Here is a 57,671-nt window from a genome sequence, read left to right on the forward strand (position 1 = left end):
CAATGCGCCTGGGGTGATGGCGCCACGGCTGCCCACGGCCGGTTGGCCTGTGTTCGGTTCGCCGGAGTTGTTGGACCTCATATAGAGGTTGGAACCAGCCTTTATCAATCCGGCAGGGTTGGAGAAGGTCGTCACACAAACCTGGGCCAGCGCCAGGCTCTTGCCGTTCGAAAAGGTGCCTGTCAACACGCCAGCTGAATCGATGGCATAGGTCTTTAAGGCGCCATCGGCGTATCCGTTCTGGCTCAGTTTGTCGACCGTCGTATCGGAAGAGAATTGGGTGATAGAGTGAAGATCGAGGTAGAACGCGGAATTGTTTGACGTTGAAGGGAACGTAAAGCCAGCGGAGTAAGAACCTGTCGGCATCGCTGTCATTTTATTGACGCCCAAGCCGGGGAAACTGAAATCAGTGGCATTGGTCACATCAAAACGCTTGAACATGCCGTTGCTGCTGAAGTAAATTTCACCCTGAATAAAGCCTGTAGCCGTTGTAATCTTGTGTGTGGTCGGATCTTCTGTAGTAATACGCGCCGACACAATCCAGTGGTTTTCGTCACCGGCCTTGCTGACATTTTTCATGGTCAACAACAGGTTGTGCTTACCGCCTTTGGAATCGAAGATCTCGATCGATTTCTGGATCGGCAGGGAACTGGCCTGCAGGCTGTTCAGGTTTTTGTTGAAGGAAACCCGGTTCGTCGCCAAGGCCGGCATCTGCAATTTATCTTTGATGTTGATTTCAGTGGGGCTTTTGCTGGGGTCAATATTTCCTGAGGCATCGGCCATGTACCCCATGACCTTCATGCCGTTGTCGGTGCGGTAGAAGTTGTACTCCGTATCTAAATCGAAGTTGCCCGCACGTGTGTAGTACTGAGTACCGCCGTCGTTGAGCAGGAAGAAACCGTCACCGTCAACAGCTAGGTCGGAGTTCTTGCCCGTTCCCTGAACGCTGGTCGGTGTGAAGACCGTCTCCATCGTGGCGATGTTCATACCCAGACCGACTTGCATCGGGTTGGTGCCGCCCCGTCCGCCTTGAGGGGCGGCGGCGCCGCGAGTGGTCTGGTTCAGGGCGTCGGCAAAGGTGACGCGGCTTTTCTTAAAGCCGATCGTGTTGACGTTGGCGATGTTGTTGCCGATGACATCCATCCGCGTCTGGTGGTTGCGCAGCGCGGTGACCCCGGAGAAAAGGGATCTCATCATGGGGTAAACGACCTCCTAACATGTTAGAACGGATGACTGCCTCAATCGTTCAGCAGCCTGGGCTTCCTCCTGGAGGTCCAGCCCTTATTCCGTAATGACGACAGCACTGTCAATGTTTGTAAAAACATTGTCCCTCATCGCGTTTCCGTCGACAGCAGTGATGACAGTGCGGTTCTTCACCGATACGACAAGCGCCAGATCCTTCATCAGAATCAGTGATTCTTTCGACCCTTTGCGTCCTGCCTTGTCGATGGCCTCGTTCAGCTTGCTAAGTTCGGTCTCGCCGAGGGAGATATTGCGTTGAGCCAGCCGTTGCAAGGCGTGGGAGGAGAACTTGAGTGTTTTTTGATCAAGGATCTTTTGAAAGGAATCGCCAGAGGTTTGGCCGGCCGGCTGGGAGATTGATCCCGATGAGGGTTTGCTAACGCCGGGGATCAGTGGCTGCGGATAGAGGATGCGGTTATCCAAGGCCGCCACCTCCCTCCTTGTCTTCAAATGTCTTAACTGGCTTGCGCCACTTTGGTGATCTCATTCAGGAGAACTTCCCTTGTTTTCTTTTGGCCGTCCACATCATACTGGACCTGAAGCGCCGCTACGCCGTTTTTGATGGTGACACCAGTCACTTGACCGGCAACATTTTCCGTGACAATGTCACCGTCCTGGTCTTTCACCACATTTCCTTTATCATCCAACTTAGCGACTTGCGCCTCCAACTGTTTGCCCACAAAGCTGACCGCTGACACGATCATGTTATCGCCCTGCATCTGCTGCTGAACGGCAAGGAAACTACCGAGGGCTTTGGTTAAACCGCCCATGACGTTTTCCTGGGTTGTTTGGAATTTTTCAAAACCATCGGAAATGTTCTTCATCTGCTCCAGCGAGGAAAACTGCGCCATCTGGCCGATGAATTCTTTATCTTCCATCGGTTGCATCGGATCCTGAAAGCGAAGCTGCGTCACGAGCAGTTTCAGAAAATCATCTTTACCGAGTTCGCTGTTGCTCTTTTTTGTCGCCGTCGTCCCAGTAGGATCCATGTAGACACTGCCCACATTCTCAATCGTACCTGCCATGCCTATCCCCCTTTTCGATTGCACTTACGCCAAAAACTCTACCGTTGTGTCCTCTCGGTAGTAACTACGTGCCGCTACAGCATCAACAGCGCCGCTGCCGTTTATGGACGCTGATTCGTCGGACTGCCCACTTTTCTGGCTTCCCCATCTCCCAGCGGAGGATTGCTGAGAATCGCCGGCGCTGTGACGAGAATCGGTACCCTGCTGGCCTACACCGACCTCTACCCGATCAAATCGCAACCCCTGTTCCTCCAAGGACTGTTTCAGTTGATTCAGGTTGGATTCGATCATCTGTCTGACCTGCGGGTTTTCAGCGGCGATGCGGACAGAGACGATGCCGTTTTCAACGGAAAGGTTGAGATTCACTTTACCGAGGAACTCTGGTTTCAATTGGATCCGCAGTTCGCTCGCATCGGCCTTCTTGAGCAGTTCGCTGTTGGCCACGATCTGGCGAAAAACCTCGGTGCGCATAACATTGGAGGCTTCTCTGCTCAAGGCTGGTTTCGTCGCAGCGGAAACCGTATCTGCCGCAGATGTCGTCGTCCGGCTGTTGCCGCCCTGCGCTTCATTGAGGCGAAAGGGGGACTCTTCGCCGGCTTGGACGCCTTTGGCGGTCGCTTGCGTAAAAGTCGTTGGATTCTGACCGCCGGCCATCCAACCGGTTGCGTTTTCTCCACTCCCTTGAGGGGTGGCTGCGCCTGAACCTTCCGTCACTCTTTGCACAAGGGCCGGTTGACCATCTGAAAGGGGTTCTGTCGCCGTAACCGACTGACCGGCTGTCGTTTCGACAGTTTCCTTGCGCATCCCAGCCAAGAGGGTCAGTTGGCTCGGCGAAACCGGCAAGAGGGGGGCTGCATTCTTCGTTTCTGATGCCGCACTCGTTGTCTCCGTGACAACAGTGGACGGCAAGAGCGGTGTTGCCGGTTGTTCCTGCGGTTGATGAGTTTGTTCTGGCATGGCCGTTGGCAACGGGCCCGCAAGGACCTTGATCGTTTGTTCCCCTTTGGCGTCAGCCTTCACATCGCCGTTAGCCGGTTGTTGGGGAACTGCTCCGGCAAGAACCGGGGATAGGGGCTCACTTTTTTTCTCTCCCTCCGCAGAAGCAGGGGCAACAGCTGCAGAACCTGCAGTCTCTTCTACGTCAGGGCTTGTTTGAAAGGACACTGCGACAAGGGGGGTTGCCAGAGGGGACACCGCATCGCTGGCGTCTTCCTTTTGAGCCGTCTCCTCCGCATCTTCGCTCTGGTCTGGAGCGGGAGATGACGTTTCAAGCTCTTGTGGTTGAGTTTCCGACTTGCTCGCTTGCGACGAATCCCCATCGCTATTTGTCCGTTCCGGTTGATTTCTTACTTCCTGATTTTCCTGACGATCATCGCCCCGCTCGTCCTCGCGGCTGATCGAGGGCCCTTTGGCGCTTTTTTCAGAAAGCCGACTTTCTCGGGTCGCCGTCAATAGGGCAGGCTTCTCTGGTCGCTCAGAATCACGGTGACGTTCGGCACTCCGTTGGACGCTGCCGGACGGCAATTGACGCGCACTCGCTTGGTTCGTCTGCGGCTGTGGAAAATAAGCGAGGCTGTCGTGTAAGTAACCGGAAAAACCTTTTCCCAGTTGGCCTGTGCCCGTTGCTCCCCCTTTTGTCCCCTTTCCAGTCCCAAGGGAAGGCGCCGAGGTAGGGGGCGAGGTCAAGCCATTTAAAATCGAAAGGTCTGCCATTGATTCACCTCCTGAAATAAACGATGGTCACTGACAGAGCGCTTTCTCCATGGCATCCCTCCTTTCGGCAGAGCCGACCTGATTCTCAGGAATGTCTTCAACCCTTATCCGAGATGATTTGTTGCCATCACGCTATTTGGTGGCCAATTATCCCGCATTCCCCATTAAATTCACAAGCCGGGCGGCCCGTGTCGGATTGGTATAGGTTAAGGATGATAAGACCTTACCGGCTGCATCCTGGCTCATCTCCCGCAAAATGGAGGCGATCGCCTCATCGGGAAGCTGTTCCATCAGCATGGCTGCGTCATCGGCCTTCATGGCCGCGATCGTTTTGGCCAGGTTTTGATAGTTGCTTTTGGTGAGTTCACTCTTCTTCAAGGCAGTATCGGCCTTTTCCCGCGCCGCCACATCACCATTGCCCGATGCCAACCGGGCGGCTCGCGCCGGATCGAGAGCGGCGGTTATTTTGGCTGCCTTGTCAACATCCATGCCGTTGAGGAGCTTATTCACTGTGTCATCAGGCAGATTTTCCATGATCTTGGCTGCATTCGCCGGTTTCATCACCGAAAGGCGTTCGGCCAGCTTCTCCAAATCGGCCTGGGCCTGCTTTTCCTTCTCGGTCTGTTCCTTCATGGCGGCCAATTGCTTTTCCAGTTCCGCTTTCTGTTGTTTCAAAGCGTCATCCTGGGGAGCGGCAACCGGTGTCGCCGTCGCCGCCGATTGCATCTCGGTCAGTTTGGCGTCAAGGGCTTCTTTTTCCGCTTGCAGTTGAGCGATCCGGTGCTCTTCCAGCGTCTGTTGGGACCCCTCTGAGGCGGGATCCTTCTGTGGGAAGAGAGAACCGACGACGGGCAGACTGCGCAGTTGCGGCGAAAGGTCGACCAGGCCAGTCACCTGAGCGGCGGCAAGCCCGGCCAACATGACGACCGGCAGGGCCATCAGTAAAAAGAGCGTCATCATGGACATCCCCTTTTTTTCACCCTGCGCTGCTTCTGTGTCAGCCATCTCCTTCCCCCCTATTCCGTATATTGGTGATTGCCGATAAACCGATTGAGGGCCATCTCATCCAACAGCTTTTGTTCTTCTCTTAATAATGTCTTCTTGTAATCGGCAAGATGTTTTTCCTTTAAACGCTCCATCACCTTGCGGTCACGCATCATCTCCAGCAGGCGCTGCCGGATCTCCTCCAGTTTGCTCTGCTCCCGCTGCAGTTCTGTCTCCTGCCGAGCCTCAAGTTCCTTTAAGCGAAGCCAATAGTGGTTGAAAAGTCGTCGTTCCTCTACGTCAAAGGGCATTCCGGCATGGGGTCGGATATTGTCCACCGCATCAGCCATTGTATTGCGCAAGCGAGCCAATTCCGCCTCTTTTTCTCGAACCGCCTCTTGCTGGCGTTGAAGTTCTCCCTTTAGGGCGTCTTCCTGCCGCAGTTTCAGATCAAGGGCCGTTTGCAGTTTAAACCGAAATGGTTTCATGCCGCAAAGATATCCTGCAATATACGAATCGTCCGGTCAAAGGGAATGGTCTCAAAAATGTCCTGACGCAAAAATTCCCGGCAGGCGTCGATTTTCTTCAGGGAATGGTCAATCTGGGGGTTGGCGCCCTTTTGGTAAGCGCCAATGTCAATGAGATCCTTCGCTTCACGGTACGTGGCCAGCACACTGCGCAATTGCGCCGCCGCATCGCGATGTTCCTTCTGCACCAGTTCAATCATGACCCGGCTGACACTGCTCAGGATATCGATGGCGGGATAATGGTTCTGGGAGGCCAAATCTCGGGAGAGAACGATGTGTCCATCCAGGATGCCTCGAACGGCGTCGGCAATCGGTTCATTCATGTCATCACCATCGACCAACACCGTATACAAACCGGTAATGGTGCCTTTATCAGAGGTGCCGGAGCGTTCCAGCGGCTTGGGCAACATGGCAAACACCGATGGGGTGTAGCCTCGCGTGGCCGGCGGCTCACCGACGGCTAGCCCCACTTCCCGCTGGGCCATGGCAAAACGAGTCACCGAATCCATCATCAAAATGACGTCTTTCCCGAGGTCTCGAAAAAACTCGGCGATGGCGGTCGCCACAAATGCGCCTTTCAGCCGGACCAGCGCAGGCTGGTCTGACGTCGCCACGACGACAACCGAGCGGGCCAGGCCTTCTGGGCCCAGATCTTTTTCGATAAATTCACGGACTTCACGACCACGCTCACCGATGAGGCCGATGACGTTGATGTCCGCCGTCGTGTTGCGGGCGATCATGCCCAACAAGGTGCTCTTGCCAACACCGGAGCCAGCAAAAATCCCAAGTCGTTGGCCCCGCCCGCAGGTTAACAGGCCATCAATGGCCTTGACGCCCAGCGGCAGGGTTTGGTGAATGCGCTGGCGTTTCAAGGGGTTCGGGGGCTGGGCTGTCAGCGGGTAGTCGCCGGATGTGGCGATAGGTCCCCGATCATCCATGGGGTTGCCCAGCCCATCCAGGATCCGGCCGAGCAAGGCTTCCCCGACAGCCACCTGTAAGACATCTCCCGTCGCCAACACCTGAGATCCGGGACCGATGCCACCCATCTCACCCAAGGGCATGAGCAGGGTCTTGCCTTCGCGGAATCCGACTACCTCGGAACGGACGCGCTGTTTTCCCGATTGGGTGGAGACGAGACAGACCTCCCCCAGGTTGGCGCTTGGGCCATCGGACTGAATGACGAGACCGATCACCTGGGACACCTTTCCGTTCAATCGCACCGGGTCCATGGTTCGCACCGCCTGCAGATACCTTTGCATGCCCTTATCCACCTACCCGTGCATCACTTCTCGGAGCACCCTGCGCACTTCATCCAACTGGGCGTCGATGCGCGCATCGACATAACCATGATTGGTTTCCAGGATACAACCGCCAACAGAGACTGTCTCATCCTGTTCCAACGTCAAGGTCCGCAACCCTTTGACCATGGCCGTCAGTTCCGGCTTGATCGATTGAATGAGCGGATAGTCTTGCGGATTGACTTTCAGGATCACTGCGCTCATATCGCGCACCTTGTTCAGAGCGTTGGCGGCGATATGAACCACCACATCTCGTCGATTGGCAATCTCATAAGCGAGGATTTTCTCAGCAATAGTGATGGCCAATTCCACCATCTCTGGTTCCGCCTTGTCGATGTAGGCGGCTTTGGCTTGACGGGCCGCTTCCGCTTCACGCCAAGCATTGGCAATGATGGTTTCCCCTTCTTGCCGCGCCGCTTCCAGGCCTTGAGCTAGGCCGAGTTGGTATCCTTCCTCGGCATGGCTTTGCCGGATCGTCTGCCCTTCTTGCTCCGCCTCTGCAACAACCATTGCTGCTCGCTCGGTCGCTTCAGCGATGATGGCGTTCGCCTGTTCTCTCGCTTGGATCATCAATTCCTGAACAGCCCGTCGGGTTTCTTCAAGAACCCGTTCCGCCTGTTCCTCTACCGTCTCTTCCGACTCCGGTAAAGGCGACGGCGCGTCCTCAGTCAGCAGCGCCTCGACAGTGACCAACGGTTGGAACACTCCCAGCACTTTCGGCGATTCGGCGCGAAAGGCCGTCGATTTGATGACCCTAGACAATCAATTCGTCCCCCCCGCCACGGGCTACGATGATCTCGCCGGCTTCTTCCAGCTTGCGGATGATGTTGACGATGCGCTGTTGCGCCTCTTCTACATCGCGCAGACGGACCGGTCCCATGAACTCCATATCCTCGCGCAGCATCTCGCCGGCCCGCTTGGAGACGTTCCGGAAGATCTTCTGGACCACCTCGTCGCTGGAACCTTTGAGCGCCAAGCCCAAGTCTTTCGTGTCCACTTCCCGCATGACCTGCTGGATGGAACGATCGTCCAGCATGACAATATCTTCGAAGACAAACATGCGTTTTTTGATCTCTTCCGCCAATTCCGGGTCCTGGATCTCCAGGGCTTCCATGATCGACTTTTCTGTGCCACGGTCGACGCGGTTGAGCATCTCGACCACCGTGTCGATGCCGCCAGCGCTGGTATGCTCCTGGGAGACAAGGGAGGAAAGCTTCCGCTCCAGCACCATCTCCACTTCCCGAATGACCTCCGGCGATGTGCGATCCATCAGGGCGATCCGCCGAGCGATATCGGACTGGCGTTCTGGCGGTAGTGCCGACAGGATGATCGACGCCTGTTCCGGATTGAGATAGGCCAGGATCAGCGCGATCGTCTGAGAGTGTTCCGATTGGATAAAGTTGAGCAATTGTCCCGGATCGGTGCGTCGCACGAACTCGAAGGGCCGCACCTGCAGCGATTGGGTCAACCGGTTGATAATTTCAATCGCCTTATGAGGCCCCAGGGCCTTCTCCAAGATCTCTTTGGCGTAGTCAATACCGCCGGAATTGATGTATTCCGAAGCCATAAATAGTTGATGAAATTCATCAAAGACCGAATCGCGGTGTTCCGGAGTGACCTTGCGGATATTGGCGATCTCTAAGGTCATCTGCTCGATCTCTTCCTCCTTGAGGTGTTTAAACACCTTGGCCGATTTTTCCGGTCCAAGGGAGATCAGCAGGACAGCAGCCTTTTGTTTTCCGGAGAGCGTTGATTTGGCAGACACAACATCACCTCGACTCGTCCGCTAACCATGTTTTCAACAGGCGGGCAACCGCCTCTGGGTCGTTATCGCTAAGATCCTCGATCTTCTCACGAAGAGCCAATTTCTCCAGTTCTTCGGGACTCAGTTCAGGAACAGGTGGTGTGGGCACCGACGTATCAAAGGCCAGCGAGGGCAGCGGTTCTGGCTCCGGCGCCGGTTTGCGGCGGAGATAGGCCCTCCGGGCCAGCAGTCCAGCGGCGACAAGCAACGCGAGGACGAGTACAGCGCCGCCAATCATCAGGTAACGCTGGAATGCTTTCTGCTCGTCTGCCAACCGATTCATCTCGTCGACAGCGCTCCGGTCGAAGGCCATTCCGAGGACGCTGATCTGTTCGACCCGTTCCGGTTGACCCGGCGTAGGCTGCTGGATGGGATAGCGAATGCCGACAGCCTGGGCGACCGCTTTTTCCAACTGCTGCGTTTCCTCTGGCGTCAGGGTGCGGTTCACCATCACCGATACACTGAGCCGTTTGAGCGATGAACCCGGCGGTGTCACCGTGTGCGTCTCCGTTTTAGGGATCTCGTTGTTGACGATCGAATCGGTCTTTGAGTAACTGCTCGTGTTGTTATTCGCAGCCTGTTGGGTCGGTATATTGGCGCTGGTGCCCGGTGTGCCGGCGGCAGAGGATCCCTGTCCCGCTTCCTCCGTTTCACGGGTGGACAGGGGCACCGGTTTGCCCAACTTTACATCCTTGACTTCCTGTTGAGAAAAGTCGAGTTCAGTGCTCACCTTGACGACTGCGTTTCCAGCTCCGAGGGCGCGGTTCAGCATATCCTGCGCCTTTTGCTCGAGATTGGACTCAAAGTCCTTTTTCACCTGCAGTTGCGTCTTCGCCAGGCCGTCCAAACTGGCTTTATCGGTTCCGCCGGCGGTGAACAGTCCTTCTGAAAGGACATTGCCTGAATTGTCGACAACAGTGACATTTTCCGGCTTCAACTGCTTCACACTTTTTGATACGAGATGAATAATGCCGCGGACCTGTTTTTCCTCAAGTTTTGCATATGGTTTCAGGATCAGCATAACCGACGCAGTGGCGTCGGTGGCATTGCCTTTGAACAGGGAGTCTGCCGCTGGAACGACCATCACCCGAGCATTTTCCACACCAGGGATATTTTGCAAGGTCCTGGACAGTTCTGTTTCTGTGGCGATCTTCAGGCGGATATCCTTTTCTTTCTCCGTTTCCCCAAACCGGCTTTCATTGAAGGTCTCAAAGCCCCAGCCAGTTCCCTTGGGCAGACCGGAATTGGCCAAATCGAGTCGAAGGCTCGCCTGGTCCTTCGAAGGAACCAGGATGCTTTTTCCGTCTTCAGAAACCTGGAAATTCACCTTCTGCTCTTTGAGTTTCGCCTGGATGGCGCCCGCATCGGCCGGGTCAAGATTTTGAAAAAGCGGGACATAATCAGGGCGGCCGGCCAAGTAGACAAAGGCCACCAGGGATACGATTACGGCAACAAGGGAGCCTCCCAAAATCAGTTTCTGCTGACGGGAAAGACGACCCATCAATTCGCTCAATTGGCTGCGCAACCGTTCCAACAATTCACTCATTGTTCAGCAGCCTTTCCCATGATCTGATTCGCATCTTATTACACTTGCATTCTCATAATTTCTTGATAGGCTTCCATCACCTTGTTGCGAACCTGCAAAGTCAGTTGCGTGGCAATACCCGCTTTTTCCGAGGCGATGACCACCTGGTGCAGATCGATGGGCTTACCAGCCGCCAGATCGGCAGCAGCAGCGTCAGCCTGCTTGTTCAGGTCGTTTACGTTGTTGAGGGCGTCCTGAAGAAAGGAGGAAAAATTCTTGCCATTCCCCTCGGCGACTTTCTCCTCCATATCCGGTTTTTCCACTTTGTCAAGGGAATTGCGATAGGGGAGCAATTGTTCAAAACGAATGGGCAGTCCGTTCATCAGGCCGCCTCCTTTACCATTGATATAATAACAGACAATTTGGTAAAAGTGTGTAGGTATATAGTACTATTTTTCTAGGATTTTAGACTCATTGTTAACCTTTTCCGATCTCAAGTGCTTTCATCGCCATCGATTTCGCTGCATTTACAGCAGTTACGTTCGCTTCATAGGCGCGTGTCGCCGATATCATGTCCACCATTTCCGTCACGGTGTTGACATTGGGCATGCGAACATAGCCAGCCAAAGGACCGGTGCGGATCGCGTCAGGGTGCTGGGGATCATAGACGGTTTTAAAAGGAGCCTCATCTTCCACGACCGAAACGACCCGCACCCCTCCGCCAGGAGCATTGCGCCGGTCTTCCGCCGCCGAAAGAGCAGAGGCAAAGGAGTCCGGCTCGGCCTGGCGCGCGGCAAAGACCGGCATCTGGCGCCGGTAAGGCAACACGCCGTCAGCGTCGCTATTGCCTGTGCGCGTCGAATTCACATTGGCCAAGTTGTTGGAGATAATGTCCATGCGAAACCGCTGGGCCGTCAGTCCAGAGGCGCTGGTGTCAATCGAGGTAAGAAACCGCATAATTTACCGCACCCCCTGAAGAACATTTTTGACCATGGAAAACTTATGGGATATTTGGTTGATCATTCCATCGTACCAGAGTGAGTTTTTTGCCAACTCCGCCATTTCACGATCTACATCGACGTTGTTGCCGTCGTTGCGGAAGCTCTCCCCTTCCATCGTAACCACTCGAGACGACAGATCGCCGGAACCTCCATTAAGGGGGATATGACGAGGATCGCTCCGCTTCCCGCTCATAGCCGATTCATCCCGATCGATAACCGCCGCTAGTTCATCTTCGAACTGAACCTCTTTGCGCTTATAACCGGGCGTGTCCACATTGGCCAAGTTGTCAGAGATCACCTGATGGCGTATCGATGCGGCGTCAAGCCCCTTTTCCAAGGTGCGAAGGATGGGTGTTTCCAAAAAACCTGCCATGGTCTCACCTCATTTATCATAAATCGAGCCTTCCGTGGCGAATCTCTATGCTGCCTTGTCCGGCAGCGCAGTCAACCCGGCGATCCGTCACCGGGATTCACGCAATACTGATTTTCTATCTTCGCTGTTCTTTTAACAAATCCTCTTTTCCCAGACCTGTAAATATAACTAAAAAGAAGGCGAACCCATTGGGCGCCTTCTTTTTTCATCTTTATCTGAAATTGAACAATAAATAATGCAACTGAATTATCCTGCGAAATTCCTCTGCTTAGTGGCGAAGTTTTTCTAGTTCTTCCATTAAGTTATCATTAAGGATGCGAATGTAGGTGCCTTTCATCCCCAGCGATTTTGACTCGATGACGCCGGCGCTTTCAAACTTGCGTAAAGCGTTTACGATGACAGAACGAGTGATGCCGACACGATCGGCAATTTTTGAAGCGACCAGCAACCCCTCGTTTCCTTCCAGTTCGGAGAAAATGTGTTCCACCGCCTCCAGTTCACTGTAGGAAAGCGTGCCGATAGCGATCTGGACGGCCGCTTTTTTGCGGGCCTCTTCTTCCATCCGTTCCGCCTTGGCGCGGAGAATCTCCATGCCGACGACGGTGGCGGCGTATTCGGCGAGGATCAGGTCCTCATCGGTAAACTCTTCATTGTATTTGGCCAAGACGAGCGTACCAAGGCGCTGTCCGCCGCCGAGGATGGGGGTGACCGTCATGAGTTTGTGACCATGAGAACACGTTTCTCCATAGTTGAAAACACAGGCGCTCGATTCCTGGCTAAAATTGGCCTGTGTTTCATTGATGCGAAGCAGGTCCTGATTGTAGCTTTCAGGGAACCGTTCTGTGTGATGAACAATATCGGCCATGATGTCACAGGCAAAATGGGGCATGAAATTAAAGCCGAGTATCTTACCGCGACGGCCGATGATGTAGCAGTTGGCGTTGATCAGTTCGCTGGTGATCTTGGCCATTTCTTCAAAGTTGACAGGATGACCGGCAGACTTTTGAATCAACCGGTTGACCGTACGCGTTTTCTCTAACAGTGTGCGCATTTTCCCCCACTAGACCTCCCTTAATTGACGTGTATGACGCCGAATATTCGGAAATATTCTATCTAGATGTCTATTATAACGCTTTTCACAAAATATATCTACTTAAATCTTCTCGCTGCAGAATCCCTTCCAATCGCGATTCCACATAGCCTTTGTCGATGAGCACCTTTTTGTCCGGAAGGTCAGGGGCGTCAAAGGAGATATCCTCGACCACCTTCTCCAAAATGGTGTGCAACCGTCGAGCGCCGATGTTTTCCGTTTGGGCGTTGACCCGGTAGGCAATGGACGCGATGGCTTCGATCGCCTCTTGCTGGAAGACCAGTTCGATCGCCTCTGTCGACAAGAGGGCGATGTACTGTTTGAGGAGCGATCCCTCAGGCTCTGTCAGGATGCGCTGGAAGTCCTGCTGGCTGAGCGGTTCCAACTCCACTCGCAGGGGGAAGCGCCCCTGCAACTCCGGGATCAGGTCAGAGGGCTTGCTCACATGAAAGGCGCCAGCGGCGATAAACAAGACATGATCCGTCTTTACGGGACCATGTTTGGTCATTACGGTGGATCCTTCGACAATAGGCAGGATGTCTCGCTGTACACCTCCACGGGAGACGTCGGGTCCCTGTCCGCCTTCCCGGGAGGCGATCTTGTCGATCTCATCCAAGAAGACAATGCCCGACTGTTCGGCCCGCTCAATGGCCTCACGGGTGACAGCGTCCATGTCGATCAGCTTTTGCGCCTCCTGCACCGCCAGGATGCGGCGCGCTTCCCGGACAGTGACGCGCCGGGTCTTTCTGCCCCGGGGCAGGATCTGTCCAATCATATTTTGGATATTGGCGCCCATCTCATCGAGGCCGGAGCCGGCGAAGATGTCGCCGAGGGGCATGCTGTTATCGTCTACTTCGATCTCAAGCCAGTCGTCTTCCAATTCCATGCGCTTCAGCTTTTGGCGGACGATGGCCCGCTTTTCCCGCAACTCCGGGTCGTTCGAAGGCGGCGACGGCGGGTTTGATTGTGCCCCTCCAAACAGCATTTCGAAGGGATTGGCCATGTTTTTTGGGGTCTTTGGTTGTGGAACCAGGAGCTCGACGAGGCGTTCTTCTGCTTCCTGGTCGGCCCGCGTCTTGACCTCCTCCATCCGCTCCGCCTTGACCATACGGATCGCCGTCTCGACGAGGTCGCGCACGATGGACTCCACATCCCTGCCGACATAGCCGACTTCGGTAAATTTCGTTGCTTCAACCTTGATAAAAGGCGCCTGTACGAGACGCGCCAACCGGCGGGCGATCTCGGTCTTGCCTACCCCAGTCGGACCGATCATGAGGATGTTTTTGGGGGTTACCTCATCGCGCAGGATCTCCGGCAGCAATTGCCGGCGGTAACGGTTGCGCAACGCGATGGCGACGGCTTTCTTGGCAGCTTGCTGCCCCACGATATAGCGGTCCAATTCCTCCACGATATGTTTCGGTGTCAGATTGACGGCAGTCATTTCTCACACGTCCCTTCGATCTCTTCCAGGGTGATCCGGTCGTTGGTGTAGACGCAGATCTCCGACGCGACGACCAGCGCCTGCCGGGCGATCTCGCCCGGCGCCAGGTCAGAGTGGCGAACCAGGGCGCGCGCCGCTGCCAACGCGTAGGGTCCGCCGGACCCGATGGCGACGACGCCGTCATCGGGCTCGATCACCTCTCCGTTGCCGGAGATGACCAGCAAGTGGTTGGCGTCAGCGGCGATGATCATCGCCTCCAGGCGGCGCAGGAAACGGTCAGTGCGCCACTCCTTGGCCAGATCGACAGAGGCGCGCAACAGATTGCCTCGAAACTCTTGGATTTTGTTTTCCAATTTATCGAGCAACGTCAGCGCGTCGGCGACAGAGCCGGCGATGCCGGCGATCACCTTTCCCTGGTAGAGGCGACGGACCTTCTTGGCCGAGGCTTTCATAATCGTTCGATCGCCAAAGGTGATCTGCCCGTCGCCGGCGACAGCGACATGGTTTTCCCGTTTCACCGCCACGATCGTTGTTCCCATCATCTTCATCTGGCCCATCTCCTCTCATGCCCCGCGATTGATCCTATGCCCGCGGATGGGTTTTTTGGTATATCTCTTTCAGCCGTTCCGCTGAAACATGGGTATAGATCTGGGTCGTCGACAGTTTGGCGTGGCCGAGCATCTCCTGGACGGATCGGAGATCGGCGCCACCGTCGAGCAGGTGGGTGGCAAAGGTGTGCCGCAGCGTATGGGGGCTGACCCCTCGCTGCAAGGCCGCCCCGGCAGTGATGCGGGAGAGGATGTCCTGGGCGCCGCGCGCATGCAGCCGCCCTCCCCGGTGGTTTAAAAAGAGAGCCGGCGACACCTCTCGCTGCCGCCGCGCCAACTCGGGCCGCCCCTCCTGTAAGTAACGCCCGATCGCCTCTAGCGCCTCTTCCCCCACAGGCACGATCCGTTCTTTTCCGCCTTTGCCGAGGACGCGAACATAGCCGAGGCTTGCGTCCAGGGCGCCCAGATCGAGTCCACAGAGTTCCGCCACCCGCAAACCGGAGGCGTAAAAGAGTTCCACCATAGCTCGATTGCGCAGCGCCAGGGGGCCTTCGCTCGTTTTATCAGCCGCCGCGATCAGGCCTGACACCTCTGATTCGCTCAGTGTTTTGGGAAGGGGCCGACCGAGTTTGGGAGATTTCAGCCGTTTCATGGGATGGCTGGCGAGCTGCCCTTCGCGGATCAGATAGCGAAAAAAGCCGCGCCAGGCGGCCAGTTTGCGCGCCAGTGACGAACGTTCCATCCCGATGGCGTACAGACGGGTGAGACAGAGGCGCAATTGCTCGGCTCTAACCGCCGAGGGACTGGGCACAGGGGAAGCCGTCTGCTCCAGCAATTCGACCAGTTGCGCCAGATCACCGGCATAAGCCGCCCGGGTGTGCGGCGATGTATTGCGTTCGCCGGCCAGGTGGCGCAGGTAGCAATCGATCCAGCCATCCCACTGGCCGATCGCGCCATCGATTCCACCATTTTTGCTTTCTACGGTATCATCTACGGTGTTTTCGGCGACATCCCGCACCCTGATCCCATCGCCCATCTTCTCACCGCTTCCCTGATGGTTTTTTGCCATATCTCTCCCTCTGACGTCCCTCAGTCCACTTTAAAACCGATCGGCAAACCGGTCGATGTCGATTCGGCGCATTACTCCTTTAGTGCCGCCATATAGCTATCCAATGATTCCAAGGCCCGGCGGGCATGGGCCTGCTGTCGAGGCCGCTTGCCTTTCACTTTTTCTGTCAGCGGCGGGAAGAGGCCGTAGGTGACATTCATCGGCTGAAAATGCTTCGCTTCGGCAGTGGTGATGTAGGCCGGCAAGGCGCCGATGGCTGTCTCCGCCGGAAAAAGGAGGGGTGTCTGTCCCTGTGCGTGACGGGCGGCGTTTAACCCGGCCACCAGACCGGCGGCAGCCGATTCGACATAACCTTCCACGCCGGTGATCTGGCCGGCGAAAAATAGGCCCGGATCTTTGCGTAGTTGGTATGTGGGCAGCAGCAGTGTGGGGCTGTTGATGAAGGTGTTGCGGTGCATGACACCGTAGCGGACGAACTCCGCTTGTTCCAGACCGGGGATCATTTGGAAGACCCGCTTCTGCTCGGGCCACTTCAGGTGAGTTTGGAAACCGACCAGATTGAACATCGTCCCCTGGCGGTTTTCCTTGCGCAGTTGCACGACGGCAAAAGGCCGCTTGCCCGTGCGCGGATCGGTCAAACCGACCGGTTTGAGGGGACCGAAGAGGAGCGTTTGCTTGCCCCGTTTGGCCATCACTTCCACAGGCATACAGCCCTCGAAGTAGATCTCTTTTTCAAATTCCTTCAGCGGGTGGCCCTCAGCCGTTACCAGCGCCTCGTAAAAGCGATCATACTCGCTTTCGTCCATGGGACAGTTGAGGTAATCGGCATCGCCCTTGTCATAGCGGGATGCCCAAAAAGCCACCGACAGATCAACCGATTCCGCATCCACGATGGGCGCTGCGGCATCGTAAAAGTAAAAATAGTCCTCCCCGGTGAGCGCCTGAATCGCTTGGGAGAGCGCCGGTGAGGTCAAGGGACCGGACGCGATGATCAGCGGCCGGCTCTCTGGGATTTCACGGATCTCCTCGCGGCGCAGCGTGATCAGAGGATGACTGACCAGTTTTTCGGTGATATGGGCGGAAAAACCCTCCCGGTCGACGGCGAGGGCGCCCCCCGCCGGGACCGCATGGGCATCAGCCGCTTCCATGATCAGCGAACCGAGCCGGCGCATCTCTTCTTTTAAAAGACCGACGGCGTTCTCCAGGGCGGCCCCGCGCAGGGAGTTGGAACAGACCAGTTCGGCGAAGTCGCCTGTTTTGTGAGCCGGCGTCATCTCGGTGGGACGCATCTCGAAAAGTTGGACGGGCAGGCCCTGCTGGGCAATCTGCCAGGCGGCTTCCGAACCGGCCAGCCCGGCGCCGATGATCGTTACTGTCACTCTATCGTCACCTATTCTTCTGCAAGTTGCTCTGTCGATGGCTTGATCGTTTCTGCATCGTCAGGCGCGCCGGGCAACCAACCGGGAGAAGCCCCCTTCTCCCCGTCCGGAACCGCCTCCTCATAACCGCACCCCTCGGTGGTGCAGAGGCGGCGCGTACCCAGCTTTTTGGACTCCTTTTGCACCATCGGTTTGCCGCACTGCGGGCAGGGCACATTGGTGGGCCGTTCCCAAGAGACGTAATCGCATTCGGGATAATTGGCGCAACCAAAAAACTTCCGGCCTTTTTTTGTCCGCCTGATGACGATGTGGCCATCGCATTTGGGGCAAGGAACGCCGATCTCCTCCAGCAAGGGCTTGGTAAAACGGCACTCGGGGAAACGGGGGCAGGCCAAAAAGCGGCCAAAACGCCCCTGTTTGATCACCAAGTTGGCGCCGCAGACTTCGCAGAGCTGGTCAGTCACTTCATCGGCGATCTCGATCTCGCCGATTTTTTCTTCTGCGTCCTCCAGGGTTTCTCGAAAAGGTTCGTAAAAATCGCGCAGGATGCGCTTCCAATCGGCGGCGCCTTCCTCGATAGCGTCTAACTTGTCTTCCATATCTGCCGTAAATTCCACATCGATGATGTCAGGAAAATGCTCCTTCAGCAGATCGACGACCACCTCGCCGAGTTCGGTCAGGTAAAACTGCTTATCTTCACGAACGACATAACCGCGAGCGACAATTGTCTCAATGATCGGAGCATACGTGGAGGGACGGCCGATCCCCCGTTCCTCCAAAGCCCGGACAAGGGTCGCCTCGCTGTAGCGTGGCGGCGGCTGGGTGAAATGCTGTTTCGGATCGAGCTTCCGCAGTGCCAGTTTCTCCTCGGCAAACACCTCGGGGAGCAACCCTTCCTCATCCTTGCTGTCATCGTCACGACCTTCGATGTAGACCTTCATGAAGCCGGGAAACTTGAGCACCGACCCGGAGGCGCGAAAGCCGAAGGCCCCCGCCTTGATCTCGATCGTCGTCGTATCCATGACGGCAGAACTCATCTGGCTGGCGACAAAGCGCTCATAGATCAACTTGTACAGCTTAAACTGATCGTTTGTCACCACCGCTTTCAACGTCTCAGGCTCGCGCGCCACCGATGTGGGCCGGATCGCCTCGTGGGCGTTTTGAATCTTGCCCTTGTTTTCATAGACGCGCGGTTCTGCCGGCTGGTAGTCGGCGCCGAAACGGTTCTGAATGTGCTCACGGACCTCTTCGACGGCGCCGTCGGAAACCCGCACCGAGTCGGTGCGGATGTAGGTGACGAGACCAACGGTCCCCTCTTTTCCCAAATCCAAGCCTTCATAGAGTTGCTGAGCGATCATCATGGTCTTGCGAGCGGTAAAACCGAGTTTGCGATAGGCCTCCTGCTGCAAAGAACTGGTCGTAAAAGGCGGCGCCGGGTTGCGTCGCTTTTCTTTCCTTTTAACCTCACTGACGACAAAGTCCTGTCCGGACAGTTCCCCCAGGACTTGGTCCATCCTTTCGCCGTTGTTGATCTCCAGTTTGTTTTCGTCCTGACGAACAAGCCGCGCCTGCAGGTTCCCCTTGTCGCCTTTCAACTCAGCCGTCAAGGACCAGTACTCCTCAGGGACGAAATCATTGATCTCCTCTTCCCTGTCACCGATCAGCCGCACGGCCACCGACTGAACCCGTCCGGCGGAAAGGCCTTTGCGGATCTTGCGCCAGAGGAGCGGGCTGAGATTGTAACCGACGAGCCGGTCAAGGATGCGGCGAGCCTGCTGGGCCTCGACCCGGCTCGTGTCAATGGGACGCGGTTTTTTGACGGCATTTTGGATGGCCGATTTGGTGATCTCATTGAATTCGATGCGACAGGGCGTATGTTCATCGACGCCAAGAACTTGGGCCAGATGCCAGGCGATGGCTTCCCCTTCCCGATCAGGGTCAGGTCCCAGCAGGATCTGATCCGACTTTTTGGCGGCTGTCCGGAGTTCTTTCAACAGTTCCCCTTTGCCCCGGATGGTGATGTACTTCGGATTGAAGTCTCCCTCCACGTCAACGCCGAATTGGCTTTTGGGCAAATCGCGCACATGGCCCATGGAGGCCTTCACCTGGTAGCGGCGACCGAGAAACTTGCTGATGGTTTTCGCTTTGGCAGGCGATTCGACGATGACAAGCACTTTATTGGACAACCAGGTCACCTCTTATCTATCAAAAAACTGACTTATTTCATCTATTATAACCTAGCAGGCGACAAAACCGCCGCCCCGCTCCATTTGTACCCGTCCCTTCAGTTCCAGCAGGGTCAAGGCGGCAGCCACCTCTGATCCGGAAAGGCTCAGCCGGGCGGCCAGTTCATCGGCGCTTCTCGGTTCCCAGTCGACGATCTCCATTATTCTACGCTCCGCCTCTGACAGTCGATCCGTTGCAGGGCTGTTCTCTACCGATTGTCCCAGCAAAGGCAGGCACAACTGTCGCTGGTCCTCATCAAGGATGTCTTCTATGGTGACAATCAGCTTGGCGCCCTGCTGGATCAACCGGTTGGCGCCGACGCTTTGCGGCAGTGTGATCGGCCCCGGCACAGCGAAGACATCACGCCCCTGCTCTAAGGCCTGATCGGCGGTGATCAAGGCCCCTGACTTCTCCCCCGCCTCGACGACGATGACGCCCGTCGAAAGTCCGGAGATGATTCGATTGCGCGCCGGGAATGTGCCCGGTTCCGGTCTTGTCCCCGGCGGGTACTCGCTCACCAGGGCGCCTTGTTCCACAATCCAACCGGCCAGTTTGCCATGTTCTGGCGGATAGATGATATCGACGCCGCCGGCCAGCACGGCGATCGTCCTTCCCCCTGCCTCGAGGGCGCTTTGATGAGCGATCCCGTCAATGCCGCGAGCCATGCCGCTGACGATCGTCCGCTTCCGAAGCGTCAGTTCTCGGGCGACGGCAGCGCAAACCTTCGCGCCATAGGGGGACGGCTTACGGGTGCCGACGATAGCCAGGGCTTCTCCATCTTCCGGCAAGAGCCTCCCTCGTATGTACAACACCGGTGGCGGGTCAGGGATGTTGCGCAGCAACGCAGGGTAGTTTCCATCGGTAACCAGAAGGGCGGCGATATCGCCCTGCGCGAGACGCCGCAACAACGCCTTCGTTCGCTCCGTCCGTCTCCTCGCCTGCAGCGTCCGTTCCCAGCCCTGCCGGCTTAACCCGGCTATACCGTCCCAGCGCTCATCGGCGGCCATCCAGGCGGCGCGGGCCGTTCCAAAATGCCCCAGAAGTGCGTAAAACCGCCGCGGTCCAATGCCGGGCAATGCCGACAGGGCGATCCAGCTTTCCTGCTCCGTCAGAGCCGGGGGATGGGCCATAGGTCTCGTCCCCTCTCCATCGCCAGCGCCTTTGGTTCTTGACCGTCTGGATAATCGTACCATCGAACGATATCTACATTAACGGGTTATCCAATCCCTGTCAAGCAAAGCGCCGAAATTTGTGGTCATCATCACAACTTGTTGATTTCATGGCAGCGATGCATGACACGGGGCGAGGTCAGTGGCGCAAAGCAGGCACAGCCCTGCGTTTCTTCAGCAGATTTATCAAAAGGTTCATCGAGTTGGCAATGAAATCGCCTATTTATTCGACTGCGATGATAGAATTCCTTTTTATTCGACCAGCGCATTTTTCGAGAATACAAAGAAATAATCGCCAAAATTCGTCAACCGTGTGTTTTTTCAAGAGAAGTCAATCCAGGGTATATCGCTCGCACCATCGATCGATATTTACATATGAAAAGACCCCTCAACTACCGCGGTGGGTTTGAGGGGTCTTGATGGGTCGTTGCCGCCTATTCGTCCATTTCGTCGACGCTGTCGAGTTCCGCGTCAATTTGGTTCAAAACCACGAGAGATTCGCATAGCCGCTGGAGATCAAGCACATTCATCGTTACAAATTCACCCTTGGTTTCAGAAACGTCCATGGCCAATTTGGCGGCGGCCACAGCGACGTCTCGCAATGCCTGGCGCTGTTCCTGTTTTTTGATCAGTAATGCGTCGGTGTAAAGCGCTGCCACCTCACTGTCAGCGGATACCTGCTTTTTCAGTTCCCCTAATGAAAGGGCACTGCCAACATTTGTTTTTTCCATGCCCAACCACCCCACCATTCTTTCATGCGACATACTTTGACGAAAGTTCGGATAAGTCCTGCAAAAAATCTGAAACTGTCGCTTTTTCGACGGGATAGGCTCTGCTCGTATCCATGATCTGGCGCAAGGGTATCTGAGACTGTGGGCGCGTAGCAGGTTACAGTCGAAATCGCAACGCTTCCGCCAGGTGGTTCACTGCCGCCTCCGCGCGTCAATCACCCGATTCAAGACCGTTTCCGAATTCTCCTCTGCTGTCGACAGTCCCTTCGTTGAATCGAAGAGATCGCTGTAGGATGGACGGTTTACAGCCACCTGCAGATCCATGCGATCCCACAAGGGTCCGGAAATCCGGTTGCGATAGCGCTCCACTGATACAGGAGAGCAGATGCACTCCTTTTCAGGATTGCCGAGATGACCGCAGGGACAAGCGTGCAGAGAACATCTTGGGAGAAGTCTCTATTAATAAGGAATCGTTTGTGACAGCGACTCACCTACGAGGGACACAGCCGAAGGTTCCTAATACGCCAGGCGAGCGCCTGTTTCATGCTCGCTCAGCCAAAGGATTGACGATTCGTGAGCTAGCTGCGGCCTCGGGCGTGACAGAGGCCACCATCAGCTACATCGAAAACAACCATGGCCAGCCGACACTTCGGGTACTGAAAAAGCTGTCTGCTGTACTTGATGTTTCGCTCGACTACCTCGGATGCTATGACCTGCTCCCAGAAGAATCACTTGGTCAAAAAATTAAAAAATATAGGTTGATGAGTGGTCTGACTATCAATGAATTTGCAACGTTAATTGGAGTAAGCGACAAAAGCATTCGTAGCTGGGAGAAAGACAAGCGTGTTCCTTTTTTACACATCCAAAGACTGTTGCTTCATAAATGATGACGCTGCATCGTTCTGTAGTGTTACGATCACCCAAAAGACAGTACAGTTAAATAGTTTGGCCTCAATGATGCAGAATGCTCTGGTGCGGTTGTAAATTAATTTCCAAGATAGTAACGCCAATGCCGATCCATATTTAACGATGCCGCATCATACGATACGCTTGCAACAGTTTCCGCTGAACTCGAACTGATCAGCTTGACTGCTTCGATGATGCCGCATCTCTCAATGCGGTCGCAATGCACTCGCTGGGAACGTTTGGCCGGGCGTGATCTGCTTCAATGATGGCGCAACTCGCAATGCGGTTGCATCGTCGACAGTGCTGTCATCCGTCGAGAGGGCCTGCGAGCTTTAATGTTGCCGCATCTTTAATGCGGTTACAACTGTCCGGGTGCCATGGCTGGCCGTCGGTGTTGACTCTTCAATGATGCCGCATCTCAGTGCGGTAGCATCCCCCAAAGCACCATCATCTTGGAGATCGGCTTCATGCTGTAAATGCTAACCTAAAAGTGATCCACATTTGAGGCCAGTGATCCGATAAAAAGTGAGCCACCGGATTTCCAATTTTCCTGTATGCTAGAGAGTGCCAACACACTAGCGTGCAGGAGGAAAAAAGGATGATCACGATGGCTCAATACCATGATATCCGACGGATGTACTTTAGGGAAGGAAAATCGATCCGTCGAATCGCCAACGAACTCAAGATGTCGCGACGCACCATCGGTAAATATCTGAACGACGGCTTTGAGCCGTCCCAACGGCGCAGAAAACAAATACCGCGCCACCGTTCAGCGCCTGTCGTAGGTCCATTTGCGCCCATCATCAAAACCTGGCTGGCGGACGATCTGTCCCGTCCGCCGAAACAACGCCATACGGGCCGGCGCATCTATGAGCGCCTTGCCGAAGAGTACGGCTTCATCGGGGCAGAATCGACGGTGCGACGAGTCGTGGGGCAGCTTCGCCGGGAAGTCAAACCGGTGTACATCCCCTTGGAATTTCCGTTGGGGGACAATGCCCAGTGCGACTGGGGAGAGGTGCAAATCCTCCTCAACGGAACGCCCACAAAAGTCCGTCTGTTTGTGATGCGCCTGACCGCCAGCCGCGCCCTGTTCGTGCGGGCCTATCCTCATGAACGCCAGGAAGCCTTTTTCGACGGGCACTGCCGTGCTTTCCGATTCTTCGGCGGTGTGCCGCAGCGTGTCACCTACGACAATTTGAAGACAGCGGTGAAAAAGGTCTTGCGTGGCCGCAACCGGGAGGAACAAGAAGCTTTCCAGGCATTGCGGGCGCACTACGTCTTCCAGGCCGAGTTTTGCAATGTCGCTTCGGGAAACGAAAAAGGCCAAGTGGAGTGCATGGTGGGGTACAGCCAGCGGAATTTCTTCGTGCCCTTGCCGGAGGTAGACAGCCTCGACGAACTGAACACGAGGTTGGCGCAACAATGCCTGCGCTTCGCGGAAAAGACCCGGCTTCCCCACAGTGAAGAGCGCATCGCCTCGGCCTGGGCGCGAGGGAATACCCACCTGCTTCGTCTGCCGGAGCGTGACTTCGACGCCTGTCGCGTACTCCCGGTTCGAGCCGACCATTATTCTTTGGTTCATTTTGAAACCAACGCCTACTCGATCCCCTGCGCCTGGGCCGGCCGTGAACTGCTGCTGAAAGCGTATGTCGATGAAATCCGGATCATCGCGGGCGTCGAGGTGATCGCCGTACACCGCCGGTGCTATGAGCGCAAACAGCAGCGGCTCCACCTCGATCACTTCATCGACGCGTTGGCTAAAAAGCCACGGGCGCTCCGCGATGCGGCCGCCTTTCAAAACGACAGCGCGCCGCCGATCTACCGCCGCTTTTACTTGGAGATGCGCCGTCGCGATGGGGCGGAAGGCGACCGCGCCTTTATCCGCATCCTGCAACTGCACCGGCAACACGGCGCCGCCGTTCTCGTGCCGGCGTTGACGGAAGCCGAAGCGCAGGGTCTGTACCACTATGATGTTGTCGCCGAATTCGTTCGTCGTCAGCTCCATCCTGCGCCAATTCTCCCCATGGCGGTGGGAGAACTGCCCGAAAGGCTGGCGGATTATGCCGTGGCTCAGCCCGACATCGGACGATTTAACCGACTCCTTGGGAAAGGGGCGGCGCTGCATTGACGACGACACTGCGATTGCAAAGCTGCCTTAAGCGACTAAAGCTTCCTACTGTCGCGCGCCACGCTGAGGCGTTGGCGCGGGAAGCGGAAGAAAGCCGCCAGGGGTATCTGGAGTATCTTTGCTTGCTGCTGGAGACCGAGGTGTGTCAGCGAGAGGAAAACCAGCAAAAGGCGCGTATCCAGCAAGCTCGTTTTCCCCTGATCAAGACCCTGGACACCTTTGATTTTTCGGCGATGCCTTCCCTGTCCAAGCCCAAAATCCTCACATTGGCGCAAGGCGAGTTTATCGACAAAAAAGAGAACGTGATCCTGATCGGCAACAGCGGAACCGGCAAGACCCACTTGGCCACAGCCATTGCCCACGCCGCCTGCCGGCAACGAAAACGAGTCCGCTTCGTCCATGCGGCGACGCTCGTGGACGAACTCCTCGCCGCGCAAGCGGAACACCGCTTGACCAAAGTGGAAAAGCAGTGGCGTCAGCATGACCTGATCGTCATCGACGAGTTGGGATACATTCCCTTCAGCAAGACAGGGGCGGAACTGCTCTTTCAGTTCTGTTCCGCCTTCTACGAGCGAGCCAGTCTCCTGGTGACCAGCAACCTGGAGTTTGCCGAATGGACCCAGATCTTTGGCAATGACAAGTTAACCGCGGCCTTTCTGGATCGCCTGACCCACCACGCCCACATCCTGCTCATGAACGGCGAGTCGTACCGTTTCCGGCAGAGTATGAAGCGACTCGAAAGCCTACCCAATGCATAAGTGAAGAGACGGTTCCGACCCTGCGGCCCTACCGGGCCTCCGGGTCGGCCTTGCTCCAAAGCAACGCCAAAAGCATCCTCTGACAGGGCCGACACCCATGGGATGTCAGAGTTTACATATAGACACACAAGGAAACGTAGGCCACAATATTTCCATAAATAAACATTAATGTAAACCAAGAAAGGCATAGTGGATCACTTTTTTCGTGATCACTGTGGACCACTTTTACGTTGACAAAATCATCATGCCTCAATTATGCCGCTCATTCGATGCGGCTGCAACTCGGAAAACCCACCTGACCGACGCCCTGGCCATGCCTCAATAATGCCGCATCTCTCGATGCGGTTGGAACACATTTACTTGCCGCAGTCCGCGCCCGTCAAAAAAGCTTCAATAATACCGCATCTCTCGATGCGGTTGCAACTATGTAGACGTTAACTCCATGTACCCCCATGTCATGCTTCAATGATGCCGCATCTCACGATGTGGTTGCATTCATGCAGACCATCATGCAGTATCGTCCACTCAAAGCTTCAATTATGCCGCATTTTTCGATGCGGTTGCATCGCTAGGGTGCAGAGATATTCGCCCAGCAGGTCACGCTTGAATGATGCCGCATCTCTCGGTGCGGTTGCAACGTTCTTCACTCCCCATGTACAGGCGCTCCTGCATCAAGCTTCAATGATACCGCATCTCTTGATGCGGTTGCAACGCGCTCCAGGTCCACGCGACATCCTGTGGCCGTCTCGCTTCAATGATGCCGCATCTCTTGATGCGGTTGCAACCCGCGTTCTGCCGGGCATACACCTGGTGAACCTTGCTTCAATGATGCCGCATCTCTCGATGCGGTTGCATTGTCATCGCTGGCACCGACAAAGAGCCCGACACCCAACTGCTTCAATGGTGCCGCATCTTTCGATGCGGTTGCATCCTTCTGGCGTTTGATAGTGCATCTTTCTCCACAAAGCTTCAATGATGCCGCATCTTTCGATGCGGTTGCATCAGCGGCGGAAGGAGAAGGTTGTCGCGGAGGCGGTGCTTCAATGATGCCGCATCTTTCGATGCGGTTGCATCAAAGAAGGAAAGTCAATGCTTAGTTGTCATTGATGCTTCAATGATGCCGCATCTTTCGATGCGGTTGCATCCCAAAATGACAGGAAAATATACCGTCGCTACCCGGCTTCAATGATGCCGCATCTTTCGATGCGGTTGCATCATTCACGCTGAAAGTCCTTTTCCAGCTCACCCAGGCTTCAATGATGCCGCATCTTTCGATGCGGTTGCATCACGCAAGAGACTGGTTCGACTGCTGGATCGATGAGGCTTCAATGATGCCGCATCTTTCGATGCGGTTGCATCGGATTTATGACGAAACAATCCGCTACAACGCCGTGCTTCAATGATGCCGCATCTTTCGATGCGGTTGCATCGCTATGGCTGATAAACCCTTATGATTCAAGGAATTCAGCCCCCATTTGCGCGAACCCCACAGAATTCCTTCATTTAAGAGTACTGGTTCATAGTTCCCAAGTTCCGAAACCCTAGTATTTACTGCCTTTTTCATCTTTCGCGAACCTCCTAGGGTTTTTATGATCACTTTTGGTTCGCTTCTTACATTGAACAAGCAGGAGTAAAGTTCGTGTACTTAAATAGGCCAACAGAAATCCGCTGACTACGAAAGACTTCCACAACTCCTATCTCCTGAAGGTTTTCTAGTAAAGGCTCTTCATTTTGGAGATGCTTCATAGCCAGTAGTGTTCTGCATACGGGGATGTTGATAGGCACCTCCCAAACTGGCCAGGTAAACCAAATCTCATTTTTTCGGCGCGAGAAACCTGTAGTGAGACAATAGCGCATTCCCGGTATTACTGGAAATAACGGTAATGCTTCGATGGCTAATCGATTCGCGCCTATCTCAGTTCGTATGTCTTCAGTGGAGGGGTCTGACCAACGCAATGCGTATCTCCGGTCATCGATTGGATCCCATCGTAGCGAGATATTTTTTCCTGTATCATCGTACATCCACTGTTCAAAAATAGCCTTATTTAATTGGTCCGTAGTTGCAACTTTAATCAGGTTTTCGATAGTCCGAATAAAATACTGATGTCCGGTGCCGTTCAAAAAGCACAGCTGCGTTTGGATGAGTTCCCGCCCCTTTGCCTCTGATCCAAATGCAACGGCGAAGGGTAACTTATCAGTGTCTTGAAAATGCAGCCCTTCATGTGCGTAACAACGAAAATCATCAGGAGTTATTTTCAATGAATCCCCGAGCTTTTCCGATAAAACAAACTGCGTCTCTAGAAGCTTATCATGCAGATAAACCATTAGTTCTTCCCGAGAAGAATAGTCTATCCCAGAATAAACCGGGCGCCACGCACAGTTTACAACTTCCCAGTGCATCTTTACGTTTTTTTCGGGGTACATCCGGTGAAGGGTACGAAAAAGCCCTAAGGAGGCTAAAAAAGCAAGTGGGTTCGAACCCTCAAGGCCCCTTGCTATCAATTGTTGAGATTTGCCGCTCATTCGACTCCCCTTCCCCCTTCCCCACGCCCTGTGCGAATCTTTTCCTCTTCTTCGCTCTCTCGATGGTCCGCCAGGCGAAATATGGCTTCTAGATATGCAATTCCCCACCATCCGTAGCGTTGAATCATGCGCCAGAATCGCTCTGGAAGGCCGCTATCCAACCGATGTGCATGAATCCATTCGCCTCGTTCTTCAGAAGACAGCGAGGCTTTCAATTGTTCGATTTCAAATTTGATAGCTGGATGCAATTCATCATGGACAAAGGGCGCCATTGGCCTGCAAAAACCGTGATGGGTACAAACGAGATGCTTCACCAGTTCTGGATCGGAATTATGCTCTGGTTGTTTTTCCACGTGTTCAATCAGCTGGCAAGATAGAACTTCGTGGCGAAATCCTCCCGGAAGACCGCTTCTAAGAAAAGCGTTTCTTCTCTCCCGAAAGGTCTTTGGAACATGGTCTGACTTGGCCAGAACAGCGCCCACTAATGCCAAGCGGTTTCCGCCGCACAATAATGATTGAAAGCGCAGATCCGCTTTACCGGCATCGTGCCAATAACCCGCCATCTCTAACGTTTGGACGATCTCTTCCCCAAGCTGGCAAGTTTCTGCTGCCTTTCTCGCCTTTCGCGCCACGCCAACAGAATGCTCTGTCAACGAAACTGGTACGGTAGCAGAAGCCATATCGTCATTCGACGAGAATGTCTCCCTGCTTGCCCGGACACTATCTTTACGCTTTGAGACAATCACAATCCCCTTGTCGGGGTGACGAAACACCTGAAACTTCCACTTCAACAATCCCTTGATGCTATCTGCGAGATGACGAAATCCAACCGACTCCTTGAATTGCATGTTCATCTCAATGGTTTGCATAATCCCTTGTAAGAGTTCCGCCACTAAATCGGCATCGGGTAAAGCTTCTTCTGTCCAAGCTGTGAATAGTGCTTCCCTTTCCGGGCATTCGGGCCACAAACCAATCATCGCAGGGTGCAGGCGGAGGACAGAAGATCCGCGTGCCTTCTTGTGGGCGAAATCCCCCACATCGACTAAAGCATGTAGGCACTCTCCAACAGGCCTGCTTTCTTTATCCCTTTCCGTTTGGCTCACAAGCAAAGCATCTTCAGGTATGTAGCCAAGCTCGCTCCATCCTTCCAGGCCTGGAACCACAAGGACATCACCGGGACGAATCCGATCTGGGTTCTGAATGAACTCACTCTCTTCTGGTCCCATCCACCGAAGCACCGGGAGCATCTTCTGTCTCCTCGGCATCATTCGGCTATCCTTGTTGTCTTCCCCTCCGACACCTTCAATGTCACAATCGGAGCCAACAAGTTTCTGCCGGGTCAGCCATTTACGGAAGCGGTGCAAGGGAACCGACATAAACTCCGCTACAGCCGGGGGGCAAAGAGAAAGTATGTCCATCCATTTCCCGATATCTTCATTCCCCAGATCTAACCGCCAGCAAACTTGTACGTCTGTCGTCCTTTTCCCGATGCCGTGCAGGAAATAACTGATCTCCATCTCCGGGTGTGGGCAAGGATTCGTCTGAACAAGATGATCCATGTGGGCCGGTAGAAGAACCGCCGCGTGGGCCGTGGGCATCCGTAAGTTTTCAACGTCTTTAGGAGGTGTAGACCAAATTTTTTCCTGTATCGCCTGTACACTAAAATCGATAATCCCATTATCCGCATTCGCCCAGAGCCACAGCCACGTGTTTTCTGCGGCAACTCCATAGACGGGATCCAAGAATACAGAATCCTCATCTTTCTGGTTGGTTTTGAGTATGGCGCCAAAAGCTGTTGGCCAATGACCTAACCGATTCAGTCGGCCAAATCGTTGGATCAACGCATCAATGCTGGCATTCTCGCTAACCAGTGCATCAAAGTCCAAGTCAGCGCCTATTTCGAGGCACTGGGTGGTTACGACGATAATTGCCCGAGCCAATTTGCGTTTTTCCGATCGGTCTGAGCGGAGCCGATCCAACCAAGGCTGTACGAAAACCTCTCGATCAAAGGGGCGCATACGACCAGTAAGCAGCACCAGTTCATAATCAATGAGTATGCTCTTCCGGCGGCCCTTTTCTTTTCCTTCATCCCGCTTTTTTTCGAGCCACTTGTAAACATCAAAGGCCGTCTGTACCTGATTGACAAAAACCGCAACCGCCGGATGCCTTCCTTGGTCGGCCTCACATCTGGCAACCAACTGCAGCGCAAACTCCCCAAAGGCTTTGGTTCTATCCTTCGGAGAAACCGTTTTCCCATCGCTCAGTTCAATAAGCTTCCTATTCGCTATCCTTTTCTGAATGACGGGGTGGTTTTTGTCCTCCAATGTAAGCTTAAATACTTCTTCTTCACTGATCTCTTGACGGGGTGTCGCAGTCAAAGACACAACGTCGAACCGATTTTGAAGGGGCTGTTCCGCCCACTCGCGATAAAGCCTGATTTTGTCCAACGTTTCTAAAAACGGTTGGGCGCAATGTGCTTCGTCGAGTAAGACAAGACTGTCATTCGCCGCCAACCCCGCGTGAATGGGCCATACCCTCGGCGAATTCCCGTAACTCCGGAATAATAACCGGGAACCATACTGATCTACAGTGGTGCAGATGATCGTCACCTGCGCCGGATTCCTGGCCCATCCATCATCACGATAAATGCCGCCCCGCAGTTCAAAGCAGGCGATCGGCGCCATTGACGTCTCAATTGCCTCTGCCCCTGCTAAAGCGCGAAGTCGTTCAGCCGTCTCTTTGAGAATACCGTCATGGGCATTCTCAAGCATTGTGGCCAGCTTTTTAGCCCGTTCGAAAGCTTCGTCGACGATGATTCGTCGGTCGACTACATAAAAGATTCGCCGGGGAAGTGTCAAATTTCCCTTGGACCAAAGATGGGCTAAAGAAAAAACAGCGATGTCAATACAAGCGGTCTTCCCCAAGCCTGTAGGTATTGCAATGGATTCCGGCCAACGGTCATGTTCAGCGATGTGTTCAAATAATCGGCGTTGCCATGGAAAGGGCAGATACCCATGCAGCGCCTCAAAGTAAGCATCAAACTCGACCAGGTCGAGGGTCATCGTCACCCTCCTCCCTTTTCATCCCAAACCAAGGTCGGCAAAGGCCGTACCCGCGATGGAGTCCCGCTCCTAGCAAAAGAGGACCTCGAACCGGGCAGGGAAACTTCAATATGGCATGCGTGTGCGGAAGCTGTTCGCCGGGACGTCGCTCCAGCAAGGGATATTGCTTAATATGAGGAACACCAGCGAATACCGATGTCTTCATCAATTGAATTGTAACTGGTTCGGGAATCCCAACAAACCGGCATGCTTGCCGGATTAATTCTTCACATTTCCTGTTCAACATTTTTTGTCGGATGGTCGTTCGCCGTGGCTCTTCCTCTGATGCAAGCAACGCCTTTTCCTCAGCCGTGAGCTTGAGATGCCGATGTAATGTGATTGGCGTGACAGTTGCCCATGTATCGGTTTTTTGTTTAGTTCCAGAGCCCGTCCACAGCCAAGGTTGTAGGGCCGTCGGTCGACTCTCCAAGTTATCTAAGACCAGATTCCATTCACCTAACCGGCCCATGACCAGTTGTATTTTCCGCGGATACCAAGTGGCATCGTAGAAAACGGAGGATAACACCTGTCTAACCTCTTCCGGATCAACCGATTTAGGTAACGCAATACCCAGCCCTATCAGATGGCCATCGGAATACTGAAAACCCACATGCGGTAGGGGAAAAAAAGCCGCGTGGATGTGTCGACTGGGTGAGCCATCCGGTCCATGACCGGACAACCATTCCGGGATTGGCTGAGTTGCCAGTTTTAGGACGGTATCACGCAGAAATCGGCAGACGGTTAAAGCTGATTCAATTCCAATCAATGGACCAGATATCTTCCGCAATATGATGATGTTCTCATCGAACGCAGTCGATGCTATGTATTCTGTCTCCTTTTCCTCAACCGCTTGCCGATAGCTACACCACAAGTTTGCCGACGGGCGGATTGGTCCCGAGTCATACAAGTGAATTAGTCGGCCAAGTCGACCCTCTCCAAAGACCCGCAAGCGAACGTCTCCACGTTGTTTCGTCGGGACTAGAGAAGGTTTTGGTGGTGCTTTTTCTACCCATACTTGGACTAAAGATGTGGAGTGACCCAGATAGGCAACCTTGGCGCAAAGTTGAGCAAGTCCAGCCTCAATTTCTTCAGTTGGCTGTGCATCTGCCCAGATGAAATAAACAAACGGGCTCTCCGGAATCACGACAGGGAATGTGCGCCCCCGTTTTTCTCGCAATTCGGGAAGCAATTTCAATCGCTCTGGCTTCTTGGGGGTGTCGTTTACGGGAACATATTTTGTTACGGCTCTGACACCAGTAAAATTACGAATCGAACTACCTGGAACAGCCATCTGACGCTCTACGGCGCCGGATGCATGGATTGCGGGATAAGTCAGTGACTCCAACCATAAAAGTGAATCCCGTTCAATTGATTCTTCACCAGTTTCAAAATGGGCTGAAACGAGGGCCATAAACAGACGGTCAGGATGAGGTGGCCATTCTGCTCTGTCCCAGTTGGATGGGTTCGTTGCAGCCGCCCAACCGTTAAGATAGTGAATACCGATGGCAAACATTAGGCTTCACCGCTGCTTCTCTTTGTCTTTGCAGTTTTCTTGCCATCGTTTTTGTGTGTACTAACCACATTCTGACTGCGTTTAACAAGCTCCATCAATTCATCAGAAGGATTGAATACGATTTCTTCTTCCTTCCAACGAATTCCAACATCCTTGGCTTTTGCTATCGCGTCATGAAGCAGTTGCAATGCCTCCGAACGAGTGAGCGTATATCGCTTGGGTTCTTCCATAGGCTTGTCCAAGAGTTCCCACTCAAACGTTGTTGTGGAAACCAAAAGGCAGCGTGACCGCAAATCGGCGCCCCGCTCTCGGATCCCTGTAGCCGCAAACAGCGCCAATGCCGCCAATACAGTTCGTGCTGCTACGTCCACTTCTGGCCGGGAACGCAGTTCCCCATCCAAAGGAAAGCGCAAGCGCCGCAGTGCTGGCAATGATATTACTGTTGTCTGCTCAGCTTTGCGAATGGAGACGCCTCCCGGCTCCCCCTTCTCAATTACCGAAATGGAGGGAGGAATGTTGCCATGGTTAATCATCGCCGGGGTTCCCTTTTCGGCTTTATCAGAACCTTCTTTTTCCCAAAGTACCGGCTTATCTTTCTCCTTTACGGCCTTCGTCTCGTCTAACGTCCATCCGCCGTCTACAGCTTTGAAAATGGGTCCGCTGCTTTTGGTTATCCCCGCGGGATCGAGACGGCTGCCGGTCTTTACCCCCGGAACAGCATCAATGCCGATTATCTCAGATACGATCGCTCTGGCAAATTTAACTCCGAGCGTATTCTTTTCCAGTTCCGTTGAATGCCACATGCCAAAAAGCAAAGCCGTCGGACAATAACGGAAAATCTGAGTAGCATGGCTGGGATCGGATGACCGAAGGGCTTTTCCTATCTCGGTCTCCTTGAACGGTTTACCATTTATTTCACTATCTCGAAGAAGTGCGTCCGCTAAACGGTGTGGCGCATGGAGGCTAGAGACCGTAAATCTCTTATGTAATTCCTCATCGTCAAAGGCAACCGTAATCACTGGAACGTTTAAATCGCCGCTTTCCCAGGCATCGTATATCTCCAACTCCATCCGATTCGCTTGAGATTGGACGGAGTCCAAAAGAACACATTTAACCCTAACACCATCAAGAATACGCTCTTCCCAAGCATAGGCACCGCCTTCATAAGTCGGCGGGAAGACTTTGTCACCTTGGCCGCCTGCCGGCTGATATCCTGTTATCGACCGAAGCGCAACAGCGCTTCCTTGCAACGCCTTTTCAATGGTTTCAAGGGTCAGCGATGTTACGTGTGTTTCGTTGCTCATAGTTACCCTCCTAAATAGATTTCAATTTAGTGAGTATCAACTATTTTGCTACGCTCATGATTGCAAGGGGATTTTTTCAGTCAGAGCATTTTGCTTCCATTTTCAATCATAACTCATACTTGAAAAAACTCCAAGTAAACATTTTTTACCTCTCGTTTTCACAATGGAACTTTGGATATTCAGTCTACCATTGTATTCATGCGCCTATACCAAAACAGGAATATCTACAGTTTCTTCCTGGTGTACATGCAATAGATCATCTTTTACCAGGAGATTTCCCCCCTGGCGTCTACCCAACCCGGTGGCTCAATCACCTGGTTTGTCCTTTTCCAGGACCTAGTCGCGTGCATACACCTGAAAGCGATAATTTGTATAATACCTTTTTAGTAAAATAAAGGAAGATAGTTTGTTTGTGTCGAAAACGATTCATAACCGCTGATTGAACAGAACAAAATGTTTGGAGGTTTTGCCTTGCTAGCCCGCGTCCAAAGCGTTGTCTTGGAAGGACTGAGTGCGCAAACGATCGAAGTTGAGGTCGATGTCGCCAACGGACTGCCGGCCTTCGACCTTGTGGGATTGCCTGCTACGGCGGTGCGGGAAGCACGGGAGCGAGTTCGTTCGGCTTTGCGCAATAGCGGTTATGAATTTCCCTTGCGACGGATCACTGTGAACTTGGCGCCTGCAGATGTGCGCAAGGACGGGTCTGGACTGGATGTGCCTATTGCTGTCGGTATCCTCGCGGCAACGGGTCAAATCGATGCCGGCTGTCTCCACGATTGGTTTCTTGTAGGAGAACTGGCGCTCGACGGCGCGATTCGTCCAGTAAGCGGCGTATTGGCCATGGCTCGCGGATTGGCTCGAAAACCCCATAAAAAATCGGATGCAACATCGGCAAATCAGCTCAACTCTTCTGTGAAACTATTTGTACCAGAGGCTAACCTTGCTGAGGCATCCCGTGTTACCGGCATTCAGGCGTACGGTTCCATTCATTTAAAAATGGTCGTTGAATCCTTGAACAGTCCGATTCAAAACGGTTCAACGAGAGACATAAAAGAGTTGATTACAGCACAGACCAAGAGAGATTTGTCCTCATTCATCCCCAATTTAAACTCCGTTCGCGGACAGCCTGTCGCCAAACGAGCCGTAGAGATCGCCGCCGCCGGCGGACACAATTTGGTCCTCATCGGAGCGCCGGGAACGGGGAAAACGATGTTGGCCCGCTGTCTGCCCGGTATCCTGCCGCCAATGACCGATGAAGAGGCCATGGAAACGACGATGATCTATTCTGTCGCCGGCGCGCTGCCCGAGGGAGTCGGCTGGATGGACAATCGACCCTTTCGGACGCCCCACCATTATACGACACTGGCCGCCCTGGTTGGCGGGGGACGACCGCCCCGGCCTGGCGAGATCAGTTTGGCCCACAACGGCGTTCTGTTTATGGACGAGTGGCCGGAGTTTTCCCGGGAAGCGCTGGAGGCGCTGCGCCAGCCATTGGAAGACGGGCAGGTGACCATTGCTCGCCAGGGCGGCGCCGTCACTTTCCCCGCTCGACTGATGCTTGTGGCCGCCATGAATCCCTGTCCCTGCGGTCATCTCGGCAATCCTGAAAAGGAGTGCATCTGCTCTCCTATATCAGTGGAGCGCTATCGCAACCGGATTTCCGGACCCTTGTGGGATCGCATGGATCTGCAGGTGGCTGTAAACCGTCCATCCTACAGCGATCTCTTCGATTCAACGAAGGAACCGTCGACAGCAGAGGAGAATTCGGAAACGGTCTTGAATCGGGTGATTGACGCGCGGAGGCGGCAGTGGCAGCGCAATCGGCTGTTGTCGCCGAATCAACGGACAGTCTGTAACGCTCATTTGGATGCGGGGGTTTTGAAACAAGTTACAGAACTCGACGGTGAAAGCGAGGCGCTGCTGACACAGGCATACCGGCGCCTCGGATTGAGCGGTCGAGGGTTGCACCGTATCCTCAAAGTTGCCCGGACGATCGCTGACCTCGAAGCTTCAGAAAGGATTGAAAAGAATCACCTGGCAGAAGCGTTGCGATTTCGATTGTAACGTCAGCGCCCCCCACTCTCTCGTTAATTTAAATACCACATAAAACAAAAAAAGCAGGCTCACTCAGCCTGCCAAAACAAGAAACCGCAAATACCTTACGGGGTAAACATCCCCCGAATATGATGCAACGAATAGCCCCCTTTATCGTCACGCAAAATACTGATCAGATCGAATCGCGGGTTCGCCGGAGGTCCCTCATAGGCGCCCAAAAAGTGACCCGCCGTCGCCATCAGTCGCCGGCGCTTGCGGTAGTCGATCGTCTCTTCTCCCCTCCCAAATCGTTCTGACGAACGGGTCCGAACCTCGACAAAGACAATCCAGTTCGACTCTCGGAGGATAAGGTCGATTTCACCGCGGGGCGTCCTGTAATTCCGGCAGATAAGGGACCACCCCAGTTTCAAGAGGTGTTGCAATGCCCAGTCTTCTCCCCACCGCCCCAGACGAATCCGGTCCATTTCAATCATCCCACCTACGCGTGTCCTGTATTACCCTGCGACAGTCGCATTGGGACTGGTCACAGCATCAAGTCTTCGAGACTGGGGCAGGTAAACAGTGAACGTCGTCCGCTTTTCATTGCTATCCACATCGATCTTCCCATTATATCGATCCACGATAGACTTGATTAACGACAAGCCGATGCCGGAACCTAGCTCTCCTTTCGTTGAAAACCCATACTCAAACATTTGGCTGATATTTTCCGGCGGAATGGGAGGACCGCTGTTGGCGACACGGAGCATGATTTCTTCACCGATCCGGTCAAATTCGATCTCAATGTGTCGCTCCTGCTCTTCCAACCGCTGGACGGCCTCCAAGGCGTTCTGTAGAAGATTCCCCAAAAAAGATACCGCTTCCGCGACAGTGAGCGGCAGCAGGCGCAGATCATCTCGGATGATCGTTGAAAACTTCGTACCCTCTCCCATGGCAGAACTCATCTTGCTTATAATGATCGCGCCAACCTCTGGCCGGGCGATTTTTTCAAGTTTAATCCCTTGGCGGTAACGGACGTCATACTCCTTGATATACTCCAGGGCTTTTTCCGGGCGATTGATCTGGATAAAGCCAAAGATCACCTGCAGATGATTCAGAAACTCATGCTGGTTCGAGCGGTACTGTTTGACAAGCATCCGCGAACTTTCCAAATCTTTTTTCAGTTCCAGGCTTTCGCGAGCAATGGAGGAAATAGATTGAATATTTTTAATGAAAAACAAGACAGCCGATAACAACAAAAGACTTAATAAACTGTAAAACTGTTCAAAATTAACGGTATGCAATTTAAGGAGCTTGAAATAATCTTTCCAATCAGTCGTACAGATATAAAAATACACCTGAACAATAGCCATAGAAGCAAACAATACGGTCACTATTAACAGGCTTTTTTCCATCATCTGATCGAAATCCGGAAATCCCTGCCTTGCTTTCCCATCGATGTATTGTTCAGTCCACTTTTTGACGCGATGAATGATCACGGTTATGCCAGCCATTGTTAGTAACAGAAGCCAACCGTAGGCTACATGGTACAAGGGATCTTGAAAAAATCGAATCAAATCAAATCCGAATAATAATAAAGCTGACGATACGATGATTTCAGAAATTACTAAAAACGTATAGCCTAGCAACACCAAGGATATAGCCGAGATAAGGGATATTCGCATCACGAGCCAGCCCGCTATAATGGTGATCAGGAGAGCAGCGAGCAAATGAAACACAAAATAATCTCGAACCAGGAAGCAACGCTCCACCCAAATCAGACATCCCGCAATAAAAGAAAACTGAAACAACCGAGGCCAGGGCGCTGTCATACCCAGCAGTGTCATGCCTAAGTAAAGGATAAAACCCGGTTCGAAAATCATGTAAAAAACAAGCACCCTGACATCCCCCATGGTGCAACCCTCCTATTTTATCGACGTCGTTGTCACCTTCTCGACAACGTCATCAATGGCATGAGAGAAGGAGTACCCGTGAGGGGTCATCGAAAAGGATTGCCATAGCATGCCGAGCGCGCCTGCAAGTACGATACCGGTAAAGCCAAGAGCCAAAAATCCACTAAAGGCTAACGCCAATAGGGTGACGATGATATATGAGAGTCGTCGAAAATGCGCCCGTTCCTCCCCAACGATCGGTTTGTTCGGCGTATCCGCCGGCGCATACCGATAGACAGACCAGAAAGCGAGCAGGAGGATAGGAAAAAAGACTGCCGTCACCATTTCCACCGGGATCGGCATCCGGGCGACGATGACGATTGCCGCCATGACAAACATCGTCATGGCCGAACAAACCTCAGCCCTGTGGTGATGGGCGCCGCCGGCGAAGGCCCGGAATAGGCTGATGCCGGCAGTGGCAGCAATGATGAGGGATATGCAATCAAATAACCATCCAAGGGCTAACAGCAAGGCGAAGTTAATGGCCGTGCTCACCCAAAACCGGAGCGCATATAAGTACACTTCCCACTGTCCTTCGGCATCCCCATTCATTTCAGCGATTCGAAGCGCCCAGCGGCGGTAGATGGCGTCCATACGAGTACCCCACCGTTTCAATCGAGATTAGCGTATTATCACGTCTCATCTTGTCATCCTGTCCTGTTTTATCTTCGGAAAACAGGACAACGAGAGGGCGAATGGCCGAAATGAACAATATAAAAAAGCCCCCGAGATCCCCTCGTTGATTCAAAAACTTATTTTTTCAGGGCAGCAGGAACTTCCGGTTGGTATCCGGAATAGGCGCATGCAGACGCGATACCGAGGTTAGCCAGCAATGTCAGCAAAGCAGCAACGGCACTGATCAGACCTGCCTTTTTCACATGTATCACCTCCCATCTTTTTAATTGGTCTGAGGTTTGTTGGGATCTCGGGAGCTTTTTTGCTTGATTCGCTTCTCATCAGCGAATGTCCAGATAAACAACTCTTTTGTTTAATTTAATATTGGTTGAACTTAGGCAAGTTTCAATCCACTACCATATTTCTTCATGCAATTACAAAATCCTCCTCTCCCCTTTACTTTTTTGGCAAGTTAAAACAGTAACTTACATCAAATGTGTTTTTTCGCAAACGGAATCATGGAAAAGAAAAAGAGGGTGCACCATCCTTTCCGGATATTGCACCCTCTTATCGAATTCCCATAAGCCCAAACCTTTTTTACGACTCAGAAAAGCGACTTGGCGGCCACGGTGGCCACTTCCGCCAAAGGTCCCGGATAAATGCCCAGGATAACGGTGACAACCAGCGAGAAGATCACCGTCACCTTCATCGAACCAGAGACCGGAATTGGCCGATCGTCTTTCGGCTCATCGCGCCAGATGTAGAGCGCCACGTTCAAGTAGTAATACACCGAGATCATGGACATGACGAAGCCGAGGAAAGCCGGCCAGAGCACACCCTTGTCCATGATGGCGGCGAAGAGGTACAACTTGCCGACAAAGCCGGCGAGGGGCGGGATGCCTGCCAGGGAGAGCAGGCTGATCGTCATCACCGACGCCAGGAGGGGCTGTCGTTGCGATAGACCGGCGTAATCGGGAATCTCATCGGATCCGATAGCCCGGCCGACCACTGTGGCGACTGCAAAAGCGCCCATGTTGGCGACCACATAGAGCATGGCGTAAAAAAGAATGCCTTTCACGCCAGGAGCGTCTGTCGACATCAGACCGACCAGAAGGTAACCGGCCTGGGCGACCGATGAATAGGCCAGCATGCGCTTGATGTTGGTCTGGGGGATAGCGACGACGTTGCCGATGACCATGGTGATGGCCGCCAGAACGGAGATGATGGTCAGCCAATCAGCGCCGCCTTTCAGCGGAAGGCCATCAATGAACACACGCACCAGCGCAGCAAAACCAGCAGCCTTGGAGGCCACCGCCAGGAAGCCTGTGACCGGTGTCGGGGCGCCTTCGTAGATATCGGGCGACCACATGTGGAAAGGAACGGCCGAGATTTTGAATCCGAAACCGGCGATCAGGGCCACGACTGCGATGACGAGGGCCGGGCTCCAGGTGAGCCGGACGAGCAGGTCCGGTATGACCGTCGTCCCTGTCAGGCCGTAAAGGAGGCTCATGCCGTAGAGCAGCACCGCTGAAGAGGCGCCGCCGAGGATCAGGTACTTGACACCCGCTTCCGAGGAACGTCCATCACCGAGAATGTAGGCGACGAGGACGAAAAAGGTGATCGTCATCAGTTCCATGCCGACATAAACGGTGATCAGGTCATTCGCAGAAGCCATGATCATCATGCCCAGGGTGGCGAAGACGAGCAGTGAGTAGAACTCCGTGCGAAAGCGAGGCAAACTGTCCACATAATCGATGGATGACAAGGTAACGAGGATGGCGGCGACGAGAAAGAGCTCCTTCATGAAAACGGAGTAGTCATCCATGATCCAGAGCTGGTGGAAGGTCGTCGTGTTGATGCCATATTGGAAAAAGGTGACCACGAGTATGCCCAGCAGACCAAAGAGAGTCGCATAGGCGACGCCGCGGTGGCTGTCCTTTTTCCGGTTGAGCAGGCCCATCGCCAGGATGCCGATGGCCAGCAAGGCTGTCAACATTTCCGTAGTGAGCAAGCTGAGATTCATCTTAGAAGCCACCTCCGATCATGGGGGCGGCGCCCACTTTGGCCAGGAAGGCCGCCACCAGCGGCTCGACGCCGGAATTGACCATGTCCATCAACAGGTGCGGGAAGAACCCGCCCAGGACGAGGACAGATCCGAGGACGAACAGCGGCACCAATTCCGCTCCTTTGGCGTCCTGAAGATGGTCGAACTCGGAACGACGAGGTCCAAAGAGCACATCTGCAATCATCCGCAGCGTGTAAAGGGCGGTGATGATGATGCCGGAGATGGCGATGATGGCCAGAACCTGATAGACCGAGAAGGAGCCGACGAAGATGGTGAACTCAGGGATGAAGGAGATCAGACCGGGCAGACCGAGTGAAGCCATGCCGGCCATCATAAAGCCGATGGCCACTCGGGGCATCTGATGTGCCAGACCGCCCATGTCGGGAATCCAACGGGTATGGGTTTTTTCGTAGAGGTGACCGATCATGGCGAAGAAGAGGGCCGACATGACGCCGTGAGCAAACATATTGGCGACGGCGCCGTTGATGCCGATGACGTTCAACGCCGCCAGGCCGATCAACACATAGCCCATATGACTCACCGAAGAGTAACCGACGACATACTTGAGGTCCTTCTGGGCCAGGGCGATCATGGCCGCATAGGCCACGTTGGCCACCGCCAGGAAGGCGATCACCGGCGCCCAAAACTTGGCGCCCACCGGCAGGGTCAGCAGACCCAGGCGGATCAGGCCGTAGCCGCCGATCTTTTTCAAGACGCCGGCGTGGATCATCGAGACAGCCGTCGGCGCGCCGGCATAGCCGTCAGGCGACCAGGAGTGGAAGGGAAACATGGAGAGCAGCGAACCAAAGCCGACGGTGAGCAAGAAGAAGGCGAAGATCTGGAAAGAATCGCTGTAGTTCGCCATTGCCAGCTTTTCCATCAAGAAGGTGCGCTCTCCCGGCGGGAAGGCGTTCAAGTAGATGGCGATGACGCCGACGAGCAGAAAGGCCGAACCGACGAGCAGGTAGATGGTCAGCTTCATGCCCGCATACTCTTTGGTGACCCGTTTGCTGGAACCCCAGATGATCACCATGATATAGATGGGGATGACCACCACTTCGTAGAAGAGGAAGAAGATGAACAGGTCGCGGCTGATGAAGGTCCCCATAACCCCGGCGATCAGCAGGAGCAACAGGACAAAGAAGACCTTCGGCCGTTTTTCTTGGTTCCAAGAGGCAAAGATGGCGCTGAAGCCGATCAGGTTGGTCAGCAGCAGCATGGGCAGCGACAGGCCGTCCACGCCCATGGCGTAGGTGACGCCCAGTTCCCTGACCCAGACGACATCTTCTTTGAATTGCATGCCCCCAAGGGCAAAATCATAGGTGAAATAGGCGTACAGGGTGAGAATCAGGGAGACAGCCATCGAAAAGGCCGAAATCCACTTGATCGTCTTATGCTCATCCTGCGGTACGAACACCAGCACCAAGGCTCCGATGATCGGCGCCAACAGCGCGATGGTCAGCAAAGGGAAGCCCATTTACTTTCCACCTCCGATCAAGGCCATGGCGGAGTGATTCCCCATCAGGCCCATTATGACTGCAACCAGGACGACGGTGAAGAAGAAGATCATGGCGTAATGCTGCACCTGACCTGTCTGGACGCGGCGCAAAGTCCGTCCAGCCCATCCGGTGCTGTCGGCAAGGCCATCGATGAAACCGTCGACAATATGAATGTCAACCCAGTAGAGCACCCGGCCCGTGCCGTCGACGATCACCTTGTTGATCCACTGGTAGATCTCATCGATGAAGAACTTGCGGTACGACAGGGTGTAGAGGAAACCGGCCCGTTGGGCCAGCTTCTCGTTGTCGATCAGCTTGGCGCCGTAGATGGCCCAGGCGAGGCTGATGCCGCCCACAGCCAGGACGACAGAACCGCCCATGACCGACCAATCGACTTCGGCATGATGCAATTCACCGTAACGGACATAGTAACCGAAACCGTGCTCCGTCCAAGGCGTTCCGACAAGCCCGCCCACAACGGCCAATACAGCCAGGACGCTCATGGGCAGAAGCATGTTCCAGGGCGATTCATGAGGATGGTTGTGGGGGTTCTCTTTGCCGAAGAAGGCCACGAAGACCATCCGCGACATGTAGAAGGCGGTCATGAACGCCGTCAGCGAGGCCAATACATAGAGGCCGGTGAAGCCGTGCAGCTTTGTCATCAGCAGGATCTCATCCTTCGACCAGAAGCCGGCGAAGGGCGGGATGCCGGCGATGGCCAGCGTGCCGATGACCATGAACGCCGCCGTCCAGGGCATCTTCTTGCGCAGACCACCCATCTCAAAGATGTCTGCCGTGCCGTGCAGGGCATGCAACGCCGAGCCAGCGGCAAGGAACATGAGGGCCTTGAAGAAAGCGTGGGTCATCAGGTGGAACATGGACGCCGTCAGACTGCCCACACCGAGGGCCATCATCATGTAGCCCAACTGGGATACCGTCGAGTAGGCCAGGATCCGCTTCATCTCCCGCTGTGTCAATGCGATCGATGCGGCGAAGAAGGCCGTGAACCCACCGATATAGGCCACAAAGTGCTGCGCCTCAGGAGCGACTTGGAAGAGCGTGAACGAACGGGCCACCAGGTACACACCGGCAACGACCATCGTCGCGGCGTGAATCAAGGCCGACACCGGCGAAGGGCCTTCCATGGCGTCCGGAAGCCAGACGTGCAGGGGAAACTGACCCGATTTGCCGATAGGTCCGATGAAGACGAGGATGCCGATGATCGTCAGCAGGCCCGGATGGGCCACGGCAAAGGCCGGCAGCTTGTCGGCCAGTTCGGTGAACTCCAGGGTGCCAAAGTTGATCTGCAGAAACATGATCCCCAGAAGCAGGCCAAAGTCGCCGATCCGGGTGGTCATGAAGGCCTTTTTGGCCGCTTCCCGCGCCGAGTCCTTAAAGTAGTAGTAGCCGATGAGCAGATACGAACAGAGGCCGACCAACTCCCAGAAGATAAACATCTGCAGGAGGTTGGTGGCGATGACCAGCCCGAGCATGGAACAGGCGAAGAGGGATAGATACGCAAAGAAGCGTGAATAGCCCGGGTCGCCTTGCATGTACCCTGTCGAGTAGATCATGACCATTGTCGCCACCAGGGTGACGACAAAGAGCATCATCGCCGAGATGGGGTCGATATACTGGCCCATGGTGATGCTCAGACCCGGCATGGAAAACCAGCGAGCCTCTTTGACGAAGGGATGTTCAATCAATTCCGGATGCTGCAAGACCCCTGCGACGACGCCCAGCGCGAGCAAAAAGGAGACGCCGCAGAAGAGGATGGCCGTCGTGGATGCAGTTTTCTCCATGTTTTTGAAGGCAAACGCGATCAGCACAAAGGCCAAAAAAGGCAGCAGCGGAATCAGCCAGGCATTATTCAGACTAAACAGGGCAAAATCCATTCCTTTGCCACACCTACCTTACTTTCCGGTTGTCGCTGTTGCACTCAGCCTACCATTTGAGCCAATCGAGGTCATCCACGCTGGTGGTGGCGCGATCCCTGTAAATGCTGATCACAAGGGCGAGCCCGACGGCCACCTCAGCCGCCGCCACGACGATGACAAAGATGGAAAAGACCTGTCCAGTGAAATTGGCCGGGGCGATAAACTTGTTGAAGGCGATGAGGTTGATGTTCACCGCGTTCAGCATCAGTTCAATACCCATCAACAGGGCGATAGCGTTGCGTTTGACAAAGACGCCGTACAGCCCGAGGCAGAAGAGCGCCGTACCGAGCAACAGAAAATGGGTCAGTCCTACAGGAGCCACTAAAGCCATGGGGTTGGTCACGCTTCCTTCGCCCCCTTCGCTAGGATGATGGCGCCGACCAAGGCAACCGTCAACAGAATGGCTGCCGCTTCAAAGGGCACCACAAAGTCCCCTAGAAGTTGCGTGGCGATCCCATCAATGGCCGAAACCTGCGCCGCTGTTCCATCGACCGGCTTAAAGGGAGTGAAGGCAAGCGCCCAGCCGCAGACAGCAAAGGTCAAAACGGCGGTGAAAGCGCCCCAGACAACCCAGCGGTTGTTGGCGTTCGTTTCTTTCATGTTCGGTCGCCGCGTGAGCATAACGCCGAAAGCGATCAGGATCGCCACGGCGCCGCCGTAAACGAGCACCTGCACGGCCGCCAAAAAGTCGGCATTCAACAGGACATAGAGGCCGGCGACGCCGATAAAGGACGCAGCCAGCAACAGGGCTGAGTGGACGATGTCCTTGAGGAAGACCACTCCGGCGGCCGACAGGAGAGTCAAAGAGGCGAATCCATAAAAAGCGCCCGCATAGATCCATTCATTTACCATCGGCCCATCACCCCTTTTCCCCGTCTGCCGGGGGTTCCTTGACCTCGACAGGATCATAGCCGCGCTTGCGGGCGAGGTCGATGCAGTCGAAGATCAGGTCTTCCCGGGTATAACCTGAAAAGGCGAACTCGCCTGTCCATTCAATGCATTTCACCGGACAGGCATCGATGCAGAGGTTGCAAAAGAGGCACAACCCGGCATCATGGACATAGGTGGTCAACTTGCGTTTGTTGTTTTCATCCTTGACACTGGTCAGTTTGATCGACCCGTTGGGGCAAGCGTTCATGCAGATCCCGCAGGAGATGCACTTGCTTGGCTTCAACTTCAGTGTGCCTCCCCGGAAGCGATCGCCCAAGTCAGGCATCACATCGGGGTACTCTTCGGTCACTTTTTTGCGGAAAAATTCCTTTAGGGTGACCCACATGCCAGTGAGCAAACCTTTACCCTGCATCGATTACCCTCCTATCGCCATGCGGTAGAGATAGATCCCCACCCCGGTGACCAGGATGTTCGCCAGCGACAGGGGAATCAAGACTTTCCAGCCGAAGGCCATCAGTTGGTCCACCCGGAAGCGCGGGAAGGTCCAGCGGAACCACATGAAGATGAAGATCATGAAATAGGTCTTCGCGGCAAACCAGGCCCAGCCCGGGATGAACGCCATCAGGTCGCCCAGCGCGCCCGGCAGCGGCAGGGGTTGCCAACCGCCGAGGAACAGGGTCGTCGCGATAGCCGAGACAGCGACAAGGTTGGCGTACTCGGCCAGGAAGAACATGGCCCAGCGCATCCCCGAGTATTCCGTGAAGGGACCGGCGATGATCTCCCCTTCGCACTCGACAAGGTCGAAGGGCGTCCGGTTCGTTTCCGCCGTCGCCGCGATCACGTAAATCAGGAAGGCCACCGGCTGCAGGAAGACGAACCAGATGCGATGCTGCGCTTCCACGATGGAAGACATCTGCATCGAGCCGACCAGCATGATGACACCGATCAGTGAAAAGATCAGGGGCACCTCATAGCTGATCATCTGCGCCACCGAGCGCATGCCGCCAATCAAGGAGTACTTATTGTTGGAGCCCCAACCGGCCATCAAAAAGGGCAGCGTTGACAGTGACGAAAGGGCGATGAAGTAAAAAATGCCGATGTTGAGGTCAACAGGAACCGCTTGATAGTCGAAGGGGATGACGGCGTAAGCGCCGATGGCGGGGATGAACAGCAATGCCGGCCCCAACGCCCAGACCCAGGTATCGACTTCGCGAGGCTTGTAGTCTTCCTTGACGAGCAGCTTCAGCGTGTCCGCCACCGTCTGCAAGAGGCCCCAAGGGCCAACCCGGTTGGGTCCGAGACGGGATTGCATGAAGGCGGCCACTTTCCGTTCCATCAACACCAGGACAACGGCGTTGGTGAAGATAAAAATGATAACGCCCAGCAGCCCCACACCGTACATGGTCATATCGGTGAGGTCATTTCCCAGCAAGGGTCCGAGAAGGGACCGCAGGAAGGCGCTGATCGTCATAAAAATATTTTGGTCAGTCATCACATCGTCTCCCACCTTGCATCAACAGTCTACCTCACCCAGCACCGGATCGAGGGTGCCCAGGATGGCGACGACGTCACCGATTTTGAAGCCGCGGCAGAGTTCGTCCATGAGTTGGAGATTGACCATGGCGGCGCGGCGGGCGTGCCAGCGATAGGGTTTCAACGTACCGTCGCTGACGACATAGAATCCGATCTCGCCTTTCGCGTTCTCGATCCGGTGATAGACCTCACCGGCAGGCGGCTTGATGGCCTTGGGAACTTTGGCCATGATGGGTCCCTCGGGCAACTGATCGAGCGCCTGTTCGATGATCCGCGCCGACTGCTCCATCTCTTCCATCCGGACCATGAAGCGGTCCCAGTTGTCGCCTTTGCTTCCCAAAGGAACCTTGAAGTCAAAGCGGTCATAGATCCCATAGGGGTCGGCCTTGCGGACGTCATAATCGACACCGCTGGCCCGGAGAACACCGCCGGTGGCCGACATGGCGATGGCCCGCTCGGCGCTGAGGGGCGCTATCCCTTTCATCCGGAGCTGGAAGATCTCGTTGCCCACAACCAGCTTGTGATAGGTATCCATCATGCCTTTGAAGTCGGCGAGGAAACGACGGCACTGCGCCACCCAGCCTTCAGGCAGATCCTGGGCGACGCCGCCGGGACGGATATAGTTGAAGGTCATCCGGGCGCCGCAAGCCCGGTTAAACAGTTCCAGGATGTCTTCGCGGTCACGGATAAAGAAGACAAAGCCGGTCACACCGCCGAGGTCTTGGACGAGACTGCCGCAACAGATCATGTGGGAAGCGATCCGAGACAACTCACACATGATGACACGGATATACTCGGCCCGTTCAGGCACCTCAACGCCCATCAGTTTTTCGATGGCTTGGGAGATGCCCAGGTTGTTCCCCATGCCGGCCAGGTAGTCCAACCGATCGGTGAAGGGAATCGTCTGCACATAGGTCCGGTTTTCACAGATCTTTTCGATCCCGCGATGGAGGTAGCCGATCACCGGCGTGGCCTTGACGACGGTCTCGCCGTCCAGTTCCAGGACAACCCGCAAGACACCGTGGGTCGAGGGGTGCTGCGGACCAAAGTTCAGTTCATACGTTTGTGTTTGCAAGGATTTCACCACCCTACGCTCTTGGTTGGAGCTTGAAGTCTTTACGCAAAGGATGCCCTTCGAACTCGTCCGGCAGCAACAGCCGCGTCATGTTGGGGTGTCCGGCAAAAGTGACCCCCATCAGGTCAAACACCTCTCGCTCCATCCAGTCGGCGCCCGGCCAGATACCGGTCACAGTAGGCGCCTCAGCCTCTTCCGCCGAGGTCCGCGTCTTGACGCGCAGGTCACAGCGGTGTTTCAGCGAAAAGAGCTGGTAGACAATTTCAAAGCCGGCATCCTTCCGGTCAACGGCGGTCAGATCGGAAAGCATGTCAAAGGCGAAGTCCGGTTCACGGAGCAATTTTTCCATCACCATCAGCAGTTGTTCCTTGGGCACAACAACGGCACGGCTTACTCCTTCTCCGGTGACTTCCACTTCTGCCTGCAGCCGTGCCGCCAGATCATCCTGGCTGAACTGATCCAATAGATTATTTGCCATGCTTCAACCCCACTTTGGTCGGGTTTTGAATTTTCTCCTTTAACTTCAGGAATCCGTCAAGGAGCGCCTCGGGCCGCGGCGGGCATCCCGGCACATAGACATCGACAGGGATGACCTTGTCCACACCGGGCACAACCGCATAGGAGTCGGCGAAAGGACCGCCGGTGCAGGCGCAAGAGCCCATGGCGATGATCCATTTCGGTTCCGGCATCTGTTCGTAGAGCCGCTTGATGGCCGGCGCCATCTTCCAGGTCAAAGTGCCGGCGATGATGATCAAGTCCGCTTGCCGGGGAGAAGGACGGAAAACCTCATAGCCGAAACGGGACATGTCGAACCGGCTGGCGCCGGTTGCCATCATCTCAATGGCGCAACAGGCCAAACCGGAGGACAAAGGCCAGAGAGAGCTGCCGCGGGCCCAGTTGAAGACCGATTCCAGGCTGGTCATGATGATGTTTTTCTTGATCAGTTCATCGACTTGCCCATCATTGAGGGTATCGATGTTTTTGTCTATTTCCATTCCAAAGCTCCTTCCTTCCAGGCATACCAGAAACCGACGACGAGAATGGTGATGAAGATAAACATCTCCACAATCGCGAAGGCGCCCAGTTGCTGGAATTTAACGGCCCAGGGATAGAGGAATACGGTCTCTACGTCAAAGGCCACGAAGACCAAGGCATAGAGAAAATAGTTGGACTTGAACTGGATCCACGTTTCGCCGATGGTTTCCATACCGCACTCATAGGGATCCCCCTTCATGGGGCTGTTACTGCGGGGCTGGAGCAACCGGGAGACGGCAAAGGCGAGGAAGGGAATGATCAAACCAGCGGCCAGGAACAAACTGATGCCCAAGTATTCCTTCAACAATCTTGTTCCCTCCTTCCCTTGGGATTTCTATGGATAAAGGGTCACCCAAAGAAGCGGATTCCCAAAACGATTATATTCTGCATTTTGGGACAAATCCCTTCCATTTCAGAGAAAATGGCAAAAATCAATGCACCTTTAACATAGCATTGACGTTCCCTGTACATATTAATGCAAAAAGCCGATCCTGTCCATGTATACATCGAGGAAACCGATCTTTGGCATGATTAAGAATCTTCTCACGGAACCCTGTTGGCCCTACCCCTTGGCCATGCCTTTGTCCAATCGATAGACGAAAGCCAGCACTTCCGCCACCATTCGATACAATTCGGGAGGGACCTCTGCGCCAAGGTCCAGCTTCGACAACAGTTGGATCAGGGTGGGGTCCTCGTAAACGGGGATCTCCTTCTCACGGGCGATCTCCAGGATCCTGCGGGCGAGATGCCCCTTGCCGGTGGCAATCACCTTCGGCGCCACATCCTCGGAAGGATCGAAACGCAGGGCCACCGCCGCCTCCTCTGCTTTCACAGGCTTCTTTGCCGACCCATCCATCGATGACCCTCCCCGCTCAGATGCGAATGTTCAGACGCCCCGGCTCACGGACCTGATTCCCATCGTTCGGCGCCGGACGCAAGTCAACGGGCGCCCCGACCCGCCAGTTTGCGCCGCCAAGATGAAATCCCTGTTCAGCCATCGCTTGCTGCAAGTCCGGCCAAGCCGACTTTCCCGCTTCCATCACAGCAGGTTCGGCCACAGTCACCCTGCTCTGGACCTCCTTGCGCAACACAGCCAGTTCAATCGTGACAAATCCGAGGTTCTCTGTATCCAGGACAAGGGCCATCCGAACATTCTCCGGATCGAGGGTGCGGTTTTTTCCGTCCTTATAAACACGGAGTTGACCGTTCCCTTCCTTGCCCCCAGCCAAGCGGTAGGGGATGGAGAAGGACAGGTAATCATTGGCCCCCTGGGTTCCCTTGTCCAGACCCTGCAACACCTGGTGCCCGGCCAACCGTTCCTCAATCGCCCCGCCTCGCGCCAGCAGATCTGCCGAGTCGGCAATATCGGCGCCCCGGTTCGTGAAAAAAGACTCCACCTCCCGAATCGCTCGAGAAATCTGCTGGGTCAGCGAAGCGCCCCGGTCTTTCGCCGTCCCCTCCGTTGTTCCCTGGGCGGCTCCCTCCTCTGGCGCCTTGACGGTCGCCTTTTTCTCTGTCGTCGCTTTGTCCGTAACCGGTTTTTCTATCGCAGGTCGCTCTGCGGCAGCCTTCTCCGTCGTCATCCTGTCGATGGGGAACCGTTCCAGCGCTGATTTGACAGACCGCTCCTTTGAGCCGGCTTCCGTCATCTCCTCAGCGCCGTTGAGGACCCTTCCTTTGACGTTTCCGCCTTCATCGCCGGACTCTTCAGACGCGGCTGCGCCTTCCTTTCCTGTGGACAGGTCAGAGACAAACAGGCGCACCGGTTTTTCCTGCCCCTTGCCGACGCTGTCAAGGGGCTCACCGGATGGGGACATCGCAGCCGCATTCGTTGTTTCCGTCGACGGGAGGGCTTTCGCCGCGCCAGAAAGGGAATCCCCTCGACCGTCCCGACCGCTTGCCGGCAGTTGACTTTCTAACAGCCGTGCCAGCTTTTGCGCAAGCGCCTCTGCCGGATCATCCGATTCCGGCAGCGCCTGGGCCAGTTCCGCCTCCAACTGAAGCAACGCATCTGGGACGGCTCCCCCTTGGACCTGCATCGCCTTTTTCGCGTCATGAATCCATTCCTGCAACCCTTGCAGGGGCGTGCCGGCAAAGGCCGATTGCACCATGCGCAGCGTTTCGGCATTCATGGGTGTTCCTGTCTTCAGGGCAAAGGCTGCCGTTTGGGCTGCTTGTTCGTCGACCTTGCCGAGCAACGCCATGCCACGGGCCGCCTGCTGGAAGTTTTCCCGCGTCAAACCCAGCATAGAGGCTGTCAGGGATTTCAGGATCATCCGGTTCTGGGGTGTATCGTCGATCCCGGCCTGTTTCAACAGGTTTGCTGCCCGATCGGCAGCGGCGTCACGGCTTTCCGGCGGCAGCAATCGAGCTTTTACCTGCCCCTCATCATGGCCTTGCACCTCCAACCGGATCTCCTCGCCGGGAGAAAGCGGGAAAGGTGACTGAAGGGTGAGCTTCTTGCCCTCCACATTCACCGCATAAGTGTCCTTGAGCAGCATCTCCAGCACCAGCCCATTGACGATCGAACCAACCTTCCAGTTAGCTCCCTCTGTCCTGTTGCGCTGTTCCATGCCAGAGAGCAACGCCCGTAACAGCACCTGGCTGATATCCATCGGTCAGCCCCCCTTTGGCTCGTTGAGGTGCACAAAGGTGACCCGGTGCAACGGACAGACGCCCCGCTCCAGGATGGCCGAACGGTGAGCCCGCGTGCCATAGCCTTTGTGCTGCTCAAAGCCATAGCCGGGAAACAGCGGTGCATAGCGCTCCATCAGCCCATCGCGAACCACCTTGGCGACGATCGAAGCGGCGGCGACCGGCGCAGCCAAGGCATCGCCGTCGACCAAAGCCTCCTGAATGCCTTCATATCGGGGAAGTTTTTGATTCCCGTCCACGATCAGGTAGTCGGGACGCAGACCCAACCGCTCGATCGCCAACGCCATCGCCCGAAAAGTTGACGGCACGATGCCGATCCGGTCGATCACCCGTGACGATATGATGCCTACCCCCCAGGCGAGTGACCGGCCTTTGATCACCTCTGCCAGCATTTCCCTCCGGGCAGGCGTCAATTTTTTGGAATCGTTCAATCCTTCGATGATACAGCCTGGCGGCAGGATCACCGCCGCAGCCGCCACAGGTCCGGCCAATGGCCCCCGCCCCGCCTCATCGACACCGGCAATGACCTGAAAACCTTTCCCGTGCAGCAGCGATTCTCGCTCCATCCATAATTCCTTCAATAAAAGACTGCTCTTTGACACGATCCATCCTCCGCTCTTCTGCGAATCTGGGTGGAAAGAGACGCCATGGTCCCCTGCGAATCCCGCCTATATGTACCTTCCCTGCCAGACACACTACCTGTGACATCGGCTAAGGAACGGAGGGGCATCCCTTGAAGAGAGGTATTCGCAGATTCGCCCTGTTTCTCCTGTTTGGCCTCATGGCATATCTGTGGCTGCAACCGCTGCCCCTGGAACCGGATGAACAAACGCCGGCCCATTTCGGCACCTCCCCCAACAGCGCCGCAGGAAAATACGGCTGGGGTTTCGTTCGTTCCGAAAACGAAGTCCCCCCCTATGTGCCGGAGTGGCAAAAGGCATTGTTGAAAGAATACGGCGCCGCCTATCTGGGCGACAACAGCCGCAAATCGGTGGCGATCACCTTTGATATGGGCTATGAACTGGAAGGGGCCACCCCGCGCATCCTTGAAACCCTGGCCGCCTATAACGCCAAAGCGACTTTTTTCTTGGCCGGCCACTGGGTGAAGACACAGCCCGATCTGCTCCGGCGCATGGTCGCCGAGGGCCATACGGTGGCCAACCACACCTGGAATCACCCCAGCCTGCCGGAGATCTCCACGGAAAAACTCACCGAAGAGATTCTCTCTTTACATCGTGGCATCCAGCAGGCCTCGGGAACGGATTACCAGGCCAAATACCTGCGGCCCCCCAAAGGGGAATTCAGCCGCAAATCGCTGGAATCGACAAAAAACCTCGGTTACCGGACAATCTTCTGGAGCATCTCCTCCGTCGACTGGCTGCCCTCGTCGCGTCCTCAACAAGTCTATCAAGATGTGGTCAATCAACTCCACCCAGGCGCAATCATCCTGCTCCACGGCAATTCGAAAGCTGTTGTGGAAGCGCTGGAGGGCATCCTGAAGAACATTCAGGAACGAGGCTATGCGGTGGAAACGCTCGACCAACTCCTCCCGCCGCTGCCCGAAGCGACGATAGGCGAAAAGGGATAAACCCAGGGAAAGGAAATCGATGATAAAAAAAAGCGCCCTTCGCGTGAAAGGGCGCCTATTTCTGTTCTTCCGGCTTGTCCAGGGTGTATCGACCTAACTTGCCGGAGCGAAAATCGCCGAGCAATTGAATGGCCGCTTTTTCGCGATCGAGGACCCCGCCGGCGCCGAGAAAGCCCCGCCGGCGCGCCACCGCGTCCAGCCATTCCGCTTCGGAAACCGCTTCCGGTTGAAAGCCGTACCGCTCCGCCATCGCCTGAGGCGATTCCTCGGCGATAAACTGGAGGATAAACTGGGCCACCTCCTGCACCTGGACGACCAGGTCGCTGACAGCGCCGGTGGCAGACAGCTTGAAGCCGACGAGGGGATCTTCAAACTTCGGCCAGAGGATCCCGGGCGTATCGAGGAGTTCCATCTTTTGACCGATGCGCACCCACTGAGGGCCGCGGGTCACGCCGGGACGATCGGCGGTCACCGTCCTGCGCCGGCCGGCGAGGCGATTGATCAGCGACGATTTGCCCACGTTGGGGATGCCGACCACCATGGCCCGGAAGGCGCGGGGCCGCATCCCCCGTTGCTTCCACCGCTGGAGCAACGGTTCCAGTGTCTGCTCCACCAGCGGCGCGATCGCCCGGACACCTTCTCCGGTGGCCGCATCGATGGACAACGCCGGGATCGCCCTTTCCCGAAAGAAATCGATGAAACGCCGTGTCGCCGCCGGATCGGCCAAATCTGCCTTGTTCAACAAGACGACGCGAGGCTTTTCGCCAAGGATCCGGTCGATATCAGGGTTGCGACTGCTGAAGGGAATCCGGGCGTCCACCAATTCAAGGGCCAGATCCACCTTGGCCAGGTCTTCCGCCACCTGACGCCGCGCCCGGGTCATATGGCCGGGATACCATTGTATACCGCTCAAACTCAGGCTCCTCCCAGCGTTCGCAGACGGTCAAAGGGCCAATAGAGGAATACCGCCTGACCAATCACATTATCCCTGGGCACAAATCCCCAAAAGCGGCTGTCTTCGGAGTGGTTTCGATTGTCTCCCAGCACGAAGAACTGGCCTTCCGGAACAGTGACCGGTCCGAAATCGCCCATGCGCAGCCCCTGAGGCAGGTATGATTCGGGAATGGGCTTATCATTGACGAGCACCTGACTGTTGCGAATCTGCACCTTCTCGCCTCCGACGGCAATCACCCGTTTGACAAAGTCACGGCTCGGATCGACAGGGTACCGGAAGACGATGATATTGCCCAGCTTCGGTTCAGAAAACCAGTAATTGACCTTGCTGACGATGATCCGGTCCAGGGGCATTAAGGTCGGTTCCATCGAACCGGAAGGGATATAAAAGGGTTGAAAGAGGAAAAAGCGGATCAGAAAAGCCAGCGCGACGGCCACCAGCACGGCTTCGGCCATCTCCCGGACAGGCGATTTCTGAGGCTTCTCCGTCTTTTGTAAGGCAGACTCCTCGGGCTGTCGAATCTCCTCCACACAACACCCCTCCTATTTCCATTATATACCATTAAATTCATAGACAAAAGGGACTGGCTTCCCAGTCCCTGAATACCAGTCCTACCGTTTGTCTCGAATCCGAGCCGCTTTGCCGGAAAGGCCGCGCAGGTAGTACAACTTGGCCCGGCGCACGCGTCCACGGCGCACAACCTCAATCTTGTCGAGGCGCGGGGAGTGAATGAGGAACGTCCGCTCTACGGCAACGCCGTAAGAGACGCGACGAACGGTGAAGGTCTCACTGAGACCGCCGCCACGGCGCTTGATGACGATCCCTTCAAACAACTGGATCCGTTCCCGGTTGCCTTCCACAACCTTGACGTGCACCTTGAGGGTGTCGCCCGGTTTGAAATCGGGGATATCTTTACGCAGTTGTTCCGCTTCGATCTGGCGAATAATATCTTGCATCAATCTGTACCTCCTTCCGGCCCAGGCGTTCTTACCCCACCTTGTCTCATGGAGCAGCGGACCACCCTTGCTCAGGGGGAACAACGTTCCCGCCTACAAACAAAAGTATTATATCATATAGGTTTTTTTCAGACAACAAAGAGTTTGCCAAAATCAGAAGAATTCTAACCATGTCGTCACGGTACGTTGATTACTCTAACGACCCGGCCCCATCGCAGGGCGCCCTAAAATCGCCCTCAAACCAAGGTTCTCCCAGCAACCGGTCCAGGATGATCGCCGCCGCCGCCCGCACCGAGAGGTGGTTGTAGGGCCCCCGACCCCAGACAGGATAGAGGATGTAATCGGCCTTGGTCATCATCTCTCGCTCCATGCCGAAGCCGGTGCCGAAAAGCAACAGCCAGGGACCCTCTTCCGTGACAAACTTTTCCCGCATCTGCCGGTAGCCGACAGAATGGTCATAGATCCGGGCATCGGTCGTGATCACCTTGGGCCGCCGTCCCTCTTTTTCCTCGATGGCGGTCATGGCTTCTTCCAGCGTCGCCGTCACCTTAAGCCGTTCGAGGGCTTCCTTGCGATCGGGATTGTACTCAGCGCCATACCCCTCCATCCAGTAGCGAAGGATCTCGCCGACCAAGCGCTGCTGGGCCTGGTGGGGATGAATGACGAAGTAACCGGCCACATCGTAGGTGGTGGCGCTGCGGGAGATATCGTGGAGATCGAGATTCGTGACCGATGTGGCGATGACATCCATCCGTTTGTTGTAGACGGGATGATGGACAAGACCGATATACAGACGCACATCCTGCAGGTTCACGTGCGCGGTTCCCTCCCCCTGGCGCGTTTCTTCTTCGGCTTTTCCGGGATTGCAACATCAAGGCCCAACTCGCCCAGCGCCTCAGCCAGCAAAACCTGATCATCAACGCTGAGGGGGCGCCCCATGAGCAGTTCCGGCCGGTTCTGGTAGGTTCGTTTAAAGGCCTCTTTCCGTCGCCAGCGCCGGATGGCTTCATGATGCCCGCTCAGCAGTTCCGCCGGCGCCTCCATCCCGCGAAACAGGGCCGGCTTGGTATACTGGGGATACTCGAGCAGGCCGTCGCTGAAAGACTCCTCCTCCGCTGAGGTGGCATCTCCCAGCGCCCCCGGCAGCAGGCGCGCCACAGCGTCGATGACCACCATGGCCGGCAATTCGCCGCCCGTCAGCACATAGTCGCCGATAGAGATCTCCTCATCGACCCAGGCCTGGCGCACCCGGTCATCGATCCCCTCATAGCGCCCGCAGATCAGCACCATCTGCTTCAAGGCAGAGAGTTCGCGCGCCTTAGCCTGGCTGAAGACAGCCCCTTGCGGCGTCAGCAGCGCCACCCGCGTCCGCGCGGGATCGCGTTGTTCAGGGGGGCCGCAGATCGCCGCCAGGGCGTCAAAAAAGGGCTGGGCGTTCATCACCATGCCGGCGCCGCCGCCGAAGGGGGTGTCATCAACGCGCCGGTGTTTATTCGTCGTATAGGCCCGCACATCGTGGGCCGTCACCGACAGGATCCCTTTCTCCCGCGCCCGCCCGATGATGCTGGCGTCCATCGGTCCCGTGAACATCTCCGGAAAAATCGTCAACACATCGATCTTCATCGTATCGCCACCTGTCAGCGCAGCCCTTCCGGAAGCCGCACCGTCATCGTTTCCGCGTCTAGATCAACCTTCAAGACGACCGACTTAAGGGCCGGGATTAGCACATCTCCAGGCGTTGATGATTGGCGGACCACATAGACATCGTTGCTGCCCGTCTCCAGGATTTCCACGATCTGACCGAGTTTTTCCCCCGCTTCCGTGAAAACCGACAGCCCCTCCAGTTGAAAATGGTAGTAGCTGTCCGCTTCCGGCGGCGGCACTTCCTCGACAGGAATCGTCAAGTAACAACCCTTGAGACGCTCCGCCTGGTTCATATCGCCAATCTCCTGAAAATCAACGATGACCACCTTCTTCATGAGGTGAGCGCCGGTGATCGTCAACACCTCAGGCAACCCCTGCGTTGGCGCCTCCACAAAAACCCGTTTCAGTTCAAAAAACCGTGACGGTGTTTCCGTCAGCGGCCAAACGCGGACCTGTCCGCGCACCCCCTGGGTGTTCACGATCTGCCCCACCCGGACACGCTTCGCCATAACCGGCGGCCTCCCTATCAGAAGGGAAAAAGGGGGCTTTCGCCCCCTTTTTCCCTGCGTCTTACCCATTTTTTGATCCAAAAGAATCAAAGGATTTCAACGAGGACACGCCGTCCATCCCTGGCGGCGGCCGCTTTGACCATCGTGCGGATGGCTTTGGCAATCTTGCCCTGTTTGCCAATCACCTTGCCCATATCTTCCGGAGCGACGCGAAGCTCGATGACGACCTGCTTGTCTGTCTCCGTCTGGGTCACCTGCACGGCCTCCGGTCGATCGACCAGGGCTTTGGCCAGAACCTCTACCAACTCTTTCACGTGGGTACCTCCCCACTGGACATTCCCCGATGGACGAGATTAGGCTTGCGCTTTTTTCTCTGCCCACTTGTCCAGGATCCCAGCCTTGTTCAACAAGGCCTTGACGGTATCCGAAGGTTGCGCCCCGCTGGCCAGCCACTTGATCGCTTTTTCTTCATCGATCTGCAGAATGGCCGGTTCTTTGGTGGGGTTGTAGTAACCAATCTCTTCAATAAAACGCCCATCCCGGGGAGAGCGGGAGTCGGCGACAACGACCCGGTAGAAGGGAGCTTTTTTCATACCCAGGCGTTTGAGACGAATGCGAGTTGCCAAGAATATCACCTCCTTCAAAGAGTTTGCCCTGTTGCCTATCTTTACGCAAGAAAGACCTTACTTCATAAAGGGCATCCGAAACATGCCCTTCTTGCCGCCGGGGCCTTTGCCCGGCCCCTTGCCGCCGCGCATATCGGCAAACTGCTTGAAGAGCTTGCGCGTCTGTTCAAAGGTCTTGAGTAGATTGTTCACCTGCTGGACCGATGTGCCAGAGCCACGGGCAATGCGCCGTTTCCGGCTGTCCTTGAGGATCTGCGGGTTGTTGCGCTCCTCCGGCGTCATCGAGAGGATGATCGCCTCGACGTGCTTCATGTCTTTGTCATCGATCTGCACGTCTTTGAGAGCCTTCATCTTATTCATGCCCGGCAGCATGCCCATCAGTTGATCCAGGGGACCCATCTTTTTCATCTGCTGGATCTGAGACAGGAAATCTTCCAAGGTGAACTCGGCCTTGCGCAAACGCTGTTCCAAATCCTTGGCCATCTGGGCGTCCATATTGGCCTGCGCCTTCTCGATCAGGGTCAGCACGTCGCCCATGCCCAAGATGCGGGAGGCCATTCGGTCGGGATGGAAGGGTTCCAAGGCGTCCGGTTTTTCTCCCATGCCGGCGAATTTGATCGGGCAACCGGTGACCGCCTTGACCGACAGGGCCGCGCCGCCCCGGGCGTCGCCATCCAGCTTGGTCAGGATCACCCCGTCCAGGCCCAGTTGTCCATGGAAGGATTCG

The 57,671-nt window shown here is 55.2% G+C and carries 58 protein-coding genes (2 of these 58 cut by a window edge); 5 read left to right on the plus strand and 53 right to left on the minus strand.

Annotated features, from left to right (window positions below; all coding sequences use genetic code 11):
- The 22 genes from GTO89_RS10505 to GTO89_RS17680 form a co-directional block, all read right to left on the minus strand.
- Positions 1–1,197 carry the 5' portion of a flagellar hook protein FlgE gene (locus tag GTO89_RS10505; RefSeq protein WP_161262044.1) on the minus strand. It extends 132 nt beyond the left edge of the window, so only the first 1,197 of its 1,329 coding nucleotides appear in the window; its start codon is at positions 1,195–1,197; the stop codon falls past the left edge of the window.
- 84 nt (positions 1,198–1,281) lie between these two features.
- Positions 1,282–1,665 carry a TIGR02530 family flagellar biosynthesis protein gene (locus tag GTO89_RS10510; protein WP_161262045.1) on the minus strand — a complete coding sequence of 128 codons (384 nt, stop codon included), beginning with the start codon at positions 1,663–1,665 and terminating at the stop codon, positions 1,282–1,284.
- A gap of 32 nt (positions 1,666–1,697) precedes the next feature.
- Entirely contained in the window at positions 1,698–2,267 is a 570-nt protein-coding gene (locus GTO89_RS10515) for a flagellar hook capping FlgD N-terminal domain-containing protein (RefSeq protein ID WP_204758218.1), read from the minus strand.
- A gap of 24 nt (positions 2,268–2,291) precedes the next feature.
- Positions 2,292–3,980 (minus strand): flagellar hook-length control protein FliK, encoded by a 1,689-nt coding sequence (locus tag GTO89_RS10520; protein WP_161262046.1) that lies wholly within the window; start codon positions 3,978–3,980, stop codon positions 2,292–2,294.
- A 147-nt stretch (positions 3,981–4,127) separates the two neighbouring features.
- Positions 4,128–4,985 (minus strand): MotE family protein, encoded by an 858-nt coding sequence (locus GTO89_RS10525; protein WP_161262047.1) that lies wholly within the window; start codon positions 4,983–4,985, stop codon positions 4,128–4,130.
- Positions 4,986–4,996: 11 nt separating this feature from the next.
- Entirely contained in the window at positions 4,997–5,452 is a 456-nt protein-coding gene (gene fliJ, locus GTO89_RS10530; RefSeq protein ID WP_161262048.1) for a flagellar export protein FliJ, read from the minus strand.
- On the minus strand, positions 5,449–6,750 hold the full coding sequence (gene fliI, locus GTO89_RS10535; RefSeq protein ID WP_161262049.1) for a flagellar protein export ATPase FliI: 1,302 nt from the start codon (positions 6,748–6,750) through the stop codon (positions 5,449–5,451). Before fliI ends, fliJ begins: the two co-directional genes overlap by 4 nt.
- 12 nt (positions 6,751–6,762) lie before the next feature.
- Positions 6,763–7,551, minus strand: a complete 789-nt coding sequence (locus GTO89_RS10540; protein ID WP_161262050.1) for a FliH/SctL family protein — start codon at positions 7,549–7,551, stop codon at positions 6,763–6,765.
- Complete coding sequence (gene fliG, locus GTO89_RS10545; protein WP_161262051.1) at positions 7,544–8,554, minus strand: flagellar motor switch protein FliG; 1,011 nt, start codon at positions 8,552–8,554, stop codon at positions 7,544–7,546. Before fliG ends, GTO89_RS10540 begins: the two co-directional genes overlap by 8 nt.
- Positions 8,555–8,558: 4 nt before the next feature.
- Entirely contained in the window at positions 8,559–10,139 is a 1,581-nt protein-coding gene (fliF, locus tag GTO89_RS10550; RefSeq protein WP_161262052.1) for a flagellar basal-body MS-ring/collar protein FliF, read from the minus strand.
- A 38-nt stretch (positions 10,140–10,177) separates the two neighbouring features.
- Complete coding sequence (gene fliE, locus GTO89_RS10555; RefSeq protein ID WP_161262053.1) at positions 10,178–10,501, minus strand: flagellar hook-basal body complex protein FliE; 324 nt, start codon at positions 10,499–10,501, stop codon at positions 10,178–10,180.
- A gap of 94 nt (positions 10,502–10,595) precedes the next feature.
- Positions 10,596–11,075 (minus strand): flagellar basal body rod protein FlgC, encoded by a 480-nt coding sequence (gene flgC, locus GTO89_RS10560; protein WP_161262054.1) that lies wholly within the window; start codon positions 11,073–11,075, stop codon positions 10,596–10,598.
- Positions 11,076–11,078: 3 nt separating this feature from the next.
- Entirely contained in the window at positions 11,079–11,492 is a 414-nt protein-coding gene (gene flgB / locus GTO89_RS10565; protein ID WP_161262055.1) for a flagellar basal body rod protein FlgB, read from the minus strand.
- 268 nt (positions 11,493–11,760) lie between these two features.
- Positions 11,761–12,543 carry a GTP-sensing pleiotropic transcriptional regulator CodY gene (gene codY / locus GTO89_RS10570; protein ID WP_161262056.1) on the minus strand — a complete coding sequence of 261 codons (783 nt, stop codon included), beginning with the start codon at positions 12,541–12,543 and terminating at the stop codon, positions 11,761–11,763.
- An 85-nt stretch (positions 12,544–12,628) separates the two neighbouring features.
- Positions 12,629–14,023 (minus strand): ATP-dependent protease ATPase subunit HslU, encoded by a 1,395-nt coding sequence (gene hslU / locus GTO89_RS10575; RefSeq protein ID WP_161262057.1) that lies wholly within the window; start codon positions 14,021–14,023, stop codon positions 12,629–12,631.
- Positions 14,020–14,580, minus strand: coding sequence for an ATP-dependent protease subunit HslV (gene hslV, locus GTO89_RS10580; RefSeq protein ID WP_328793900.1), 561 nt, complete (start codon positions 14,578–14,580; stop codon positions 14,020–14,022). The genes hslU and hslV overlap by 4 nt, the downstream gene beginning before the upstream one ends.
- Before the next feature lie 25 nt (positions 14,581–14,605).
- On the minus strand, positions 14,606–15,640 hold the full coding sequence (gene xerC / locus GTO89_RS10585) for a tyrosine recombinase XerC (protein ID WP_328793901.1): 1,035 nt from the start codon (positions 15,638–15,640) through the stop codon (positions 14,606–14,608).
- Positions 15,641–15,711: 71 nt separating this feature from the next.
- A complete protein-coding gene (trmFO, locus tag GTO89_RS10590; RefSeq protein ID WP_328793902.1) occupies positions 15,712–17,019 on the minus strand; it encodes a methylenetetrahydrofolate--tRNA-(uracil(54)-C(5))-methyltransferase (FADH(2)-oxidizing) TrmFO in 1,308 nt (435 codons plus the stop codon).
- Positions 17,020–17,030: 11 nt separating this feature from the next.
- Positions 17,031–19,205, minus strand: coding sequence for a type I DNA topoisomerase (gene topA, locus GTO89_RS10595; protein WP_170294475.1), 2,175 nt, complete (start codon positions 19,203–19,205; stop codon positions 17,031–17,033).
- 51 nt (positions 19,206–19,256) lie between these two features.
- On the minus strand, positions 19,257–20,375 hold the full coding sequence (gene dprA, locus GTO89_RS10600; RefSeq protein WP_161262058.1) for a DNA-processing protein DprA: 1,119 nt from the start codon (positions 20,373–20,375) through the stop codon (positions 19,257–19,259).
- A 473-nt stretch (positions 20,376–20,848) separates the two neighbouring features.
- Entirely contained in the window at positions 20,849–21,145 is a 297-nt protein-coding gene (locus tag GTO89_RS10605; protein WP_161262059.1) for a hypothetical protein, read from the minus strand.
- A 192-nt stretch (positions 21,146–21,337) separates the two neighbouring features.
- The gene (locus GTO89_RS17680; RefSeq protein ID WP_161262155.1) at positions 21,338–21,580 is read right to left on the minus strand and encodes an ATP-binding protein; all 243 of its coding nucleotides are present in this window, start codon (positions 21,578–21,580) and stop codon (positions 21,338–21,340) included.
- Between the two features lie 8 nt (positions 21,581–21,588).
- Between GTO89_RS17680 and GTO89_RS10615 the strand changes: the two genes are divergently transcribed.
- The 3 genes from GTO89_RS10615 to istB all read left to right on the plus strand — a co-directional run bounded on the left by GTO89_RS10615 (position 21,589) and on the right by istB (position 24,937).
- Positions 21,589–22,032 carry a helix-turn-helix domain-containing protein gene (locus tag GTO89_RS10615; RefSeq protein ID WP_235920402.1) on the plus strand — a complete coding sequence of 148 codons (444 nt, stop codon included), beginning with the start codon at positions 21,589–21,591 and terminating at the stop codon, positions 22,030–22,032.
- Positions 22,033–22,649: 617 nt separating this feature from the next.
- Positions 22,650–24,179 (plus strand): IS21 family transposase, encoded by a 1,530-nt coding sequence (istA, locus tag GTO89_RS10620; RefSeq protein ID WP_161262060.1) that lies wholly within the window; start codon positions 22,650–22,652, stop codon positions 24,177–24,179.
- The gene (gene istB, locus GTO89_RS10625; protein ID WP_161262061.1) at positions 24,176–24,937 is read left to right on the plus strand and encodes an IS21-like element helper ATPase IstB; all 762 of its coding nucleotides are present in this window, start codon (positions 24,176–24,178) and stop codon (positions 24,935–24,937) included. The genes istA and istB overlap by 4 nt, the downstream gene beginning before the upstream one ends.
- A 1,611-nt stretch (positions 24,938–26,548) precedes the next feature.
- Here the strand turns inward: istB and GTO89_RS10630 are convergent.
- The 4 genes from GTO89_RS10630 to cas7g are packed head-to-tail and all read right to left on the minus strand — an operon-like array spanning position 26,549 to position 33,378.
- A complete protein-coding gene (locus tag GTO89_RS10630; protein WP_161262062.1) occupies positions 26,549–27,460 on the minus strand; it encodes a type I-G CRISPR-associated protein, Cas3-extension family in 912 nt (303 codons plus the stop codon).
- Positions 27,457–30,522 (minus strand): type I-G CRISPR-associated helicase/endonuclease Cas3g, encoded by a 3,066-nt coding sequence (gene cas3g / locus GTO89_RS10635; RefSeq protein ID WP_161262063.1) that lies wholly within the window; start codon positions 30,520–30,522, stop codon positions 27,457–27,459. The genes GTO89_RS10630 and cas3g overlap by 4 nt, the downstream gene beginning before the upstream one ends.
- Positions 30,497–32,074 carry a type I-G CRISPR-associated protein Csb2 gene (gene csb2, locus GTO89_RS10640; RefSeq protein WP_161262064.1) on the minus strand — a complete coding sequence of 526 codons (1,578 nt, stop codon included), beginning with the start codon at positions 32,072–32,074 and terminating at the stop codon, positions 30,497–30,499. Before csb2 ends, cas3g begins: the two co-directional genes overlap by 26 nt.
- Positions 32,074–33,378 (minus strand): type I-G CRISPR-associated RAMP protein Csb1/Cas7g, encoded by a 1,305-nt coding sequence (gene cas7g, locus GTO89_RS10645; protein WP_161262065.1) that lies wholly within the window; start codon positions 33,376–33,378, stop codon positions 32,074–32,076. Before cas7g ends, csb2 begins: the two co-directional genes overlap by 1 nt.
- A 471-nt stretch (positions 33,379–33,849) precedes the next feature.
- On the opposite strand from cas7g, the gene GTO89_RS10650 reads away from it, so the two are divergent.
- Positions 33,850–35,442, plus strand: a complete 1,593-nt coding sequence (locus GTO89_RS10650) for a YifB family Mg chelatase-like AAA ATPase (RefSeq protein WP_161262066.1) — start codon at positions 33,850–33,852, stop codon at positions 35,440–35,442.
- Positions 35,443–35,537: 95 nt separating this feature from the next.
- Here the strand turns inward: GTO89_RS10650 and GTO89_RS10655 are convergent, their stop codons facing one another.
- The 18 genes from GTO89_RS10655 to GTO89_RS10740 all read right to left on the minus strand — a co-directional run bounded on the left by GTO89_RS10655 (position 35,538) and on the right by GTO89_RS10740 (position 51,268).
- Positions 35,538–35,897 carry a YraN family protein gene (locus GTO89_RS10655; protein ID WP_161262067.1) on the minus strand — a complete coding sequence of 120 codons (360 nt, stop codon included), beginning with the start codon at positions 35,895–35,897 and terminating at the stop codon, positions 35,538–35,540.
- Positions 35,898–35,927: 30 nt separating this feature from the next.
- Positions 35,928–37,322 (minus strand): sensor histidine kinase, encoded by a 1,395-nt coding sequence (locus GTO89_RS10660; protein WP_161262068.1) that lies wholly within the window; start codon positions 37,320–37,322, stop codon positions 35,928–35,930.
- Between the two features lie 12 nt (positions 37,323–37,334).
- Positions 37,335–37,955: an accessory gene regulator ArgB-like protein gene (locus tag GTO89_RS10665; RefSeq protein WP_161262069.1), complete on the minus strand. Its 621-nt coding sequence runs from the start codon at positions 37,953–37,955 to the stop codon at positions 37,335–37,337.
- Between the two features lie 158 nt (positions 37,956–38,113).
- Complete coding sequence (locus GTO89_RS10670; RefSeq protein WP_328793903.1) at positions 38,114–38,239, minus strand: AgrD family cyclic lactone autoinducer peptide; 126 nt, start codon at positions 38,237–38,239, stop codon at positions 38,114–38,116.
- Between the two features lie 341 nt (positions 38,240–38,580).
- Entirely contained in the window at positions 38,581–39,999 is a 1,419-nt protein-coding gene (locus GTO89_RS10675; RefSeq protein WP_161262070.1) for an NADH-quinone oxidoreductase subunit N, read from the minus strand.
- A 1-nt stretch (position 40,000) separates the two neighbouring features.
- A complete protein-coding gene (locus GTO89_RS10680) occupies positions 40,001–41,518 on the minus strand; it encodes a complex I subunit 4 family protein (RefSeq protein ID WP_161262071.1) in 1,518 nt (505 codons plus the stop codon).
- Complete coding sequence (gene nuoL / locus GTO89_RS10685) at positions 41,519–43,435, minus strand: NADH-quinone oxidoreductase subunit L (RefSeq protein WP_161262072.1); 1,917 nt, start codon at positions 43,433–43,435, stop codon at positions 41,519–41,521. It lies immediately after the preceding gene.
- A 49-nt stretch (positions 43,436–43,484) separates the two neighbouring features.
- The gene (gene nuoK / locus GTO89_RS10690) at positions 43,485–43,808 is read right to left on the minus strand and encodes an NADH-quinone oxidoreductase subunit NuoK (RefSeq protein WP_161262158.1); all 324 of its coding nucleotides are present in this window, start codon (positions 43,806–43,808) and stop codon (positions 43,485–43,487) included.
- Positions 43,809–43,816: 8 nt separating this feature from the next.
- On the minus strand, positions 43,817–44,329 hold the full coding sequence (locus GTO89_RS10695; protein WP_161262073.1) for an NADH-quinone oxidoreductase subunit J family protein: 513 nt from the start codon (positions 44,327–44,329) through the stop codon (positions 43,817–43,819).
- Positions 44,330–44,336: 7 nt separating this feature from the next.
- Entirely contained in the window at positions 44,337–44,780 is a 444-nt protein-coding gene (locus tag GTO89_RS10700; protein WP_161262074.1) for a NuoI/complex I 23 kDa subunit family protein, read from the minus strand.
- Between the two features lie 3 nt (positions 44,781–44,783).
- Positions 44,784–45,860, minus strand: a complete 1,077-nt coding sequence (nuoH, locus tag GTO89_RS10705; RefSeq protein WP_161262075.1) for an NADH-quinone oxidoreductase subunit NuoH — start codon at positions 45,858–45,860, stop codon at positions 44,784–44,786.
- 21 nt (positions 45,861–45,881) lie between these two features.
- A complete protein-coding gene (locus GTO89_RS10710) occupies positions 45,882–46,976 on the minus strand; it encodes an NADH-quinone oxidoreductase subunit D (protein ID WP_161262076.1) in 1,095 nt (364 codons plus the stop codon).
- A gap of 13 nt (positions 46,977–46,989) precedes the next feature.
- On the minus strand, positions 46,990–47,454 hold the full coding sequence (locus GTO89_RS10715; RefSeq protein ID WP_235920403.1) for an NADH-quinone oxidoreductase subunit C: 465 nt from the start codon (positions 47,452–47,454) through the stop codon (positions 46,990–46,992).
- The gene (locus tag GTO89_RS10720) at positions 47,444–47,971 is read right to left on the minus strand and encodes an NADH-quinone oxidoreductase subunit B (protein WP_161262077.1); all 528 of its coding nucleotides are present in this window, start codon (positions 47,969–47,971) and stop codon (positions 47,444–47,446) included. Before GTO89_RS10720 ends, GTO89_RS10715 begins: the two co-directional genes overlap by 11 nt.
- Positions 47,962–48,318 (minus strand): NADH-quinone oxidoreductase subunit A, encoded by a 357-nt coding sequence (locus GTO89_RS10725; protein WP_161262078.1) that lies wholly within the window; start codon positions 48,316–48,318, stop codon positions 47,962–47,964. Before GTO89_RS10725 ends, GTO89_RS10720 begins: the two co-directional genes overlap by 10 nt.
- Positions 48,319–48,573: 255 nt before the next feature.
- Positions 48,574–48,867 carry an EscU/YscU/HrcU family type III secretion system export apparatus switch protein gene (locus tag GTO89_RS10730; RefSeq protein WP_161262079.1) on the minus strand — a complete coding sequence of 98 codons (294 nt, stop codon included), beginning with the start codon at positions 48,865–48,867 and terminating at the stop codon, positions 48,574–48,576.
- A gap of 16 nt (positions 48,868–48,883) precedes the next feature.
- Positions 48,884–50,626, minus strand: a complete 1,743-nt coding sequence (gene fliK, locus GTO89_RS10735; protein WP_161262080.1) for a flagellar hook-length control protein FliK — start codon at positions 50,624–50,626, stop codon at positions 48,884–48,886.
- Between the two features lie 3 nt (positions 50,627–50,629).
- Positions 50,630–51,268 carry a ribonuclease HII gene (locus GTO89_RS10740; protein WP_328793904.1) on the minus strand — a complete coding sequence of 213 codons (639 nt, stop codon included), beginning with the start codon at positions 51,266–51,268 and terminating at the stop codon, positions 50,630–50,632.
- Between the two features lie 131 nt (positions 51,269–51,399).
- Here GTO89_RS10740 and GTO89_RS10745 point away from each other — a divergent pair, with 131 nt between their 5' ends.
- Positions 51,400–52,254 carry a polysaccharide deacetylase family protein gene (locus GTO89_RS10745; RefSeq protein ID WP_161262081.1) on the plus strand — a complete coding sequence of 285 codons (855 nt, stop codon included), beginning with the start codon at positions 51,400–51,402 and terminating at the stop codon, positions 52,252–52,254.
- A gap of 55 nt (positions 52,255–52,309) precedes the next feature.
- On the opposite strand, the gene ylqF is transcribed toward GTO89_RS10745, so the two are convergent.
- The 9 genes from ylqF to ffh form a co-directional block, all read right to left on the minus strand.
- Positions 52,310–53,167 carry a ribosome biogenesis GTPase YlqF gene (ylqF, locus tag GTO89_RS10750; protein WP_161262082.1) on the minus strand — a complete coding sequence of 286 codons (858 nt, stop codon included), beginning with the start codon at positions 53,165–53,167 and terminating at the stop codon, positions 52,310–52,312.
- Between the two features lie 2 nt (positions 53,168–53,169).
- Positions 53,170–53,739: a signal peptidase I gene (gene lepB / locus GTO89_RS10755; RefSeq protein WP_161262083.1), complete on the minus strand. Its 570-nt coding sequence runs from the start codon at positions 53,737–53,739 to the stop codon at positions 53,170–53,172.
- An 81-nt stretch (positions 53,740–53,820) separates the two neighbouring features.
- Positions 53,821–54,165, minus strand: a complete 345-nt coding sequence (gene rplS / locus GTO89_RS10760; RefSeq protein WP_161255832.1) for a 50S ribosomal protein L19 — start codon at positions 54,163–54,165, stop codon at positions 53,821–53,823.
- 190 nt (positions 54,166–54,355) lie between these two features.
- A complete protein-coding gene (locus GTO89_RS10765) occupies positions 54,356–54,979 on the minus strand; it encodes an RNA methyltransferase (RefSeq protein ID WP_161262084.1) in 624 nt (207 codons plus the stop codon).
- Complete coding sequence (gene trmD, locus GTO89_RS10770; protein ID WP_161262085.1) at positions 54,976–55,788, minus strand: tRNA (guanosine(37)-N1)-methyltransferase TrmD; 813 nt, start codon at positions 55,786–55,788, stop codon at positions 54,976–54,978. The genes GTO89_RS10765 and trmD overlap by 4 nt, the downstream gene beginning before the upstream one ends.
- Before the next feature lie 14 nt (positions 55,789–55,802).
- A complete protein-coding gene (gene rimM, locus GTO89_RS10775; protein WP_161262086.1) occupies positions 55,803–56,318 on the minus strand; it encodes a ribosome maturation factor RimM in 516 nt (171 codons plus the stop codon).
- An 86-nt stretch (positions 56,319–56,404) separates the two neighbouring features.
- Positions 56,405–56,632, minus strand: a complete 228-nt coding sequence (locus GTO89_RS10780; RefSeq protein WP_161262087.1) for a KH domain-containing protein — start codon at positions 56,630–56,632, stop codon at positions 56,405–56,407.
- Between the two features lie 39 nt (positions 56,633–56,671).
- Complete coding sequence (gene rpsP, locus GTO89_RS10785; RefSeq protein ID WP_161262088.1) at positions 56,672–56,944, minus strand: 30S ribosomal protein S16; 273 nt, start codon at positions 56,942–56,944, stop codon at positions 56,672–56,674.
- Between the two features lie 57 nt (positions 56,945–57,001).
- A protein-coding gene (gene ffh, locus GTO89_RS10790) for a signal recognition particle protein (RefSeq protein ID WP_161262162.1) crosses the window boundary here: on the minus strand, positions 57,002–57,671 show its final stretch. 695 nt of this gene lie beyond the right edge of the window; only the last 670 of its 1,365 coding nucleotides appear in the window; the start codon falls outside the window, past its right edge; the stop codon is at positions 57,002–57,004.

The sequence above is a fragment of the Heliomicrobium gestii genome (genome assembly GCF_009877435.1).
Lineage (GTDB): Bacteria > Bacillota > Desulfitobacteriia > Heliobacteriales > Heliobacteriaceae > Heliomicrobium > Heliomicrobium gestii.

What these genes read in the sequence shown, in the direction of transcription:
- GTO89_RS10515 (WP_204758218.1), bottom strand. Translation starts at nt 2,267, where the DNA reads ATGGCAGGTACGATTGAGAATGTGGGCAGTGTCTACATGGATCCTACT.
- GTO89_RS10520 (WP_161262046.1), bottom strand. Translation starts at nt 3,980, where the DNA reads ATGGCAGACCTTTCGATTTTAAATGGCTTGACCTCGCCCCCTACCTCG.
- GTO89_RS10525 (WP_161262047.1), bottom strand. Translation starts at nt 4,985, where the DNA reads ATGGCTGACACAGAAGCAGCGCAGGGTGAAAAAAAGGGGATGTCCATG.
- fliJ (WP_161262048.1), bottom strand. Translation starts at nt 5,452, where the DNA reads ATGAAACCATTTCGGTTTAAACTGCAAACGGCCCTTGATCTGAAACTG.
- fliI (WP_161262049.1), bottom strand. Translation starts at nt 6,750, where the DNA reads ATGCAAAGGTATCTGCAGGCGGTGCGAACCATGGACCCGGTGCGATTG.
- fliF (WP_161262052.1), bottom strand. Translation starts at nt 10,139, where the DNA reads ATGAGTGAATTGTTGGAACGGTTGCGCAGCCAATTGAGCGAATTGATG.
- fliE (WP_161262053.1), bottom strand. Translation starts at nt 10,501, where the DNA reads ATGAACGGACTGCCCATTCGTTTTGAACAATTGCTCCCCTATCGCAAT.
- flgC (WP_161262054.1), bottom strand. Translation starts at nt 11,075, where the DNA reads ATGCGGTTTCTTACCTCGATTGACACCAGCGCCTCTGGACTGACGGCC.
- flgB (WP_161262055.1), bottom strand. Translation starts at nt 11,492, where the DNA reads ATGGCAGGTTTTTTGGAAACACCCATCCTTCGCACCTTGGAAAAGGGG.
- codY (WP_161262056.1), bottom strand. Translation starts at nt 12,543, where the DNA reads ATGCGCACACTGTTAGAGAAAACGCGTACGGTCAACCGGTTGATTCAA.
- hslU (WP_161262057.1), bottom strand. Translation starts at nt 14,023, where the DNA reads ATGACTGCCGTCAATCTGACACCGAAACATATCGTGGAGGAATTGGAC.
- hslV (WP_328793900.1), bottom strand. Translation starts at nt 14,580, where the DNA reads ATGGGCCAGATGAAGATGATGGGAACAACGATCGTGGCGGTGAAACGG.
- xerC (WP_328793901.1), bottom strand. Translation starts at nt 15,640, where the DNA reads ATGGCAAAAAACCATCAGGGAAGCGGTGAGAAGATGGGCGATGGGATC.
- dprA (WP_161262058.1), bottom strand. Translation starts at nt 20,375, where the DNA reads ATGGCCCATCCCCCGGCTCTGACGGAGCAGGAAAGCTGGATCGCCCTG.
- GTO89_RS10605 (WP_161262059.1), bottom strand. Translation starts at nt 21,145, where the DNA reads ATGGAAAAAACAAATGTTGGCAGTGCCCTTTCATTAGGGGAACTGAAA.
- istA (WP_161262060.1), top strand. Translation starts at nt 22,650, where the DNA reads ATGATCACGATGGCTCAATACCATGATATCCGACGGATGTACTTTAGG.
- GTO89_RS10630 (WP_161262062.1), bottom strand. Translation starts at nt 27,460, where the DNA reads ATGAGCGGCAAATCTCAACAATTGATAGCAAGGGGCCTTGAGGGTTCG.
- cas3g (WP_161262063.1), bottom strand. Translation starts at nt 30,522, where the DNA reads ATGACCCTCGACCTGGTCGAGTTTGATGCTTACTTTGAGGCGCTGCAT.
- csb2 (WP_161262064.1), bottom strand. Translation starts at nt 32,074, where the DNA reads ATGTTTGCCATCGGTATTCACTATCTTAACGGTTGGGCGGCTGCAACG.
- cas7g (WP_161262065.1), bottom strand. Translation starts at nt 33,378, where the DNA reads ATGAGCAACGAAACACACGTAACATCGCTGACCCTTGAAACCATTGAA.
- GTO89_RS10655 (WP_161262067.1), bottom strand. Translation starts at nt 35,897, where the DNA reads ATGGACCGGATTCGTCTGGGGCGGTGGGGAGAAGACTGGGCATTGCAA.
- GTO89_RS10660 (WP_161262068.1), bottom strand. Translation starts at nt 37,322, where the DNA reads ATGGGGGATGTCAGGGTGCTTGTTTTTTACATGATTTTCGAACCGGGT.
- GTO89_RS10665 (WP_161262069.1), bottom strand. Translation starts at nt 37,955, where the DNA reads ATGGACGCCATCTACCGCCGCTGGGCGCTTCGAATCGCTGAAATGAAT.
- GTO89_RS10675 (WP_161262070.1), bottom strand. Translation starts at nt 39,999, where the DNA reads ATGAATCTCAGCTTGCTCACTACGGAAATGTTGACAGCCTTGCTGGCC.
- GTO89_RS10680 (WP_161262071.1), bottom strand. Translation starts at nt 41,518, where the DNA reads ATGGGCTTCCCTTTGCTGACCATCGCGCTGTTGGCGCCGATCATCGGA.
- nuoL (WP_161262072.1), bottom strand. Translation starts at nt 43,435, where the DNA reads ATGGATTTTGCCCTGTTTAGTCTGAATAATGCCTGGCTGATTCCGCTG.
- nuoK (WP_161262158.1), bottom strand. Translation starts at nt 43,808, where the DNA reads ATGGCTTTAGTGGCTCCTGTAGGACTGACCCATTTTCTGTTGCTCGGT.
- GTO89_RS10695 (WP_161262073.1), bottom strand. Translation starts at nt 44,329, where the DNA reads ATGGTAAATGAATGGATCTATGCGGGCGCTTTTTATGGATTCGCCTCT.
- GTO89_RS10700 (WP_161262074.1), bottom strand. Translation starts at nt 44,780, where the DNA reads ATGCAGGGTAAAGGTTTGCTCACTGGCATGTGGGTCACCCTAAAGGAA.
- nuoH (WP_161262075.1), bottom strand. Translation starts at nt 45,860, where the DNA reads ATGACTGACCAAAATATTTTTATGACGATCAGCGCCTTCCTGCGGTCC.
- GTO89_RS10715 (WP_235920403.1), bottom strand. Translation starts at nt 47,454, where the DNA reads ATGGCAAATAATCTATTGGATCAGTTCAGCCAGGATGATCTGGCGGCA.
- GTO89_RS10720 (WP_161262077.1), bottom strand. Translation starts at nt 47,971, where the DNA reads ATGGAAATAGACAAAAACATCGATACCCTCAATGATGGGCAAGTCGAT.
- GTO89_RS10730 (WP_161262079.1), bottom strand. Translation starts at nt 48,867, where the DNA reads ATGGATGGGTCGGCAAAGAAGCCTGTGAAAGCAGAGGAGGCGGCGGTG.
- fliK (WP_161262080.1), bottom strand. Translation starts at nt 50,626, where the DNA reads ATGGATATCAGCCAGGTGCTGTTACGGGCGTTGCTCTCTGGCATGGAA.
- rplS (WP_161255832.1), bottom strand. Translation starts at nt 54,165, where the DNA reads ATGCAAGATATTATTCGCCAGATCGAAGCGGAACAACTGCGTAAAGAT.
- trmD (WP_161262085.1), bottom strand. Translation starts at nt 55,788, where the DNA reads ATGAAGATCGATGTGTTGACGATTTTTCCGGAGATGTTCACGGGACCG.
- rimM (WP_161262086.1), bottom strand. Translation starts at nt 56,318, where the DNA reads ATGGCGAAGCGTGTCCGGGTGGGGCAGATCGTGAACACCCAGGGGGTG.